The sequence below is a fragment of the Arthrobacter sp. TJ-240 genome, from assembly GCF_058269195.1.
In genome coordinates, this window is record NZ_JBZCNG010000002.1 from 226,610 (window position 1) to 283,103 (window position 56,494).

Here is a 56,494-nt window from a genome sequence, read left to right on the forward strand (position 1 = left end):
GAGCACCTCATGCGGGCCGTGGTGGACGAGTTCCGCGAGCACGAGGACATGCCGAACACCACGAACCCCGACGACTGGGCGCGCATCTCCGGCAAGAAGGGCGAGCGCATCACGTACATCCGCACGATCGTGCAGGGCAAGGCGGGCCAGGAACCGGGCAAGTCCATCGAGACGGCGGCGAATACCGGCCAATACCTGTGATCGGAACCGGGGGACGACGCACCGCTTCGGGGGCCGCGCTGCCCGCCGTCGGTGAGGGGATCTCCGTGCACCGCGTCATGGGGACGGAGACGGAGTACGGCATCATCGCGCCGGCCCTGCCGTCGGCGAACCCGACGTTGCTGTCCTCCCAGGTGGTCAACGCCTACGCAGCCACCCTGCGCGAAGGACTCGGCAACCTCGCGGGCACGCGGTGGGACTACACGGACGAGACGCCGCTGACGGACGCCCGGGGCTTCCGGATGGACCGCGAGAGCGCACACCCGAGCCAGCTCACCGACGAACCGCCCGAGCTCAGCGCCGAGCAGATCGCGCTCGAACGCGGGGAACCCACCGAGACCGCCGTCCTCATGAACCTCGTCCTCAACAACGGGGCGCGGCTCTACGTCGACCACGCGCACCCCGAGTACTCGTCGCCCGAGGTGACCAATCCCCTCGACGCCGTCCTCTGGGACCGGGCGGGCGATCACGTCGCCGTCACTGCCATGCAGCGGATCAGCGCGATGCCCGGCTTCTCACCCGTGATCCTCTACAAGAACAACACGGACAACAAGAGCGTCTCCTACGGATCCCACGAGAACTACCTCGTGCCCCGCACGGTCCCGTTCTCCAAGCTTGCCGAGGCGCTGATCCCGTTCTTCGTCTCCCGCCAGGTGATCTGCGGTGCGGGACGCGTGGGCCTCGGACCGCTGAACCAGGAGCCGGGGTTCCAGATCAGCCAGCGCGCCGACTTCTTCGAGAACGAGATCGGCCTCGAGACCACGGTCCGGCGGCCCATCATCAACACCCGCGACGAACCACACGCGGTCGCGGAGAAGTACCGGCGGCTGCACGTGATCATCGGCGACGCGAACCTCAACGAGGTGTCCAACTACCTGAAGATGGGCACCACCGCCCTCGTCCTCTCCCTCGTCGAGCAGGGCGTCGCGCCGGTACCCGTGCTCGAGGACCCGGTCGGGGCGCTGCACGCCATCAGCCACGACCCCTCGCTGCGCACCACGGTGCGCCTCACCGACGGGCGCAGCGTGACGGGGCTGGACCTGCAGGACCTGTACTGCGAAGCCGTGCTCGCAGCCCTTCCGGCGGACGCCGACGAGCAGACGCGTGACGTCGTCGACCGATGGCAGGCGCTCCTCGCGACGCTGCGCCGCGACCCCTCGGACGCCGCCCGGCAGGTGGACTGGATCTCGAAGCTGAAGGTGCTGGAGGCGTACCGCGCACGCGACGGGCTCGCCTGGACGGACCCCCGCCTGGCGCTGATCGACCTGCAGTACGCCGACCTGCGGCCCGAGAAGGGTATCTACCAGCGGCTCGCACGCAGGAACGACGTCGACCTGCTCGTGCCGCCCGCCGAGGTGGCCCGGGCCGCCGTGCACCCGCCGAGGGACACCCGCGCGTATTTCCGGGGCCGCTGCATCGCGGAGTACCCCGCGGAGGTGGTCGGTGCGAGCTGGGACTCGCTGATCTTCGAGCTCGCGGGGGAGCGGCGGCTGCAGCGCGTCCAGACACGGGAGCCGCTCCGGGGAACGGCGGCCCTGACCGAGGAGTTGTTCGAAGTAGCAGCGGACGCCGAGGATTTCCTCGCCCGATTGTTGAGCGGGCCTGATCGGCGCGTGGCACCATAGGATTGCGATCCCACAACGGATCACGGACACGGGAGGGGAGCCATCATGGCGACGCAGGACCGCAGGAACACCAGCGGATCGGCAACGGAGGCGGAGGAGGAGGCACCTGATCCCACCCCCGCCACCCCGGAAGCCCAGGGCTCCGCGCAGACGCAGGGCGTGGACGACCTCCTCGACGAGATCGACGGCGTGCTGGAGTCCAACGCCGAGGAGTTCGTCCGTGGATTCGTGCAGAAGGGCGGCCAGTAGCGGATGCTCCCGGACGATGCAGCAGCAGCGGTTCCCCGGGCCGCCTCGACCTCCTTCGCCGACTACCTCGACGTGCACCACCCCGGACTGCTGCCGTCCAACCGCACGCTCGGGTCCGTGAGCCCCTCCGCCGATGCAGGCCACCTCGCCCCCCACGCCACGACGATCGTCTCCCTGACCTTCCCCGGCGGCGTCCTGATGGCGGGGGACCGCCGTGCCACCATGGGCAACGTCATCGCGAGCCGCCACATCGAGAAGGTCTTCCCGGCTGACCGCTCCTCGGTGCTCGGGATCGCGGGGAGCGCCGGCATCGGGCTGGACCTGACCCGGCTCTTCCAGGTGGAGCTCGAGCACTACGAGAAGATCGAGGCCACGATGATGAGCCTCGACGGCAAGGCCAACCGCCTCGCGGCGATGGTCCGGCAGAACCTCCCCATGGCGATGCAGGGCCTCGCCGTCGTGCCGCTCTTCGCCGGGTTCGACGCCGACCGCCACGTCGGTCGGATGTTCTCCTTCGACGCGACCGGCGGACGGTACGAGGAGCAGGAGCACCACTCGGTGGGCTCCGGATCCGTGTTCGCCCGCGGGTCGCTCAAGAAGCTGTGGAACCCGCGCCTGGACGAGGCGTCTGCGGTGCGCGTGGCCGTGGAAGCCCTCTATGACGCGGCCGACGACGACTCCGCGACGGGAGGCCCCGACGCCGTGCGTTCGCTGTGGCCCGTGGTCTACGTGGTGGACGCGGCCGGCGCGCGGCGCGTCCCCGAGCGCGAACTCGAGGCCGTGGCGCACGCCATCATCGACGCCCGCTCCGCCGCGGGCCGGGAGGCCTAGGCCATGACACAGCAGTTCTACGTCTCCCCGGAACAGCTCATGAAGGACCGCGCGGACTTCGCGCGGAAAGGCATCGGCCGCGGCCGGTCGGTCGTGGTCATGAGCTGCCGCGACGGGATCGCCCTCGTCGCGGAGAACCCCTCGCCCTCGCTGCACAAGCTGGGCGAGATCTACGACCGCATCGCGTTCGCCGCCGTGGGGAAGTACAACGAGTTCGAGAGCCTCCGGCAGGCCGGCGTGCGCTACGCCGACGTCCGCGGCTACTCCTACGCCCGGGAGGACGTGACGGCCCGCGGTCTCGCCAGCGTCTACGCGCAGAGCCTCGGCGCCGTCTTCACCGCGGAGAGCAAACCCTTCGAGGTCGAACTCGTGGTCGCCGAGGTGGGCCGCAACCAGGACGCCGACCACCTGTACCGGCTCACCTTCGACGGCTCGATCGCGGACGAATCCGGGTTCGTGGTCATGGGCGGCGCGGCCGACGTCGTCGTCGACGCCCTGCAGGGCACCTGGTCCGCGGAACTGGGCCTCCCCGAGGGCGTCCGGGCCGCCGCGCGCGCCCTGCGGAACGGTGGGACCGCCGGCACGACCGCAGAGGGTGACCGGCCCGGCGCCGCACTCGACTCGTCGGTCCTCGAAGTCGCCTTCCTCGAACGCGATCCCGACACCCTGCGCGGCAGCCGCCGCGCATTCCGCCGCATCGGCGGACCCGAACTCGAGAACCTTTTGCAGCACGGACAGGACACCTGATGGACCGGCGCATCTTCGGAGTCGAGACCGAGTTCGGTATCTCCTACTCGGGCCCCAACTCGCGCCCGCTCTCGCCGGAGGAGGTGGCCCGGTACCTGTTCCGCAAGGTGGTCAGTTGGGGGCGTTCCTCCAACGTGTTCCTGACGAACGGCTCGCGCCTGTACCTCGACGTCGGCTCCCACCCCGAGTACGCCACCGCGGAATGCGACGACCTCGCCCAGCTCGTCGCCCACGACCGCGCGGGTGAGCTGATCCTCGAGGACCTCGTGTCCGAGGCGCAGCGCAAGCTGGCCCAGGAGGGCTACGACGGCAAGATCTACCTCTTCAAGAACAACACCGATTCCGCGGGCAACTCCTACGGCAGCCACGAGAACTACCTCATCCCGCGCAAGCTCGAGTTCGCCCGGCTCGCCGACATCCTCATCCCGTTCCTCGTGACACGGCAGCTCCTCGTCGGGGCCGGCAAGGTCCTGAAGACGCAGACCGGCTCCATCTACGCCTTCTCGCAGCGCGCCGACCATCTGTGGGAGGGCATCTCGTCGGCCACCACCCGGTCCCGCCCCATCATCAACACGCGCGACGAACCGCACGCCGACGCCGAGCACTACCGCCGGCTGCACGTGATCGCAGGCGACTCCAACATGTCCGAGACCACGATGCTGCTGAAGATCGGCTCTGTCGACCTGCTGCTGCGCATGGTCGAGGCAGGCGAGGTGATGCGGGACTTCCGGTTGGAGAACCCCATCCGCAGTATCCGCGAGATCTCGCACGACCTCACGGGCCGGCAGGTGCTCAAGCTCGCGAACGGCCGGCACATGACGGCGCTCGAGATGCAGCGCGAGTACCTCGCGCGTGTGACGGCGTTCGTCGGCCGGCACGGTGCGCACAACGACCACGTGCCCGCGATCCTCGACCTGTGGGAGCGGGTGCTCGACGCCGTCGAGACCGGCGACACCTCGGGCATCGACACGGAGGTGGACTGGGCCATCAAGAAGAAGCTGATCGACCGCTACCTCGCCCGCTCCGGCGGCGACCTCGATTCCGCCCGGGCGGCCCAGCTCGACCTGACCTACCACGACATCTCCCGTTCGCGCGGACTCTTCTTCCTGCTTCAGGCCCGCGGGGAGGCTGCACGCGTCGTCGACGACACCGCGGTGAAGGAGGCCGTCGACGTGCCTCCGCAGACCACGCGCGCACGGCTGCGCGGGGAGTTCGTCCGCCGGGCCAAGGAGGCGAACCGCGACTACACCGTCGATTGGGTGCACCTCAAGCTCAACGACCGCGCCCAGCAGACCATCCTCTGCAAGGACCCCTTCACCTCGGTCGACGAACGCGTCGAGGCCCTGCTCCAGCAGCTCTGACACAGCTCGGACCTGACCGTGGCGCGGCAGGACGCCGTGTCATCCGGTGCTACCCCGTGTTTCCCGGTCGCCGCGGGCACGGGCCCGCCCGTCAACGGCGCAGGCGCAGGAGAAACCGTGCGGCCCGAGCCGTTAGGCTTGTCAGGGCCCTTTGTTTCGCGGGCAGCCCGACCTGGACACCAACCTGAAAGTGGTTCTGTGCGAAAAGTACTAGCAATCCTTCTTCCGCTGCTGTTGCTGCTGCTGACGGCGTGCGGCGGCCCCACGACGGACTCCTTCGAGGGAGACGCGTCGGGGAAGTCCGCGGGAGCCGCCGAGATCTTCGACACCGTCGAGGTCAGCGGAGGCTCCGACGAGGAGGCGCCCACCGTCGAGTTCGACGAGCCGCTGGACACCAGCGCCGCTGCGGCCAAGACGGTCCAGGAGGGCGACGGCGACGAGATCCAGGAGGGCGAGCAGATCCGCGTGCAGCTCGTGGCACTCAACGCCGAGGACGGCTCGGTGCTCGGTGAGACGTACAGCCAGGGCGAGCCGCAGGTCCTGCCCCTGGACGACACCTTCAAGGGTGAGTTCCCCGAACTGTTCGAGGTCCTCATCGGCACGAGGGTCGGGTCCCAGGTCGCCTTCGCGGCGCCCGCCCCGGAACAGGGCGCAGGAGCGGCCGAGAGCCCGAAGCAGATCCTCGTCCTGAAGGTCATCTCCGCCGAGCAGCCCCCACCGGAGCCCGAGGTGATGTCCCCCGAGGACGTCAAGAAGCTCGACGACGAGGGGCAGCTGCCGACCTTCACGTTCGATGAGAAAGGCGCCCCCGAGGTCACCATCCCCGAGAACGACCCCTCCGACGACCTCGTCGTGAAGGTGCTCGAGGAGGGCGACGGCGAGGTGCTCGCCGAGAGCGACACCATCACCGCGAACTACACCGGCTGGACCTACGCCGACGGCGAGAAGTTCGACTCGAGCTTCGACCGCGGCGAGCCGGCCAGCTTCCCCCTGAACGGCGTCATCACCGGCTGGACCAAGGGACTCGCAGGCCAGAAGGTCGGCTCCAAGGTGATGCTGGTCATCCCCGAGCCGTGGGCCTACCCCAACGCCGCCCAGGGCCAGCCGTCCGGCACGCTCGTGTTCTACGTCGAGATCGTCAGCAAGGACGCCGCCCAGTAGTACCGGGAACACCCCTGCCGCCGGATGACCCGGCACCCTTCCAACGCCCTTTCCACGAGAGGAAAACCATGTCCTTCGGACAGCGCAGCTTCGACCGGCAGAAGCCGGAGATCGACTTCCCCGCCCACGACGCCCCCACCGACCTCGTCATCGAGGACATCATCGAGGGAACCGGCGACGAGGCCAAGCCCGGGAACACCGTGTCCACGCACTACGTGGGCGTGGCGTTCTCGACGGGCGAGGAGTTCGACGCGTCCTGGAACCGTGGGGCGCCGCTCGACTTCCGCGTCGGCGTGGGCCAGGTCATCCAGGGCTGGGACCAGGGCCTGCTCGGCATGAAGGTCGGCGGACGCCGCCGCCTGGAGATCCCGTCGCACCTCGCCTACGGACCGAGCGGTGCGGGTTCGGCGATCGGCCCCAACGAGGCGCTGATCTTCGTGGTGGACCTGCTCGCCGTCCGCTAGCACCACGCGGGCCGGAGCGTCTGCTCCAGCCCGCTCGCCCAGCAGCATCGTCCAGGAGGGACGCAGGTCAGCCCCGGTTGGCGTGCGTCCCTCCTGCCGCTCCGAGGAAAGGTAGGGTTTCACCGTGTCCGCAAAACGTACCGAACGCCTCCTCACCCTCGTGATCATGCTGCTGTCGAGCCGCCGCGGGTTCACGAAGGATGAACTGTTCGAGGAGATCGACCTGTACCGCGAGGCGACGTCCGTGGCAGCACGGGAGAAGCTCTTCGACCGGGACAAGGCAGCCCTCCGCGAGCAGGGGATCCCGCTCGAGTCCTTCAGCGAGGACGCCCTGTTCGACAACGACAACACGGTGCAGCGCTACCGGATCGACGCCGAGGACTACCGCCTCGGCGGGGTCACCTTCCAGCCCGAGGAATACGCCGTCCTCAACCTCGCCGCCGGCGTGTGGGACCAGGGCTCCCTCGACTCCGCGGCATCCCGCGCCCTGCGCAAGCTCAGCTCCCGCAGCACCGACGGCGGGATCGAACTCACGCCCCTCATCCAGCCGCGCATCACCACCGACGCACCCTACTGGGACGTCGTGTGGCAGGCTCTCACCTCCCGGGCGCCCCTCCGCTTCCCGTACCGCGCGGCCAGCACCGGGCGCGAGGAGGTCCGCACCGTCCACCCGTGGGGGATGGGTGCGCGCTTCGGCCACTGGTACCTGGTCGGCTTCGACACCACACGCGACGCCGAACGCTTCTTCCGCCTCTCCCGCATGACCGGCGAGCCGGTGATCCTGCCGGGGACGTTCGACGTCCCGGCGTCCTTCGACATGAACCAGACGCTCTCCTCGCTCTCGCGCCGCGAACCCGACCGCACGGCCGTCATCGCCGTGCGGCCCGGTTCCTGCCAGGTGCTCCGGGTCCGGAAGGACACGGAGGTCCTGCAGACGGGGGAGGAGTGGGACGTCCTGCGGGTACCGTACGCGGCGGCCAGCCCCATGGCGGCCACGGTCGCGGGGCTGGGCACCAACGCGAGGGTGCGCGAGCCCCAGGAGCTCGCCGTGGAGGTCGGACGGCTGCTCGACGGCGCCTACGAGGCCGCCGTCGCCGCACCGCACGGCCTCGAGATCACTGAGGGCGTGCGGCCGGCGCCGCGGCGGAAATCCTCCGCCCAGGACCATCTGCTCCGCCTGCTGGACCTCGTGCCCTACCTCCTGGCTCACCCGGGCGCGGAGGTGGGCGAGACGGCACGGAAGTTCGACGTCAGCGAGAGCCAGCTGACCAAGGACCTCGACCTGCTGTTCGTCAGCGGGCCGCGCCATTACCCCGACGGCCTGATGGACGTGAACATCGAGGACGGCCGGATCTACCTCACCAACGCACGCGACCTGGCGGAGCCCGTGAAGCTGAGCATGGACGAGGCCTGCTCCCTGATCGTCGGGCTCCAGGCACTGCGCGAGCTGCCCGGCATGCGGAACAACGAGGCGATCGTCAGCGCCCAGACGAAGCTCACCGCCGCCGCGGGCGACGCCGCCCGCATCGGCACCGCGGTGGCGACGAAGCTGACGGAAGACGACATCGACCCCACACTCGAGGTGCTGCAGGCCGCCCTGCACTCCCGGGTCCGGGTGGAGGTCGACTACTTCGTGCCCACGCGCGACGAGATCACGCACCGCCTCCTCGAGCCCATCCGGATCTTCCTGCACCAGGACACCTGGTACCTCGAGGCGTGGAGCGTGGACTCGGACGGGCTGCGCAACTTCCGCCTGGACCGCATCCAGAGCGCGGCGCTGACGGACCAACCGGCCACGGCTCTGGTGGACGAGGAGTCCCTCGCCCGGGACCGGCGCGCGGTCCTGCCCTACCGTTCGGGCGACACGGACCAGGCCGTCACGCTCCTGCTGGAGCCGCGCGCGCGCTGGATCGCCGCCCAGTACAACGCGGACGCCGTCGAGGAACTCGGCGAGGACCGCCTCGCGGCGCGCCTGAAGGTGGCGTCGAGCGCCTGGATCCCCGGCCTGGTGGCAGGACTCGGCGGGTCCGCCGCCGTCGTCGCACCGGACCACCTGCGCGAGGAGACCGTCCGCTGGCTCGAGGCAGCCAGGGCGCACCAGGCCCTGGCCTAGACTGGACCCATGCTCTGGTGGATGTGGATCGTGCTCTGGGTGGCACTGGTGGCGGTCGGTGCGATCTTCCTGGCCGTCGTCGGGTTCCGCGTGTTCCGTCGTGGAATGCGAACTCTCGGTGAATTCGGGGAAGCGATGGACCGCCTCCAGGTGGACGTCCCGCCCGACGACGCCGTCGCCGCGAGCTCATCGGGAGTACCCGGGATCCCCGTGCCCGCCGTGTTCTCCCGGCCCGAGGACATCCGTGCCGCTCGTGAGCTCGCCCGGCTGCGCCGTGCCGACGACCGACGCAGCAGGCGTGTCGTCAAGCGGGCCCGTCGCGGACAGCCCCAGCTCCTGCAGGACATGCCCCACCTGTGACCTAAACTGGTGGGGGGATCAACGAGAGGAATTGGCATGAGGCTCGAAGGCTGGCATATCGTCATCATCATCGTTCTTGCAATCGTCCTGTTCGGCGCGCCGAAGCTGCCGGGCCTGGCGCGCAGCGTGGGACAGTCACTGCGGATCTTCAAGTCCGAGGTGAAGCAGATGAAGGACGAGAACAACACCCCGGACGCCGGGACCGATCCCGTCGAGGGCCGCGTGGTCACCAACCCGACGCCGCAGACGTACGCGCCCACCTACCAGACGCCCGTGCAGCACCCGGGGCAGCCCGGGCAGGCACCCCACCAGGGTGACGGCCGCGCTGACGGCCGTGCTGATGACACCCCGGCCGGCCCCTCGCAGCACGGCAGTTCCCCCTCGACCAACCAGTAGGCCGGGAGGCCCCGGTGTCACCAGCCAAGGTCCGCCCGCGCGGCAGGAAGGCCAACCCCGAGGGGCGCATGGCCCTGAAGGAGCATCTGCGCGAGGCGCGCAACCGTCTCTTCAAGTCCGCGATCGCGGTCATCCTCGCAACCGTGGCCGGGTTCTTCGTCTACGAGCCGGTCCTGCGCGCCCTGGCCGCACCGATCATCGCGATCAACACCCAGGACGGCCGGACGGCGTCGCTGAACTTCGACAGCGCCGCCTCGCCGTTCGACCTGCTCATCCAGGTCTCCGTGTTCCTCGGCCTGGTCCTCTCCAGCCCCGTCTGGCTGTACCAGCTGTGGGCGTTCATCACCCCGGGGCTGAAGATCAAGGAGCGCCGGATCGCACTGGCGTTCATCGCCGTCGCCGTCCCGCTGTTCCTGGCGGGCATCTACCTGGCCTGGCTGATCCTGCCCAACGCGGTGCGCGTGCTGACCGAGTTCACCCCCGAGGACTTCTCCAACTACATCAGCGTCACCGTGTACTTCACGTTCGTGCTGCGGCTCATGCTCGCGTTCGGAATCGCGTTCCTGCTGCCGGTGGTGCTGGTGGGCCTGAACCTGGTGGGCCTGGTATCCGGCAGGCAGATCCTCAAGGCGTGGCGGATCACCGTGTTCCTGGTCTGCCTGTTCGCCGCGATGGCCGCACCGGGCGGTGATGCGCTGAGCATGTTCTACCTCGCGGTGCCGCTGCTGCTGCTGTTCTTCGTCGCCATCGGGCTGTGCCTGCTCAACGACAAGCGCCGCGCCCGGCGCAACGCCGCCCGTGAAGCCTCCGTCGAGGCCACCGCCGACACCGCGTCCCCCCTCGACGCCCTGTAAACCGCCGGGCCCCGCGCCGGACGGACCCCCGGAAGCGCCACGGCCAGCCGCCCCGTCCGAAGGACACGCTCCGGCCCCTCCTGCAAGCACCACCGGTGCCCGGACGGTGTCGACAGGCTCGGCGTGCCCGCTCCGGGCCGACCGTCTAGGGTGGACGAATGACCACCCCCGCGGAGAGATACGCCGCTGCAAAGGCCCGGACAGAGCGCTCACGGACCCAGCTGTTCCAGTTCGCGCAGACCCTCGGCTTCGAGCTCGACCCGTTCCAGCAGGAGGCGTGCACGGCCCTCGAGGCGGGCCGGGGAGTGCTCGTCGCGGCGCCGACGGGCGCCGGCAAGACCGTGGTGGGCGAGTTCGCCGTCTTCATGGCGCTGCAGCAGGGCCTGAAGGCCTTCTACACCACGCCCATCAAGGCCCTCAGCAACCAGAAGTACTCGGAACTGGCGGCGGTGCACGGTGCCGACCGCGTGGGGCTGCTCACGGGCGACACGAGCATCAACGGCGACGCCGACGTGATCGTGATGACCACCGAGGTCCTGCGGAACATGCTGTACGCGAACTCGGACGCCCTCGACAACCTCGGCTACGTGGTGATGGACGAGGTGCACTACCTTGCCGATCGGTTCCGCGGGGCGGTGTGGGAGGAAGTGATCATCCACCTGCCCACCGAGGTCAAGCTGGTCTCCCTCAGCGCCACGGTGTCCAACGCGGAGGAGTTCGGCGCCTGGCTCGACACCGTCCGCGGGGACACGGACGTCGTCGTGTCCGAGCACCGCCCGGTCCCGCTGTGGCAGCACGTCATGGTCGGGCAGAACCTCATCGACCTCTTCGCCGGCGACGTCGCCTTCGACGAGGCGGCACCCGCCGGGGCGGGGAGCGGAGCGCGGGACCAGTACGACGTGAACCCCGAGCTGCTGGAACTGGCGAGCAACGAGATCCGGCTGAACCAGCGCGCGAACTGGGGCGGCGGCGGGCGGCGCGGCCGGCAGCGCACCGGCCGCGGCGGGCCCCCGCAGGTGAGCGCGGTACGACGCGCCACCCGGCCCCAGGTGATCAGTGCCCTGGACCGCGCGGACCTGCTGCCCGCCATCACGTTCATCTTCTCCCGGGCCGGGTGCGAGGCCGCCGTGACGCAGTGCCTGCACGCCGGGCTCTGGCTGACCACGGAGGACGAACGCGACGAGATCAGCGAGACGATCGACCAGGCCACGCTGGACATCCCGCGCGACGACCTCGAGATCCTCGGGTTCTGGACCTGGCGCGAGGGCCTGATCCGCGGCTTCACGGCGCACCACGCCGGGATGCTGCCCACGTTCAAGGAGATCGTCGAGCGCCTGTTCGCCGCAGGGCTTGTGAAGGCCGTGTTCGCCACCGAGACACTCGCGCTCGGCGTGAACATGCCCGCCCGGACTGTCGTGCTCGAGAAGCTCGACAAGTTCAACGGCGAGGCGCATGTGGATGTGACGGCGGGGGAGTACACGCAGCTCACCGGCCGCGCCGGACGCCGCGGCATCGACGTCGAAGGCCACGCGGTCGTCCTGTGGCAACCGGGCACAGACCCCGGCGCCGTCGCAGGGCTCGCCTCACGGCGCACCTACCCGCTGAACTCGAGCTTCCGGCCGACCTACAACATGAGCATCAACCTCATGGCGCAGTTCGGGCAGGAGCGCTCACGCGAGATCCTCGAGACGTCCTTCGCCCAGTTCCAGGCCGACCGGTCCGTCGTCGGGCTCGCCAAGCAGGTGCGCAGCCGGGAGGAATCGCTCAAGGGCTACGAGAAGTCAATGACCTGCCACCTCGGGGACTTCCGCGAGTACGCGAACCTCAGGCGCGAGCTGACCGACCTCGAGTCGCGGGCGTCGCGGGACCGGTCGCGGACCCTTCGCTCCGCCGCCGAGACCTCGCTGGAGGCCCTCCGTCCGGGCGATGTGATCGACGTCCCGGGCGGGCGGAGCCAGGGCTACGCCGTGGTCCTGGACAGCGATACGTCCCGGGAACCGCGGCCCACGGTGCTCACCCTCGAGACGCAGATCCGACGCGTCGGTGTGCAGGACCTCGACGGGCCCGTGGAGGTCCTCTCACGCGTCCGCATCCCGAAGCACTTCAGCGCGCGCAGCCCCAAGGACCGCCGCGACCTGAGCTCTTCCCTGCGCAACGCGCTCGAGGAGAAGCGACCGCCACGCCGGGGCGCCGACCGGGTCTCGGCCGGCCACTCCGCGTCCGCAGCCGCCGAGGAGCGCGCCATCACGGACCTCCGTCGGCGCCTGCGCGCCCACCCCTGCCACGGGTGCAGCGAGCGGGAGCAGCACGCCCGCTGGGCCGAGCGGTGGTGGAAGCTGCGCCGGGAGACCGACAACCTCGCGGGCCAGATCCGCGGGCGCACGAACACGATCGCCAAGACCTTCGACCGCGTCTCGGAGGTCCTCGGCCACTACGGGTACCTGGAGTACACCGATGACGGGGTGTCCGTCAGCGCATCGGGCCAGAAGCTTCGCCGCATCTACGGTGAGAAGGACCTCCTGATCGCGCTGTGCATCGAGCAGGGCGCGTTCAGCGACCTCGACGCCGCCGAGCTCGCCGCCCTCACCACGGTGCTGGTCTACCAGGCGAAGCGGGAGGAGCGGGGCGTGCGGCCGGTCATGCCGAGCGTCTCGCTCGAGGGCTCCGTCGAGACGATCATCCGCCAGTGGTCCCAGCTCAACGACGTCGAGGAGCAGCACCGGCTCCCCGTCACCGGCGAGCCCGAGCTGTCGCTCGTCTGGCCGATGTTCAAGTGGGCGCAGGGCCGGTCCCTGCAGGCCGCCCTGAGCGGCACCGAACTCGCGGCCGGCGACTTCGTGCGCTGGTCCAAGCAGGTCATCGACCTCCTCGATCAGATGGCGAAGGTGCCGGACCTACCGGGCAACCTGCAGCAGACCTGCGTGCGGGCCATCAGCCTGGTGCGCCGCGGCGTGGTGGCATACTCGAACATCAGTGAGTAGTCCCCGCCCCGGACCCGCCGACCACAGAAAGCCGCCCAGCGCCCCCATGCCCAGCCCCCGCCCCGCACCCGTCCTCTACCGCAACGGCTCCGTCTACAGCCCCGCCGATCCTTTCGCCACCGCCATGCTCGTCGATGGCGGCACGATCGCCTGGGTGGGCACCGAACACGCCGCAACGAACCTCGAGGGGCCCGACGTGCGCAGCGTCGACCTCGACGGCGCGCTCGTCACGCCCGGCTTCGTGGACGCGCACACGCACACCACCGAGACGGGCATCGCCCTCGGGTCGATCGACCTGACAGGATGCCGATCGCTCGAGGGACTGCTCGACGCCGTGGCCACCGCGGCCGCCACCGGGTCCGCGACCGTCCTCGGTTTCGGCTGGGACGAGTCGCAGTGGCCGGAGAAGCGCGTCCCCACGGCCGCGGAGCTGGACCGTGCCGGCGGTGGCGCCCTCGTGTACCTCGTGCGGGCCGACATCCACTCCGCCGTGGTATCCGGCACGCTCGCCGCAGCGCTCGGCCTCGCGGCCCTCGATGGCTGGGACGACGGGTTCGTGGTCCGTGCGGCCCACGAGGCGTCACGGCAGGCCACACGCAGTCTCACGCCGGAGCAGCGCGGCACCTACCAGCGCGCCGCGCTGCTCCACGCCGCGAGCCGCGGATACGTGGCCGTCACGGAGATGGCCGCGCCGCACATCGCCCCGCGCGAGGACCTCGAGACGCTGCTGTCCCTCGACGGTCCCGGCCACGACGTCCCCCTGCCCGAGGTCATCCCGTACTGGGCTCAGCTGACATCCTCGCGTGACGAGGTGCGCGAGCTCATGCAGGGCTTCGGGGGCCGCCTCGCGGGCCTCGCCGGTGACCTCAACGTGGACGGTTCCATCGGCTCTCGCACCGCCGCCCTCCGTGAGCCCTACAGCGACGATCCCGGCAACCGGGGCACGCTCTATCTCGACGCGGACGCGGTCGGAGCACATCTGCTCGCCACCACCGCCGAGACCGTCCAGGCCGGATTCCACGTGATCGGGGATGCCGGGCTCGACGTCGTCCTGCAGGGCCTCGACGTGGCGGCCCGTGAGCTCGGCGTGGAGGAGGTCCGCCGGGCGCGGCACCGGCTGGAACACGTGGAGCTCGCCGACGACGCCGCCATCGCGGCGCTGGTGCACTACGGCGTCGCCGTGAGCGGGCAACCGGCGTTCGACGCCCTGTGGGGGGTCGAGGACGGCCTCTACGGGCAGCGACTGGGGGAGCGCAGCGCCGGCATGAACCGCTTCGCCTCCCTGCTCTCCGCGGGCGTCCTCGTGGCGCTGGGCTCCGACAGCCCCGTGACCCCCCTCGACCCCTGGGCGTCCGTCCGCGCGTGCCTGCAGCACAGCAACCCGGTGGAGAACATCTCCGCCCGGGCCGCGTTCATCGCCCACACGCGGGCGAGCTGGCGCCTTTCCGGCCGCAGCCCCATGATGGGCCAGCTCGCGCCCGGGACCCCTGCGTCCTACGCTGTGTGGAAGGTCGACGAGCTGATGGTGCAGACCCCGGACAACCGGGTGCAGTCCTGGAGCACCGATCCGCGCGCCGGAACACCGCTGCTGCCCGCCCTGGACACCGAGAACGCCCCGCTCTGCCTCGAGACCGTCCACGACGGGCGGCGCCTCTACGCCGCCGAGGGCTTCGTCACGGCCTAGCGCCGGACGCGGGATGCGGTCATCGGAGGACAGCCCAGACGTCTTCCCACGCCGTCCTGACCTGCGACGGAAGACGTCGTCGCAGGTCAGACGGCCGTTGACTCTCACTCCACAGCACGTAAGCTTTTGCGTTACGGGTTGGATGCCCTCCCCCGGGAGGGCACCTGGCTGGTCTCCTGAGCGCAATGCATCGGCCTTCTGAATGGCGCGTGTTGCCCATCTAGGCGGAGCTGGCACTCAAGGGCAGGTCCACGTGTCGTTAGAAAACGGCGCCGCCATCCGTGCCGACGCCGGTACGAAGGTGCGTGGATCTGCCCGCCCGTCCGTCGCCCGTCCGCCGCCCGTCCGCGGTTGTGGCCGGCGTGGGCCTGCCGTGGAGCGCGGGGTCGGTCGCCTATGCTTGGACACTGGCTCCGGTGTGTGCGGGGCGGTCCCTGCGCGTTGCGCACCCTCTGATGGAAAGGCCCTAGCTGCGTGCGAGTCGTCACGATCATTCCCACCTACAACGAGGTCGAGTCCCTGCCGCGGACCCTGGCCCGGCTGCGAGCGGCCGTGCCGGCCTCGGATGTCCTGATCGTCGATGACAACAGCCCCGACGGTACCGGTGATCTCGCCGACCGTGCCGCGGCCGCCGACGCGCAGGTGCACGTGCTGCACCGCACCGGCAAGGAGGGTCTGGGCGCGGCGTACATCGCGGGGTTCCGGTGGGCGTTGGAGCGCGATTACGACGTCCTGGTGGAGATGGACGCGGACGGCTCGCACAGGCCCGAACAGTTGCAGGGCCTGCTGGATGCCGTGGACCGGGCGGATCTGGTGATCGGCAGCCGTTGGGTGAGCGGCGGCAGCGTGGTGAACTGGCCGGCGCACCGCAAGCTCCTCTCGCGCGCGGGCAGCACCTATTCGCGGCTGATGCTGGGTCTGCCGGTCCGTGATATCACCGCCGGGTTCCGGGCGTTCCGGCGCTCCACCCTTGAGGCCCTGGATCTGTCCGCGGTCGAGTCGGTGGGCTACGGCTTCCAGGTGGATATGACCTTCCGGGTCGCCCGGCTGGGCCTGACCATCGTGGAGGTGCCGATTACGTTCGTGGAGCGCGAGCTCGGGGACTCGAAGATGAGCGGGAACATCGTGCTCGAGGCGATCGCGAATGTCACACGCTGGGGCCTGGGCGCCCGCTGGAAGAAGCTCACCGGCCGCGCCTAGCAGACACCGGCAGACACCGGCAGACGCCGACAGACCACGTCAGCCGGCAGCGGCACCACCCCGGCACCACACCGGCACCACACCAACGACGAAGGCACCCGCCGGACGGCGGGTGCCTTCGTCGTATCCGTGATGCGCCTGGAGGTCAGGCGGAGCGGCGCTCCCCGCGACGCTCGCGCAGGATCGTCAGGCGGTCCTGGAGGATCTGCTCCAGTTCCTCGACGGAGCGGCGCTCGAGCAGCATGTCCCAGTGGGTGCGGATGGGCTTGTCGTTCGAGGTGTCGGGCTTCTCCCCGTCGACGAGGAGAGCTTCCTTGCCGGTCTTGGAGACCCAGGTCGCCGGGATCTCCGCTTCGGAGGAGAAGGTCACGAAGACCCGCTCGCCGTCCTCGCACCGATACTCGACCCGCTGCCGGGGAGCGGGCTCGACGCCGGATTCCGTCTCCATCGACTGCGCTCCGAGGCGCATGCCGCGCAGGCTGCGATCGCTCATGATGATCTCCTCATTCCCATGGCCCGTGGGGCCGTTGCCGCTGGTGTTCACCGGAGGTCTGGGCGGGCCGTGCCGCCGATACGCCCGGTGCCTCTCCCGCCGAAGGGACGGAAGGGAAGCTGTCGGTATAACACCGTCCGCCGCAGGGATGTTCCCGCGGGCGGAGGGGTAAACACCTAAGTATACAGGGCCGCCCACTGGGCTCCGCGAGGGGCCGCGGACGGCGATGGGCCGCCACCGGAGCGGTGGCGGCCCATCATTGTCCGGCAGGCGCGGCTCAGGACCGCGACACCATCTCCGGCCCGTCCGACGGCGAATCCGGCGTGGTGGTGCCGAGGACGTTGCCGATGCCCTTCAGCGCCTCGCCGACCTCGCTCGGGATGATCCAGAGCTTGTTCGCCGAGCCGTCGGCGAGTTTGGGCAGGGTCTGCAGGTACTGGTAGGCGAGCAGCTTCTGCGTCGGGTTGCCCTTGTGGATCGCGTCGAACACCTTGTGGATGGCCTGCGCCTCACCATCTGCACGCAGGATCGCAGCCTTCGCGTCACCCTCTGCAGCAAGGATGGCGGCCTGGCGCTGGCCCTCCGCCGTGAGGATCTGCGACTGCTTGGTTCCTTCCGCCGTCAGGATCGCGGCTCGGCGATCACGCTCGGCACGCATCTGCTTCTCCATCGAATCCTGGATGGAGTGGGGCGGATCGATCGCCTTGAGCTCCACGCGACCTACCCGGATACCCCAGCGGCCCGTGGCATCGTCGAGCACTCCGCGGAGCTGTCCGTTGATCTGGTCACGGGAGGTGAGCGCCTCCTCGAGGTTCAGCCCGCCCACCACGTTACGGAGGGTTGTCGTGGTCAGCTGTTCGACGGCCTGGATGTAGTTGGCGATCTCGTAGGTCGCCGCCCGGGGGTCGGTGACCTGGAAGTAGACCACGGTGTCGATGGACACCACGAGGTTGTCCTCGGTGATGACGGGCTGGGGCGGGAAGGAGACAACCTGCTCGCGGAGGTCGAGGAGCGGCAGCAGCCGGTCGACGAACGGGATCAGGATCGTCAGCCCCGGGTTCAGGGTCCGCTGGTACTTGCCGAGCCGCTCGACGACTCCCGCGCGGGCCTGCGGGATGATCCGCACGGACTTCACGAGGATGACGAGGACGAAGATGATGAGGGCGATCAGGACTACTGCGAGTCCGATCGTTCCGGCGGAGCCGTTCATGAATCCCCTTTATTGTGGTGGTTGCTCTCCGGCCGGGGTCGGTCGGGGAGCGGGAAGCGGGACGGTCGGCGCTAGTCGCCGGCAATCGGCGCGATGCGGTCGGTGTCGGGCCCGGCGGGCTCGACGACGGCGGTGGCACCGTCGATCCTCGCGACGGACAGGCGGGTGCCGGCGGGCAGCGCGGCGCCGTCCGACGAGCGCGCCGTCCAGGTGTCACCGCCGATCTTCACGGTTCCGGAGTGGGCCGTGACCGGCTCCAGGGCGAGGGCCGACGCGCCGACGAGGCGGTCGATGTTGTCGAGCTGGTCCCGTGGACCCTTGCGCAGGTGCCGCACTGCCACCGGCCGGACGAGCAGGATCATGAGCAGCGAGACGACGGCGAACACGACGACCTGCAGCACCAGCCCCGCTCCGACGAACGTGGCGACCAGTGCCGCCAGGGCGCCGACCGAGAGCATCAGGAAGAGCAGGTCCAGGGTCAGGGTCTCCACTGCCGCGAGCCCCAGGAACAGGACCAGCCACAGGATCCAGCCGTTGTCAAGCAACCACTCCATCGGGCATCCCCTCGTCTGCGTGCCGCAGGAAGCGGCCGTCGTTCCCATTCTGGCAAAGGGGTCCGACAATACCTAGGTGCCGGGCCGCATACCCGCGAGTTGTTACCCTTCCGTGCCGTCCGCGCCCGGCCCCGAACCTGGCGGCTCCTTGCCTGACGGTGGTCAGGGGCGGGTCAGGACCTGGACGGTGAAGCGTGCCGCGACCTCCAGCGGGGCAGCGCCGGCCACCTCCGCCACCTCCGCCACCTCCGCCACCTCCGCCACCCGTGCGTGCCGCGCCGCGGGTCCCATGACCAGGGCGGAGCAGGCGAGGTCCCGCGAAAGGGACAGGGAGTAGTCCAGATCCTCCCGCCCGGTCTCCACCAGCGCTCCCTCGAAGGATGCGAGGACGTCGTCGGCCTTGTGCGCCGGCACGGACAGCAGCGGACCCACCGCCTCCAGCCCGGCGAGGTGTCCGGGCCGCGGAGTGACGACGACGAGGCACCCGCCCGGCGCGAGGACGCGCACGAACTCGCCGGGGTTGCGCGGCGCGAACACGTTCAGGAGCACGTCGACCGACCCGTCGGCGAGCGGGAGCCGCCGCCAGATGTCCCAGACCAGGCTGATCCCACCGGGCAGCCTGCGGGCGGCACGCCGCAGGGCGATCTTCGAGAGGTCGAGCGCCACGGGATAGCACGCGGGCGTCTCGGCGACGAGCCCTTCCAGGTAGTAGCCCGTGCCCGCGCCGGCGTCCAGGGCCACTGCGGGGTCCGCCGTATGGCCGAGGATGGACCGGACCACCGCCCGGCGCAGCGGGGCGTAGGCGCCCGAACCGAGGAACTGCTCCCGCGCGTTGACCATCTCGGCCGTGTCGCTCTCGAAGGGCGACCCCTTGCCGGTGAGCAGGTTGATGTAGCCCTGGCGGGCGGCGTCGAAGCGGTGCCCGAGCGCACACGCCAGCGACCGGTCCCCCTCCTCGAGCGCGGAGGAGCAGACGGGGCAGACGAGGAGGTGATGGGGGAGGGCGGACACCGTCCCATCCTAGGGAGAGGACGCCCTGCACCGTTGACTCAGGCCACTATTTCGGGTCTGATCGGGAGGGTGAAACCAGACCAGATCGAACTCCTGACCACCACCGGCACACCGACGCTCCATCCGGACGGCTCCCGCCTGGTGGTCGCCGCGACCCGGCCCGACCTCCGCGCCGACAGCTATGTGGGCCAGCTGTGGGAGATCACGCTCGACGGCGAGCGACGCCGATTGACTCGCGGCTTCCGCGACACGGCGCCCCGGTACTCGCGCGACGGCGCGCTGCTCGTCTTCCTCCGGACGGCGCCGGGCGGCAAGCCGCAGCTGTTCGCCGTGCGCGCCCCGGGCGGCGAACCCATGCAGCTCACCGACCAGCCCCTCGGCGTCGCGCACTTCGACATCTCCCCGGACGCGGCGACGATCGTCTTCGCGGCACGCGTACCCGAGCACGGGCGCTACGGCACCGTCGACGGCGTGGGCAGCGCACTGGAGGATCCGCGCCTGATCACCGGGTACAAGTACCGGATGAACGGCCTCGGCTACACGACGGACAAGCGCTCCCACCTGTTCAGCGTCCCGGTGCCCAGCCTCGACGCGGAGCCGTACATCGCCGCCGTCGGCCGGATGAAGCAGGAGCACGCGGACGGCCCGGGCGCGCTCGAGGAGCAGGGAGCGGTGCCACCCGCGACACAACTGACGACGGCGGACGCCGACCACCTCGAGCCGGTGTTCTCCCCCGACGGGCAGCGCATCCTCTTCACGGCCGCGCTCGCGCAGGACGCGGACTCCACCCTCGTGTCCGACCTCCATTCGATCGCGCTCGACGGCGGCGACCACCGCACGCTGACGAACCTCGGCGGCGACACGCGCCTCGGGTGCAGCGCACCTCGGCCGAGCACCGACGGCGCGTGGCTGTTCTTCCTGGCATCGGACCTCTCGCCCTCGGGCCTGGACTTCGTGGCCCGCAACACGGCCCTCCACGTCCTGCCGATCGGGGACCCGCAGGACGTGCGGCGACTCACCGACCCCGAGACCGTGGACGTCGGCGATGTCCAGGAGATCGTCGCGGACGGGCCCGCCTCCGTGCTCGTCGTCAACCGCTCGCGCGGCATGGGTGAACTCCTCCGCGTCTCGGCCGCAGGGGAGATCGAGACCCTCGTCACCGGGCCCACCGTGGTGACGGGAGCCTCGGCAGCCGGGGGCGGCGTCGTCGTGTCCTACACCGACCCGACCACCTCCGGCGACGCCGCGGTCGTCGAAAGCGGCGAGCTGCGTCCAGTCTCGGACTTCTCGGCCGCCCTCCGCGACGACACACGCGTGGCGGAGCCGCAGGAGCGCACCTACCCTGCGCCCGACGGGACGCCCGTGCACGGGTGGGTCGTCCTGCCCGAGGGAGAGGGTCCGCACCCGGTGCTGCTCGTCATCCATGGCGGGCCCTTCGCCCAGTACGGGTGGGGCTACTTCGACGAGGCCCAGGTTTACGCCGCCGCGGGCTACGCGGTGCTGCTGTGCAACCCACGCGGCGCCGCCGGCTACGGGCAGGCACACGGCCGCGTCATCAAGGAGGCGATGGGTACGGTGGACCTCGACGACGTCCTCGCCTTCCTCGACGGCGCGCTCGCCGAGTACGACGTCATGGACGACGAGCGGCTCGGGGTCATGGGCGGCTCCTACGGTGGCTACCTGACGGCGTGGACGATCGCCCACGACCACCGCTTCGAGGCCGCGATCGTCGAGCGCGGCTACCTGGACCCGCCGTCGTTCGTGGGCTCCTCGGACATCGGGTGGTTCTTCTCCGAGCAGTACACCGGGACGGACCCGGCGAGGGTGGCGGAGCAGAACCCGTTCGCGAAGATCGGGCAGGTGCGGACGCCTGCGTTCGTCATCCACTCGGAGGAGGACCTGCGGTGCCCCATCGAGCAGGCCCAGCGGTACTACACGGCCCTGAAGAAGCAGGGGGTCGAGACGGAGCTGCTCGTGTTCCCGGGCGAGACCCACGAACTGTCGAGATCGGGGTCACCGTGGCACCGCAGGCAGCGCTTCGAGCACGTCCTGCGGTGGTGGGCACGTTATCTGCCCACGGAAGCGAATCCCGCGCACTCTCCCGCGCAGTAGCGGATCCGGTCGCCGCGCGGCGGGGTCAGAAGCCGAGACCCTGCCGTGCGGCGTCGACGGTCGGTTGCGCCCATCGGTGGTGCTCGGAGTCGGCCGTGAGGGACCGCAGGACGGCGCGGTCCAGGTACAGCTGCCCGTTCAGGTGGTCGGTCTCGTGCTGCACGATCCGGGCGGGCCAGCCCTCGAACCCGGTGGTGACGGTGATGCCGCCGGGCTGCGTGAAGGTGGCCGTGATGCGGGCGTGGCGCTCGACGACGGCCTGGTAGCCGGGCACGGAGAGGCAGCCCTCGTAGAACGCCGCCAGGGCAACGTCCGCGGCCTCGTAGCGGGGGTTGATGAGCACGGTGAACGGCAGGGGAGTGCGGCCGCGCGCCTCGGCGACGCTCGGGTCCTGGACACCGCGGTCCTCGAGCACGGCGATCCTCAGCGGGATGCCGATCTGCGGTGCGGCGAGGCCCACACCCGGCGCCTCCTGCATCACGCGCCGCATCGTGGAGATCAGTCGACCCAGCGTCCCGTCGTCGAGCTGGCCGTCGAAGTCCTGGGCCGGTCGACGCAGAACCGGGTGCCCCGCGCGGACGATCGCGGGCAGGTCCTGGGCCAGCACGGCCTCGACCCGCTCCACGAGGGCCCCGGGTGGGAGCATCGCGGGGACATCGTCGGCTGGAGCAGCTGCAGTCATCCCTCCAGCAAAGCACAATCGCGGACAGGAACGGGTGCGCGCCCCATTGCCGCCTGCCGGGCGACGACGGAGAATCAGACGTGCTGCCCGCGGCCGGATCCGCGGCGGTATCCCGGACGCACACCGGCTGCTCGCGAGGGCGGGAGGCCGGAGGATGGAGGCACGATGAGCACGGCCACGACGGACGCCGAGCAGGGACAGGCACATGCCGCGGACAGCCATGACCTCATCAGGGTCCAGGGTGCGCGGGAGAACAACCTGAGGGACATCACGATCGACATCCCGAAACGGCGGCTCTCGGTGTTCACGGGCGTCTCGGGGTCCGGTAAGAGCTCGCTCGTCTTCGACACCATCGCCGCCGAGTCGCAGCGCATGATCAACGAGACGTACAGCGCCTTCGTGCAGGGCTTCATGCCGACCCTCGCCCGCCCCGAGGTGGACGTCCTCGAGGGTCTGACCACCGCGATCATCGTCGACCAGGAGCGCATGGGCGCCAATCCGCGGTCCACCGTCGGCACGGCGACGGACGTCAACGCGATGCTGAGGATCGTGTTCTCGCGTCTCGGCCAGCCGCAGATCGGATCCCCGCAGGCCTTCTCGTTCAACGTGGCGTCGATCAGCGGAGCGGGTGCCGTCACGATCGAGCGTGGGGGGACCACGGTCAAGGAACGGCGCAGCTTCACGGTGACAGGCGGCATGTGCCCGCGGTGCGAGGGCATGGGGTCCGTCACCCACATGGACCTCACGCAGCTCTACGACGAGGCGAAGTCGCTGAACGAGGGAGCGCTCACCATCCCGGGGTACAGCATGGAGGGCTGGTACGGGCGCATCTACAGCGGCACAGGGTTCTTCGACGCCGACAAGCCCATCCGGGACTTCACGAAGCGCGAGCTGCAGGACCTGCTCTACAAGGAGCCGACGAAGATCAAGGTCGACGGCATCAACATCACCTACGAGGGCCTGATCCCCAAGATCCAGAAGTCGATGCTCGCCAAGGACCGCGAGGCGATGCAGCCGCACATCCGCGCCTTCGTGGACCGGGCCGTCACCTTCACCACGTGTCCGGAATGCGACGGGACGCGCCTCAGCGAGGCGGCCAGGTCCTCGAAGATCGACGGCGTCGGCATCGCCGACGCGTGCGCAATGCAGATCAGCGACCTCGCGGCCTGGGTCCGCGGGCTCGCCGAACCATCCGTGGCGCCGCTGCTGACCGCGCTGGGGGAGACGCTCGACTCGTTCGTGGAGATCGGGCTCGGCTACCTCAGCCTCGACCGCCCCTCCGGCACGCTGTCCGGGGGCGAGTCCCAGCGGACCAAGATGATCCGGCACCTCGGATCGTCGCTGACGGACATCACCTACGTATTCGACGAACCGACGATCGGGCTCCACCCGCACGACATCCAGCGTATGAACGACCTGCTGCTGCGCCTGCGCGACAAGGGGAACACCGTCCTCGTGGTCGAGCACAAACCCGAGATGATCGCGATCGCCGACCACGTGGTGGATCTCGGCCCGGGGGCCGGGACCGCGGGTGGCACGGTGTGCTTCGAAGGGTCCGTGGACGGACTGCGGCGCAGCGGCACGCTCACCGGCCGGCACCTCGACGACCGGGCGGCGCTGAAGGCCACGGTGCGCGGCCACCGTGGCGAGCTGGAGATCAGGGGAGCGACGTCGCACAACGTGCGGGACGTCGATGTGGACATCCCGCTCGGCGTGCTGTGCGTGATCACCGGCGTGGCCGGATCGGGCAAGAGCTCACTGATCCACAGCTCGGTATCTCCCCGGGAGGGCGTGGTGGCAGTGGACCAGACCGCCATCAAAGGCTCGCGCCGCAGCAACCCCGCCACCTACACCGGCATGCTCGAGCCCATCCGCAAAGCATTCGCGAAGGCCAACGGCGTCAAGCCGGCCCTGTTCAGCGCGAACTCCGAGGGCGCCTGCCCCACCTGCAACGGCGCCGGCGTCATCTTCACGGACCTCGCCATGATGGCCGGCGTCGCCACGACCTGCGAGGTCTGCGGCGGCAAGCGGTTCATGGCCGAGGTGCTGGAGTACAAGCTCGGCGGGAAGGACATCAGCGAGGTCCTGGCGATGCCCGTCACCGAGGCCACCGAGTTCTTCCGGGTCGGCGAGGGCAAGGTGCCCGCCGCCCACGCCATCCTCAGCCGGCTGTCCGACGTCGGGCTCGGGTACCTGAGCCTCGGTCAGCCCCTGACCACACTGTCCGGCGGCGAGCGCCAGCGCCTCAAGCTCGCCACCCACATGGGGGAGAAGGGCGGCATCCTGGTCCTCGACGAACCCACGGCGGGCCTGCACCTGGCCGACGTCGAGAATCTGCTCGGACTGCTCGACCGCCTGGTCGACGCCGGCAAGTCTGTGCTCGTCATCGAACACCACCAGGCCGTCATGGCGCACGCGGACTGGATCATCGACATCGGACCCGGCGCGGGGCACGACGGCGGCAAGGTCATCTTCGAGGGAACGCCCGCGGACCTCGTCGCCGCACGGTCGACCCTCACGGGCCGGCACCTGGCCGAGTACGTCGGCGCCTGAGGGCCCTCCGTGGAGCGGTCGCCCGACGCTGGACGACGTGTCGGCGGCGTTCCGGACGCTGTCGGAAGCTCCGGCGAGGTTGCCCGCTGGAGCGGTGTGTTCGCGGCCCCCAGACCCCCTTCTGGAGAGGCCAGCTAATCGCCGATAATCTACATTATGTCAACTAGCTTTGACGAGCACCCCTCCTCGGCACTGCCCGGACCGTCAGGTCGGCTCCGCCTACAACGAAACCGAACTCCTGCGTATCGGAGCCGCGTTCGGAGACGAACCTGACGCCGAGGACGGTCCCCGCCCGCACCCCGCGCCTCGACGGAGATATCTCGGCGAGGTGGAAGGTCGAGCTGGAAGCCGTGGACAAGCAGGACCGATGGACCGCCCTGGACGTCGGTGGGACTTCGCCACTTAGCCGAGAACCGCGTTGGCGATGAACAGGAGCGGGATCGAACCGACCCACACCGCCGTTGTGATGCCCGACCAGCCCTTGAGGGCTGCGACGCCGTCGAGTCCGGCGAAGCGGGTCACAACCCAGAAGTAGGAGTCGTTGAAGTAGCTGAATACCATGGATCCAGCGGTGCAGGCCATCGCCGCGACGATCGGGTCGATGCCGAGTGAGCCGACCAGCGGCGCGGTCACCGATGCGGCGGTGATCATGGCGACCGTTCCGGAGCCTTGGGCAAGGCGCACCAGTGTGGCGATGAGGAACGGCACGAGGAAGGCCGGCAAGGAGGTGCCGGCTATGGCCTCAGCAAGGGCATCGCCCACGCCTGAGCTCCGCAGCACCTGACCGAGGGCGCCACCGGCGCCGGTGATGAGGAGGATCAGGCCGGCGGACGCCGCGGCCTCGGCGAACCAGCCCTGCACCTTCGAACGCGGGGTCCAGCGCGGCAGCAGGATGTAGACGGCCAGGATGACGCCGATGACCAGCGCGACGACGGGGTTGCCGACGAAGGCCAGAGGAACGGCCCATGCCGACGGCACGTACTCCCCCGTGCCGACGACGCCCTGGTTGTTCTGGTCGATCGCGCCGCTGACCGTGTTGAGGATGATGAGGAGCAACGGAACCAGCAGCGGCAGCGATGCTACGAAGGCGCCGACCCGGTGCGGTGCGGCGCCCTCCGGAGGGGTGCCGAGGGTGCTGTTGTCGACGTCCATCGAGGGAGCATCATGATCGGCGCCGTCGACGGCGCCGGTCCCGGCGGGCCCGCCACGGTCCACGACAGCGGTACCGCCCCGGTGCCCGGACTGGGCCTGAGCCGCGCCGTAGACGACCTCGCGCACGCTCTCGTTCATGGATGGCTCGATCTTCGGGCCGATCCACTTGGCGTAGACGACGACGATCGGCAGCAGCAGGACCGTGAACACGAGACCCGCGAGGATCAATGCTCCGAGATCCGCTCCGAGGATACCGGCGACGGCCAGCGGGCCGGGGGTCGGTGGTACCAGGTGATGGGTCAGCGTCATGCCGCACCCGAGCGCCAGTGCAAGGGTGATATAGCCGGCGCGCTTGACCCGGGCGATCGAACGGGCCAGTGGATTCATGATGACGTAGCCGGAGTCGCAGAACACCGGGATGGACACCAGCGCGCCCACACTGCCGAGCGCCCAGGGCTCACGTCCCTTGCCGAAGAGTTTGAGGAAGGCCATCGCCAGCGAGTTGGCGGCACCCGACACCTCGAGGATCTTGCCGATGCCGACCCCCAGGCCGATCACGATGCCGATCGAGGCCAGAGTGTTGCCGAAGCCCGTCGTGATCGCCGTGACGATGTCCAGCGGCGCCTGGCCGGCGACGATGCCGGTGACGAGCGCGGCAATCAGGAGGGCGACGAAGGCATCGAGCCGGGTCCTCAGCACCAGCACGATGATGGTGGCGATGCCCAGGACGAGCGCCAGAAGAAGTCGAATATCCACGTACTGCTCCTCGGTCACTGAGCAGGCCTCGTTGCCATCTCAGGGGTAGCACGGACCTGGCCGGTACTTTGACGGGAAATGTGCTGCCTGTCACACTAGCACTGGACATATGACATCTGACAAGACCCACGGGCGATGACCAGTAGTGAAGGTGCGGATCAGTGATACTCGAGGAAGAGTTGCTCGGCCCCTATCCAGCTGTCCGGCCCGTGGAACCGGCTACCATCGCGGCCACCGTTCGTGCTTCCGGTCGGATCCTGGTGGTTCTCGACGACGACCCCACCGGCACCCAGTCCGTCGCCGATCTGCCGGTGCTCACCTCCTGGGAACCGAACGACTTCGCATGGGCCTTCGCCCAGCGGATCGACGGAACGGCCGCACCGGCGGTCTACGTCCTGACCAACACCCGCAGCCTCGACCGGGAGACCACCGCGTCGCGCAATCGGGAGATCGTCACGAACTCGCTCCGGGCCGCCCGCGATGCCGGCGTCACCGTCGGGTTCGTGAGCAGAGGCGATTCGACCCTCCGCGGCCACTTCCCGCTCGAGACGGACGTCATCGGGGAAACCCTGCTGGCACTCGCGGGCATCCGAACCGACGGCGTCGTCATCGTCCCGGCCTTTCCCGACGCCGGCCGCATCACCATCGGCGGCACCCACTACCTCCGGGGTGACGGTGGCACCGTCGTCCCGGTCGGGGACACCGAATTCGCCCGGGACGCCACGTTCGGGTTCACGTCATCGGACCTGGGCGACTACGTGGCGGAGAAGAGCGGCGGTACGGCCGACGCAGTCATCCGGCTCGACCTCTCGATCATCCGCTCCGGAACGGAGGGCATCGCCGACGCGCTGGCCCACGTGACCAACGCCGTCCCCATCGTGGTGGACGCCGTCACCGAAGACGACCTCCGGGCACTCGCCCTGGGCCTCGAAGAATCCGAACGCCGCGGCAAGAAGCTGCTCTACCGCGTGGGCCCGCCATTCGTCCGCGCCCGGATCGGCCAGAACGAGCGCGCGCCGCTGACGGCCGAGGAAGTCTTCGCCGACCTGGACGCCCCCACCGCGGGCGGACTGATCGTGGTGGGCTCCCACGTGGGACTGACCACCCGGCAGCTTGACGCCCTGGTCGCCCGGCGACCCGAGGCCAAACTCGTCGAGCTCGACGTCGAAGCCGTCCTCGATCCCGATCGCCGGCAGATCGAGCTGGCCCACGCCGTGCAGGCCGTCGTCCACGGGCTCCCCACGGGCGAGGTGATCCTGCACACGAGCCGCCGCCTGATCCGGACGGACGACCCGGAGCAGAGCCTCGAGGTCGCCCGCACCATCTCCCGCTCGGTCGTCGACGTCGTCCGCACCACCCTTGCCGCAGCGCCGGTCCGCTTCGTCGTCGCCAAGGGCGGCATCACCTCCTCCGACGTCGCCGCCCACGGACTCTCCATCCGCCACGCGCTGGTGCGCGGACCGATGCTTCCGGGCATCGTCTCCCTCTGGCAACCGGCGGACGGCCCCGCCCGCTCCGTGCCGTTCGTGGTCTTCGCCGGGAACGTGGGCACGGACGACTCCCTCGCGGACGTCGTAGACATCCTCCGCTCCCCCGCGACGGATCGCACAGCATCGGCCGGTGCCACCCATGACGCCAGCCGCCTCCGTGTCGCCGTCCTGGGCCTCGGCGCCATGGGTCTACCGATGGCAACCCGCCTGGCCAGTGCCTTCACCGTCACCGCTTACGACCCCGCACCGGCCTCCCGGGACAAGGCCGAGCAGGCCGGAATCAGCTGCGCAACGTCGGCCACCGACGCGGTGGCCGACGCCGGGATCGTGCTCCTCGCGGTCCGTGACGCCACCCACGTGGAGAGCGTCCTCTTCGGCGGGCACGGGATTGCCCCCGCACTCGCACCGGGCGCCGTCGTCGTGATGACCAGCACCGTGGGCCTGGACGCCGTCGCGTCCTGGACCGCGCGGCTCGCTGAGCTGGGCGTGGTACTGGTCGACGCACCCCTGTCCGGCGGCCCCGTACGAGCCGGCGAAGGCGATCTGCTGATCGTCGTGGGCGCCGAACCGCGTGCCCTCGACGCAGCACGCCCCGTTCTGGAACGGCTCGCCTCGACCCTGACCGTGGTCGGGACGAAGGCAGGTGACGGTCAGGCCATGAAGACCGTCAACCAACTCCTCTGTGGCGTGCACATCGCGGCGGCAGCCGAGGCCCTCGCCCTCGCGGATGCCCTCGGGCTGGACCGGCGACAGACGCTGGCCGCACTGGAGGCGGGGGCGGCGTCGTCGTTCATGCTGTCCAACCGCGGACCGCGCATGGTGGAGGGGTACGACCACGCCGCCGAGGTGCTGAGCCGCCTGGACATCTTCGTCAAGGACCTGGGCATCGTCGGGAATGCTGCCCGGGCCGCAGGACTCGCCGCCCCGGTGGCCGCTGCAGCCGAACAGCTGTTCCTCCTGGGCCAGGCGCAGGGTCTGGGCACCGCGGACGACTCCGCGGTCATCAAGGTGATCGCTCCCCGACGACGCAGCACCGAGGGGGACACGGATGGCGCGGAAATCCCTCGCTGAGTCAGTGTTCGACGACCTGCTCGAACAGGTCATCGACGGCACCTACGCGCCCGGCTCGGCCCTCCCGCCCGAGAACGACCTCGCCGCGTCGAGCGACGTGAGTCGTCTGACGGTGCGGGAAGCGCTCAAGCGGCTGCAGGCCCAGAACATCGTGCAGATCAGACGGGGCCTCGGCACGTACGTGAACCCGGCGGCCCAGTGGACCGATCTGCGGGCCATCCTCCGGTACGCGTCGACCACGGCCGACTCCCCCGGCGTGGCGCTGCGTCTGCTGGAAATCCGCCGGATGGTGGAGACTGGCGCCGCCGAGCTGGCGGCGCTCCACGCCACGGACGAGGACCGCGCACGCATGGAGGAGGCGAACATCGCGCTGCGGGCCGCCCACGAGGCCGGCGACCTCGACGCCGTGACCGCCTCGGACATCGCCTTTCACGACGCGATCTTCCGGGCCTCGGCGAACCCGTTCCTCCCGGTGATCCTCGCCCCGCTCAGCCAACTGCTCTACACCATGCGACGCGCGACCTCGTCCTTCCCCCAGGTACAGGAACACGCCATCGCACATCACCAACTGGTCCTCGAGGCGATCCGCACCCGCAACCCGGAGGTCGCGCGCAAGGCGATGCAGGCCCACATCAACCAGACCTACGACGACTACGAGCACTTCATCCACCAGCAGCAACGACACCAGGAGACCACGTGAGCTTCCCGACAGAACGCACCGCAGTCCTGACCGGCGCGGCCTCGGCCCGCGGCATCGGCCGTGCGACAGCCGACCGGCTGGCCCGCGACGGCTGGTCGATCGCCATCCTCGACATCGACGGCGCCGCGGCCGAGGAAGCCGCGGCAGCCATCGCGGACCGCCACGGCGTTCGCGCGGTCGGTGTCGCCGCCGATGTGTCCGACGAGGCGTCGGTGGACGCCGCGATCACCACGGTCGAGGCGTCGGTGCCGCCGATCGTCGCCGTCATCAACCTGGCCGGCATCAGCTCCCCCACCGAGTTCATGCAGGAGACCAGAGCGGCCTGGGACAGGGTCTTCGCCGTCAACATGACCGGCACTTTCCTTGTCACGCAACGCGCCCTGCGCGGGATGATCGAACGCAAGCTCGGCCGCGTCGTCAGCATCTCCTCCATTTCCGCCCAGCGCGGCGGCGGCACGTACTCGAAGGTGGCCTACAGTGCATCGAAAGCGGGCATCATCGGCTTCACCCGTGCCCTCGCGCGAGAGATGGGTGAACACGGCATCACCGTCAACGCCGTGGCACCCGGCCCCGTCGATACCGACATCATGGGCGGAACTCTCACGGAGGACCGCAAGCAGGACATGTCCAAGGACATCCTGATGGGACGCGTGGGCACCGTCGACGACATTGCCGCCCTGATCTGCTTCCTGGTGGGACCCGACGCGGGCTACATCACCGCCGCCACCTACGACATCAACGGTGGCCTACAGATCTCGTAAACACCCGCGATGGTGGCACAACCCCCTGTGCGTGACGATGAGCGCGCCGCTCCCGCCTTGATGTGCGAGCACATCCGGCGGCGCAGGGGATTACAACCAACCCGTCGGCAGCGGAACCCGCCGAGAGCACCCATCCCTACCCGCGTGCGGTGGTGGTGATCGATAGTTTGCCGGATCGGCAAGAAGCCTTGGCGCTGCCGAGGGTGATGAGTGAGGCTTTCTGTATGGCTACGGACAAGTGTCTGGATTCGATCATCAGCAGTGATGGTGCATCCAGGTCAAGTGCGGCTACCTCCCCTGCGCCGCCGGGTGCGGAACTCGAATCAGCAACCATGAAGGCGTGAACATCAGGTGAGCACCCACAGCACGGCAGATACTCCGACTCCGTTCCTATTCTGGGAGAACCGGTACCAGGAATCCGGCGTCGTGTGGTCAGGTCGCGTCAACGCAACGACAGCCGACGTAGTCCGCGGACTGCAGCCGGGGCGAGCCCTGGATCTCGGCTGCGGCGAAGGCAGCGACGCGATCTGGCTAGCGCAGCAGGGCTGGGACGTAACGGGTGTCGACATCTCCCCCACTGCCATCGCTCGGGCAGGAACTGCAGCCACCGCTGTCGGCCTTGGGTCAGCTCCGATCGAATTCGAGGTGGTCGACCTGGACAGCTGGTCAGGCAGTGGTGAGTACGACCTTGTTACCGCGTCGTTCTTCCACTCCCCCGTCGCCTTGGCCAGGACATCAATCCTGCGTCAGGCAGCATCACGTGTGGCCGCCGGCGGTCACCTGCTCATAGTGACCCATGCGGCAGTGCCGCCCTGGGCGCCGCGTGAGGCGCACACTGCTCACACCTTTCTCACCCCCGACCAGGAGATCTCCGAGCTAGGACTCGACCCAGACCGGTGGAAGGTGCGCATCGCTGAAGTGCGCGCCCGAGAAACAACTGGGCCGGACGGCCACGCCGCCACACTCGACGACGGGGTTGTGCTCCTATGTCACCAGGGGTCCGGCGCATAGCTCCTGCCCGGCAGGAAGTGAGGCATACCGTCGCCCCCGTGGGGTGATGCAGGCATGGCTGGGGGTGATTGAAATTGAGATGTGCACCATAATCGTCCCGGTATGCGACGTCCCTGGACAGCCTTGGCCGCCAGTCATCACGTCCCTGGCGAGTTGACCGCCTCCGTTTTCATGTTGGGAGCGGTAGTTATTGCACGCGTGCACGGCACGAAACGCCGGCCGATCGTGGAAGCACCGACGCGGCGGCTACGTCGCTGGCCGTATGGTGCGGTTCGACGGCGCTGAGCAGGGGGTAGCGGTCTGGCTCTGGGCCTTCACGATCAGTGGCCTCATCGGGCTCGCGGTTGCCGTTGTCATCCCACTGGTCGGAGCCATATTCGTAGATGAGGCCGGCATGCGCTTCCACCGGCGGGTCGATCACGGCTGGTAGCAATTACTACGTCGACCTCCACACCGGCCGCGCCGGGAAGATGCAGGTGCCGACCGGAACAAGGCTGAACTAGAGCATGTACGACGGAGGCACTGCCGAGAGGGTCGTTCCATCTCGCACGACAAGGCCCTGAAAATCTGCCTCCGAAGGTTCGGGCCATCCCGTGCCGGCGCAGGGACACACCGGACCTGAAGTGCATTGCGGATTCGCCAGGCAGGGCCAGCTCCTGCCGTGGACTCCCCTGCCAGGGCCCGAACGGGCACTCGTGGTGGCAGGTGACTTCTTATAATAAGCTCGCTTACTTATGCTGGGAGCTGCCGCTTCATACGAGAGTCATCACCGAAGGTAGACACCATGGAATCGCCGCGCAGGTTCGACACGATCACGATCATCTTCAACCCGAACAGCACCGGCGATGCGCCGAAACTGGCCGCGGAGCTCCGGGATGAACTGGTGCCCGCCCTGCCGGAGACCGACGTACGACTCACCCCCACCGAGCACGCCGGTCATGCCATAGACCTCGCCCGCGAGGCCGCATCATCGGGAAACGCCCTGGTCGTCTCGGTCAGCGGTGACGGCGGGTACAACGAGGTGGTCAACGGTGTCATGGCCAGCGGCGCGGACGACGTCGTCTGCGCAGTCCTGGCGGCCGGCAACGCGAATGACCACAGCCGCGTCACGGGACGCAAGCCGCTCGGCGAGGCCATCGTCGAGGGGCAGGTGCGAAGGATCGACCTGCTCCGCATCAGCATCGCCGGGACGGACGCCGTGCCCGCTGCGGAGCCGGTGTACGCGCACTCCTACATCGGCTTCGGTCTGACCCCGATCATGGCGATCGACCTCGAGAAGGGCAGCAAGGGTGCCATGAAGGAGATGTTCTCCGTCGTCCGGACCTTCCGCAAGTTCAAGCCCTTCGAGATCCGGCAGAGCGACGGCAAGCGCCGGAAATTCGACAGCCTCGTGTTCGCGAACATCTCCCAGATGGCGAAGTACGCCACCCTCAGCGAGGCCGACGATCATCCCTCCGACGGCAAGTTCGAGGTCATCACCTTCCCCCACATGGCCAAATGGAAGATCCTCCTGACCGCCCTGCGCGCCTCCACGAAGGGACTCGGCGACCAGCCCAGCTACTCCCAGTACCGCTTCTCGACGCTCAAGCCACTCCCCTACCAGATCGACGGCGAAGTGAAGGACGTCGACGCGGGCACGGACATCACCGTCGACAGCATCCGCCAGGCCCTCGCAACCCTCGGCTGACGCACGGCCGACCGCCCCCGGCAGGAGCGGAGGTAGGGCCGAAAGACCCTAGGTCATCGGACGGATTCCCTGAAGGGTGCTCACAGCAGGTTCATGTTTCCGCAACCAGAGGGAGAAGCGCCATGAGTCCCACCCCCGCAGCCCAGATCGTCGTCGGCGTGGACGGGTCGGGGCCGTCCATCGCGGCGCTGCGCTACGCCGAGAGACTGGCGCCCGTCTTCGACGCGAGCATCCGTGCCGTCGCTGCATGGGACGACCCCGCCGAGTACCCCGCGTACATTCCGCTCGGCCGCAGCGAGTACACGGACGTCGCCCGTAAGCAGCTGGACGAGGCCGTCACGGCCGCGTTCGGGGAGAATCCCCCGCTAGGACTGGAAAAGGCGGTGGTGTTCGGGCACCCCGTGAAGACCCTCGTGCGGGTGTCCCATGATGCGGCCCTCCTCGTCATCGGCGGGCGTGGCCACGGCACGTTCAGGGGGCTGCTGCTCGGGTCCGTCAGCAGCGCCTGCGTGGCCCACGCACACTGCCCCGTCCTCGTCGTCCGGAGGGCCTCCGACCCGTCATGAGCTGACCCACGCCTGGTGAGGGCGACGACGGGGGTCAGGCGACGCCCGTGGTCCCCACGAGGACGCCGGCGCCGCCCGGTCCTTCCAGGGCTACTTCTTCCGCAGTGGCGAGGGGATGTACTTCCATTCATGACGAAAGCGGGCTTCGGCATCGAGCGCCGCCGCCTGTTCCAGACCGTGCAGCCGACCGTAGGTGAAACCGTTCTCACCCTCCTGGAAGGCCTTGCTGCCGATCCGTCGCAGCAGGTCGCGGGTCACCAGGCTGTCCTGGTGCTCGCCGAGGACTTTCTGCAGGACCTGCGCGGCCTCCGCGATGCGGGCGACCTTCTTGCGGCCGATCGGTGAGGCGGCCTCCGCTGCGTATCGCAACCGCTTGGCGTCCTTCCGCGCCTCGTGCAGCGCAGGGTGGTCACCGATCCCCGCGCGGTGGTTCCTCGCGTCATGCACCGCTCTGCTCAGGCGCTTCAGGTCCCGGTTGATCAGGCCCGGGACCACTTGACCGGCGGGGTCTGCTGCGCGGGGCGTCAGCGCGGGCGCAGTCACGAGGGCGTCGAGTGAGTCCAGGAGGCGGAAGTACCGCTGCCCGTCCAGCGACTTGACGGCCCGGGTGTGGAATTTCCGGTAGTCCCCTCCGAGTTCGATCTCGAGCCTGCGCTGCACCGGGCCGAGCAGGAGTTCGGGAGGTTCGTCGGCGAGCATCTGCTGGAGCCGTGCGTGTATCACCTGCGCGTCCCGCGCTGTGCCGAGCACCCCGGCGAGCCACCTGAGCTCTCCCCGCAGGCGTCCTATGCCCTCGACGTCGTCGAGCAGCGTCCGGTAGGTCGCGAGGACCGACCTGATGCGCCGGATGGCGACCCTCATCCTGTGGATGGCTTCGGAGCCGTCGATGCGGACCTGCGGGTCCTGCTGCTTGAGCGCCGCCACCTGCTCGCGCAGGTAGGCGAGGAGGACATCGCCTGCCGGGCCCTCCGCCGAGGGCTCCGTCACCCTCGCCGCGTCTGCGGGGAAGCCGGTGACGAGGGCGCGCTCCAGTTTCGATCGGTGAGCTGCGGGACGGACGCCTGCGGCGGCGATGATCTCCGTCACCGCGTCCAGCACGTCCCTGGAGCCGCTGACCAGCTCGATCTCCCATTCCCGCCAGCGCAGGCTGGACGGCTCGGGGTGGAGTGCCTCTGCTTGCACGCGGTCGTCCATGAACTCGGCGAGGACCCCGTCCTGACCGCGCAGGCGGTGCACGACGCGCCGCGTGTCCAGCCGGGCGACCGGCACCAGCGCGCTGTCCCTCGTGTGCACCCGGATCAGCTTCAGGAGCGGCTTCGGCACCACCGAGGTCCGGCCCAGTGGCGCATGGTGTTCGTGGCGCTCGTCGGCACCGGCCGGCAGCTTCAGGTGCCAACCGGCGTCCTCGCCGCCGGTCCGGCGTCGCAGGGTGATCCGCTGGGACGCCAGCCTCAGGTCCTCCGTATCGAAGTACTCGGCCTCGAGGTGGAATTCGACGGGCGCATCCACACCTCCGACCCCGGGGACGTCCTCGAGTGCAGGAGGCGGGGTGTCATCCTCGACGTCGAACTTCCGCTCGATCTCCACAACAGGCTCAGCGCGCATAGGGCACTGTATATCCTCGCCCGGGCGGGCGTCACCAGATCTTTGCCGGCCGACGACCCCCTTCCGGTGCGCGGTGGGGCCGAAAGACCCTAGAGGGATGCGCCGATCCGGTGCACACTTGCGGAACTCGAGGACCGACACGAGCCCTGGGTCGACGAAGGCGCGCGTCGACCACCCACCGTCGGACCATTCGTCGCGCGCCCTTCCCACCGAAGGAGACCGCCATGACCACAGAACAGTCGGAGCCCCGACCCGTGAGTCTGCCTGCCACCGCTCCCCCCTCAGGGGAACGCATCCAGCGCGGCGCACCCGCGCTGTCCGAGTCCGACCTCAAACGCCAGTGCGAGCGTCGCCGTGAAGCGGAGCGGAAGCTCGCCCTCCACATCCAGCGGTACAGGGAGACGCACCCTCTTCCTCTGAGCCACTGACACCCGTCCCGGCGGAAGCGTTCCCGGTTCCGCCGGGATCGGGAACGCTTCCGCCGGGGTCGGGACCCGTACGCTCTCTCCATGGACGCACGCCTCCACTTCGTCACCGTCGCCGCGCGGGACCTCGACGCTGCGCGGACCTTCTACAGCGAAGGGCTCGGGTGGACGCCGGCTCTCGACGTGCCCGACGAGGTGATCTTCTACCAAGTGGCTCCGGGAGTGCTCCTCGGGCTGTTCCTCGCCGATAAGTTCGCCCAGGACCTCGGGCTCGACGCCACACCGGTACCGTCGGGCATAGTGCTGTCCCACAATGTCGACGGCCCGGAAGAGGTCCGCGCCGCCGTCGCTGCCATGATGCGTGCCGGCGGCACCCCTGTCCAGGAGCCGCAGGAGAGCGCCTTCGGCGGCATCTTCCGCGGGCTCGTACGCGATCCGAACGGCATCGTGTGGGAGATCGCCCATAATCCCGGGTGGCGCATCCTCGACGACGGCACCGTCACCCTTCACTGAAATGCACCGCAGGACATTCCGTCCGGTCCACGGCAATTCGCGCTGTGTCATATTTCTTTTTATTGGTCGGACGCCCAGGGCATCTGCCTATAGTTGTTCCAGCTTCAAGAGACGCGATCGTAAAGCTCCGACTGGATCGCGCGCCAACCCCATGTTCCTGGGTGGTTCGGATGACGAAGCGGCCTTCTCCTCGGCACACAGTGCCGGTCCGGTGCGGGCAAGAGCACTCCGAAAGGCACTCATCGTGAGCTGTACCGCCCTCCCCTAGCAGGATCCCGGCGCCCTCGGTGCGTCTTCTCCCTTCATTCTCCTTTTCATTCTCCTTCCGGACGCAATATGCTCCGCGCTGCGCCGGAACGCCTCTTGAGGAATTTCCCATGAACGCACCCTTAATTCGTCCTGCCCGAAATCGAAACCGCTCCGGGCACGCCACGGCCCTGTCCGCGGTGGGCCTCCTCGTCCTCCTGGCCGGCTGCGCCGGGCCGGCGAATTCGTCCGCCGTCACCGGTGGCGAGCCGGTCTCCGGCGGCGTCCTGGACGTGTCCATCTCGGCCGAGCCGGGCTGCCTCGACGGCCACGGCATCTCCGCCACGCAGCAGCAGTTCCTCGGCCGCCTGATCTACGACAACGTGGTGACCCTCGACGAGAACGGGGACATCGCGCCGTACCTCGCCGAGTCCTGGGATGTTTCGGAGGACGGCAGGACGTACACGTTCCGCCTCAAGCAGGGGGTCACGTTCAGCGACGGCTCGCCCTGGAACGCGGAGGTCCTCGGGCAGAACTTCGAGCACATGAGGGACCCCGCCACGAAGTCACCCCTCGCCGCCGCGTACATCGCCCCGTACGTCGACGGCACGGTTCTCGACGAATACACCTTCGAGGCCCACCTCGCCTACCCCTACACCCCCTTCCTCTACACCCTCGCCCAGTCCTGGCTCGGCATGAACTCCGGCAAGGCCATCACCGAGGCGCCCGAGACGCTGTGCCAGAAGCCGATCGGCACGGGGCCCTTCACCGTCGCCGACTACCGCCCCGGCCAGAGCATCAGCTACACGAAGCGGGAGGGCTACGACTGGGCGCCCGAGTGGCTGGACGGTGAGGGTGCCGCGTACCTCGACGGCGTTGAGGTAACCCTCGTCAGCGAACCCGTCATCCGCCACCAGTCCCTCGTCTCGGGCCAGTACGACCTGACGGAGAACCTCGCGCCGCAGAACGCCTCGGCCGTGCAGGCCGACCCGAACTTCACGTACGAGAACCTCGCCCGGACCGGCAACCCGTACGTCCTCAATTTCAACCTGAACCGTGCACCGTTCGACGACCTCGCGGTCCGGCAGGCGTTCGCCGCCGCGGTGGACACGAAGGCCGTCACGGAGAGCCTCGGCTTCGGCACCTACACGCCGATCGACGGCTTCCTGTCCAGGGAGAGCCGGTACTACGACCCGACTGTCGAGAGGATCCTCACGTATGACCGCGAGCGCGCGAACCAGCTGCTCGACGACGCCGGGTGGACCGGGCGTGACGGCGAGGGCTTCCGCACGAAGGACGGGAGCAGGCTGACGGTCGAGGTCCCCACGGTGGAGAGTTCCACGCCGAGCCCACTGCTCGTGCAGCTGCAGGGAGAGGCCCGCAAGGTCGGCTTCGACCTGCGGATCATCCAGCTCCCCCAGGCACAACTGACGGAACTCCGTTACGCCGGCGACTACGATGCCCTGGCCGGCGTCTGGCACACCAACACCACCGACGTCCTGTTCATCCGCTACCACTCCTCCGAGATCACGGGTGAGCGGATCGGCCAGAACTCGTCCTACGTCGACGACCCCCAGCTCGATGCCCTCCTCTCCACGGCCCGCGAGGCCGACGACGGGCCCGTGGCCGAAGAAGCGTACTCGAAGGCGCAGCACCGGCTGCTCGAGATCGTGCCCGGCGTGCCGCTCTACGAGAACCCGAGCCAGTTCGCGTACGCGAACACCCTGCACGACGTCGCGGTGGACACCTCCCACCCGGTGCCCGTCCTCACCTACGCCTGGAAAGCCGAGTAGGTGACCGTGCTCCGCCGCGTCCTCACGCGACTCGCAGTCGGGATCGGCGTCCTCTGGGGAGCCGCGACGCTGACGTTCCTCGCCGTCTACCTGATCCCGGGCGACACCGCGCTGCTGATCCTGGGCGGGCCCGACGCGCGGCCCACGGAGGAGACGCTGGCGCAGGTCCGCGCCGATTACCTCCTCGACCAGCCCCTCCTCGTGCAGTACGGCAGCTACCTCGGCAACCTGGTGCAGGGCGACCTCGGGCAGTCCTACAGGCTGCGCCTGCCCGTCTCGGTGGCCATCGGGCAACAGATCGGCGCGACGGCGGCACTCGCGGCGGCCGCCGTCGCCGTCGCGGTGCCCCTGACATTCGTCGTGGCGATCCTGTCCGCGCAGCGCGCCTCCTGGATCCGGTCGATCGTCTCCGGCATCGAGGTGGTCTTCGCCGCGACGCCGACGTTCATCATCGGGTTCGCGCTGCTGATCGTCTTCTCGTTCACGCTGCGCTGGTTCCCCATCGGCGGGAACCAGGGACCGGCCGCGCTGGTCCTCCCGGCCCTCACCCTCGCCCTCGCGGTGTTCGGGACCCTCTCCCAGGTGCTGCGGAACGAACTCGAGGACGTCCTGGAACAGCCGTTCATCCTGACGGCCCGCTCCCGCGGCATGCGTGACCTCCCGGTCCGGATCCGGCACGCGCTCCGGCACGCGGCCATCCCGGTCATGACCATGTCAGGTTTCGTCGTGGCCGCGCTGCTCGGCGGGTCCGTGGTCGTCGAGACACTCTTCAGCAGGCAGGGCATCGGGTCGCTGACCCTGGCCTCGGTCTACAACAAGGACCTGCCGGTCATCCTCGGGATCGTGCTGCTGTCGGCCGCGGTCTACGTCGTGGTGAACCTCGTGATCGACCTCCTCTACACGCTCATCGACCCGAAAGTGGTGACCGCATGAGCATCGCCTCACGCACCGTCCCGCCCGCCGTCGCCCCGCCGGCCGCACTCCCCGTACTTGAATCAGCACGGGTCGGGACCCACAGACCACGGCGACGCCGGTGGCGCGTCCGCCCCGGGATCCTGCTGGCTTCCGTTTTCCTCCTCTGGCTGGCGGCGGCGGTCCTGACCCCGGGCCTGCTCGCTCCCGCCGACCCGTACGCCGTGAACCCCGCCAGGAGCTTCGAGGCGCCAGGCGCCGCCGCCTGGTTCGGCACGGATGACTCCGGCGCCGACAACTACACGCGGATCGTGCACGGCGCCGCCACCTCGTTGTACATCGGGTTCGGCGCGACGGCGATCGGCGTGGTCGGCGGGACCGCCATCGGCCTCCTCGCCGGTCTCAACGGGCGGCTCGTGGAGGCCTCGGTGATGCGCTTCCTCGACGTCACCCTCGCCATCCCGGAGATCCTGCTCGCACTCGTGGTCATCGGCATCATCGGCGGCGGCACGGAGAACGCGATCCTCGCGATCGGTGCCGGCAGCATCGCCTACTACGCCCGGATCACCCGGGCGCAGACGCACCTCGTCCGTCGGTCGGGCTTCGTCGAGGCCGCCCGCACCCTGGGCCTGCCGGCCTGGCGGATCCTCCTGACGCACACGGTACCGAACGTCATCAAGCCCGTCCTCGTGCTCGGCACGATCGGTATCGGTTCGGCGATCGGGGCCGGGGCGTCGCTGAGCTTCCTCGGGCTCGGCACCCCTCCGCCCGCCCCCGAATGGGGCGCGATGCTCTCGGCCGGCCGTAACTTCATCTCGAACGCGCCCTGGATGATCACGTTCCCCGCTGCGTTCCTCGTCGCCACCGTCCTGTCCATCACCGTGATCGGGCGCGAGCTCCGTCGCCGCGCCGAAGGAAGGCTCACATGAGCTCCACCACCCTGGCCGCAGCCACCGCCGCACTCGTGCCGCAGGCGCCCGTCGTCGAACTCGAGGGGCTCTCCGTCGGGTTCGGCCGCGGCGCCCACCGCCGGGAGGTCATCCACGACCTCAGCCTGTCCGTCCGCCCGGGTGAGTGCCTCGCGCTCGTGGGTGAGTCCGGGTCCGGCAAGTCCGTCACCGCGAGGACCCTCGTGGGTCTCACCGGTGCCGGCGCCCACGTCCGGTCCCGCGCCCAGCGCTTCAACGGCCAGGACGCCGCAGCGTGGGGCGAACGGCAGTGGGCCCGCGTCCGCGGCCGGGAGGCCGGCTTCATCCTGCAGGACGCACTCTCCTCCCTCGACTCGCTGCGCACGGTCGGCGACGAGGTGGGTGAGGTCCTCCGCCTACACAGCGACCTCGACCGGGCCGCCCGGCGGGCGCGCGTCGTCGAGCTCCTCGCCTCCGTGGGCGTGCCCGATCCTGAGGTGCGGGCCGGACAGTACCCGCACCAGCTCTCGGGCGGGCTCCGCCAGCGCGCCCTGATCGCATCGGCGATCGCCGCGGACCCGGGTTTCCTCATCGCCGACGAGCCGACGACGGCGCTCGATGCGACCATCGCGGCACAGGTCCTCCGCCTGCTCGGCGGCCTGAAGGGAGGCAGCACGGCGATGCTCGTGGTCAGCCACGACCTCGCCGTCGTCGCGGGCCTCGCCGACCGCGTCGCGGTGATGCGCGACGGCGAGATCGTGGAGGAGGGCACCGTCGGGGCCGTCCTGCAGGACCCCCGGCACCCCTACACCCAGGGACTCCTGGCGGCCATCCCCTCCCGGTCGTCGCGCGGACGGCGGCCGACCGTACGGGACCGCGCGGAGCCCGACATCGCAGCGCCCGACCCGTCCCGCGACCCGTCCCGCGGGCCTTCCCGCGGGCCTTCCCGCGGGCTTTCCCGCGAGGCGCCGAGCCCACCGGCCGCCCTGGCGGTCGAGGCGCTCACCAAGACCTTCGCCGGTCCCGACGGCAGCCGTCGCACGGCGGTCGACGGCATGTCCTTCACCCTGGCGAACGGGACGACCCTCGGGATCGTCGGCGAATCCGGCAGCGGCAAGAGCACCGTGGCGCGCATCGCGCTGGGCGTCGAGGCCCCGGACACGGGCACCGTCCATGTCCGGGGCCGCACCTGGGCTGAGCACACCGCCGTTCGCGACCTCGCGGCCCGCCGCTCGGTGCAGATGATCTACCAGGACCCGCTGCAGTCGTTCGACCCGCGGAAGACCGCGCGGCAAGTCATCGGGCAGGCCGTCGCTGCCGCCGGCACTCCGCGGACCGCGCGGGCGGCACGCGTCCTCGACCTGCTCGACCTCGTCGGCCTGCCTGCCGACCGGGCCCGCAGCCGCCCCCTGGAACTCTCGGGCGGGCAGCGGCAGCGCGTCGCCATCGCCCGCGCGCTCGCCGCCGAGCCGGAGGTCATCATCTGCGACGAACCCGTCTCGGCCCTCGATATCACGGTGCAGGCCCGCATCCTCGACCTCCTGACGGACCTGCAGGAGCGCTTCGGGCTCAGCTACCTCTTCATCTCCCACGACCTCGGCGTCATCCAGCACGTCAGCCGCGAGGTGCTGGTCCTGAAGGACGGGGTGGTCCTCGAGCACGGGACCGTCGCCGACGTCTTCGACCACCCCGGGCACGAGTACACACGCCAGCTCATCAACGCCATCCCCGAACTCCCCGCCGTCCGGAAGGACCTCCCCACCTCATGACACGCCAGATCGCCTTCAACCTCTTCGAGATGAACTGCGTGGGACACATCTCCCACGGTCTCTGGGTGCACCCGGAGAACAACCGCCACCGCTTCAACGACCTCGATTTCTGGGTCGAGACGGCGAAGCTGCTCGAGGCCGGGCTGTTCGACAGCGTCTTCCTCGCCGACGTCGTCGGCACGTACGACGGCTACCGCAGCGGCCCGGACACGGCGCTCCGCGAGGCCGTCCAGATCCCCAGCAACGACCCCCTCCTGGTCATCCCGGCCATGGCCGCGGTGACCGAGCACCTGGGCTTCGCGGCCACGTTCTCCACCACCTACGAGCCGCCGTTCGCCTTCGCGCGGCGCGCATCCACGCTCGACCACCTGACGAAGGGGCGGTTCGGCTGGAATATCGTGACGTCCTACCTCCCCAACGCGGCCCGGAACTTCGGGCTCGCCGACGAGGTGGAACACGACCAGCGCTACGCGATCGCGGACGAGTACCTCGACGTCCTCTACAAGCTGTGGGAGGGGTCCTGGGATGACGACGCCGTGCTTGAGGACCGCGAACGGCGCATCTACACCGACCCGTCGAAGGTCCGCTACATCAACCACCGCGGCCCCCATTTCTCCGTGGCCGGACCGCACCTGAGCGCCCCCTCCCGCCAGCGCACGCCCGTGCTGTTCCAGGCCGGTAGCTCCGTGGCCGGCAAGGCCTTCGCAGCGCGCCACGCCGAGGGCGTTTTCGTCGGCGGTCGCGACGCCGCGGCCTACCGCGACAACGTGGCGGACCTCCGCCGGCTCGCCGTCGCCAACGGCCGCGGTGCGGACCACATCAAGGCCTTCGCGAGCGCCGTGGTGATCGTCGGCAGGACGCACAAGGACGCCCAGCGGAAAGCGGACGAATACCGCCGCCTCTCCAGCGCCGAGGGCTACCTCGCGCACGCCGGAGGCGGCGGGATCGACCTCGCGGCCTACCGGCCCGACGAGGTGATCGACGACATCCTCGCGCGCGAGGACCGCCCCGGCCGCGACCGACAGCCCAGCAACCGGCGGCACCCGGCAGGCACCACCGTCGGCGAGGCACTCGAGCGCATCACGCGGTTCGACCGCGGCCCCTTCGTGGCGATCGGCACCCCCACGGAGGTCGCCGACGAGATCGAGCGGTGGGTCGATGGCACCGACCTCGACGGGTTCAACCTGCGGCAGTTCCTCACCCCCGGGACCGCCGAGGATTTCATCGAACTCGTCGTACCCGAACTGCAGCGGCGCGGCCTGTACCGCCGGTCCTACGAGGAATCGACCCTCCGCGAGCGCCTCTTCGGCGCGGGCAACACACGGCTCTTCGACCAGCACCCGGGCGCGCGCTACCGGGGCGGCGTCCACCTCGGCAGTGACGCCGCGCCCCTCGCGCCCGCCGCGGATACCGCCGGCGCGGCTGCCGGACCCGCCACCGCCCCGTCCTACGCCTAGGAGTCCAGCATGACCACGACAACCACGACGACCACCCACCGGGCCCCGGCGAACGGGTCGGGACCGTCAGGAGCCCCACCGTCGACGACCGCGCTCCAGGAACGGTTCCGCCCCGTGTTCGACACCATCGCCGCCGGTGCGGCCCGCCGCGAGCAGGACCGCGTGCTGCCCCATGACGAGGTGGCGGCCCTCAAGGATGCCGGGTTCGGCGCCCTCCGTGTGCCGGTCGAGTACGGCGGATCGGGCGTATCACTGCGCCAGCTCTTCACGCTGCTCACCGACCTGGCCGCAGCAGACTCGAACCTCACGCAGTTGTGGCGCGGGCACTTCGCCTACGTCGAGGGGACGCTCCTCCAGCCGTCGTCGGCACACCGGGACCGCTGGCTCTTCGACGTCGCAGCGGGCACCATGGTCGGGAACGCCTCGAGCGAGCTGACCGGCACATCGCTGCGTGACATCCGCACGGCCCTCACCTCGCCGGACCCGTCGAACGGCGCCCTGGCGCTGACGGGCACCAAGTACTACAGCACCGGCAGCCTCTACGCGGACTGGATCGCCGGCAGCGCCGTGCACGACGGCGAGCGCGTCGGGTACGCGGTGCGGGCCACCGCTCCCGGCGTCGAGCGGATCGACGACTGGGACGGCTTCGGCCAGAGGCTCACCGGTAGCGGCACCACCCACTTCACGGAGGTCCGTGTGGACCCGCGGAACGTGCGGCCCTTCTCACCCGATGCGCCGAGCCACGTGCACTCCTTCTTCCAGCTCGTGCTCGTCGCCTCGCTGGCCGGGATCGCCCGCGCTGCGGCGGGGGACGCCGCGGCGTTCGTCCGGCCGCGCACGCGGTCCTACGTCAACGCGACGACACCGCTCCCGCGGGAGGACCCTCAGGTACTGCAGGTGGTGGGTGAACTGGCGGGCCATGCGTTCGCGGCGGACGCCGTCGTGCTCGCCGCCGCGGACCTCCTGGACGCCGCGTACGAGCGACTCCGGGCCGAGCGGGCCAGGGGCGAACAGGACGATGCCCGCGTATCGGGCGGCTCCGACGACGCCGGCGGCTCTTACGGGCCGGGCTCCACGCGGGTGGCGCTCGACGCAGCGGACATCGCCGTCAGCCAGGCGCAGCTGGTCGCCATGGACCAGGCGCTGCGTGCGGCCACCCACCTGTTCGAGGTCGGCGGGGCCTCGGCGACCTCGACCGGCCGCGCCCTCGATCGGCACTGGCGCAACGCCCGGACCATCTCCTCCCACAACCCGGCCATCTACAAGGCCAGGTCCGTGGGCTACTGGGCCGTCCACGGGGAGCGCGAACCGCCCCCGGGCGACGCCTGAACCGTCCGCTGCCTCGCCGACGGCACGAACCACAGGACGAACGACAGGACGAACGACAGCACCGGCGATGGTGGTCCCACGGACGACGGGCGGGAGACTAGCGTGGGAGCCATGACGCACGAGTTCCGGTACGACGTCGACATCCTGCACCTGCTCGTGTCACCAGCGCACGCCTACTTCGGCCGTGCGCGGGACGGCGCAGCCGACGTGCCCACCACCGACGCCGCGAGCGCGGAGGTCGTCGCCGGGAAAGGGATCGTCGGCGACAGGTTCTTCGGCAAGGCGGCTCACATGGACGCCGCCGTGACGCTGTTCGCCGTCGAATCGCTCGAGGCCATCGCCGTGGAGCTCGGCGCCGACCCTTTCGACCCGTTGCTCGCCCGCCGCAACGTGGTGCTGCGCGGGGTCGAACTCCCGCCGCTCATCGGTCAGGACTTCGTCCTGACGTCCGCGGACGCATCCGTCGCCTTCCACGGCGGGCGGCACGCCCACCCTTGCGCCTGGATGGACAGGGTCCTCGCCCCCGGCGCGCACGAGGCGATGCGTGGCAGGGGCGGCCTGCGGTGCCGTCCGCTCGGGAGCGGGACGCTTCATCGCGGGCCTGCGGTGCTCGTGAGTCCCGTGCCGCTGGATCCCGGCAGGGCCGGCGAGGCCTCTGTGCTGCGGCCTTCACGCCTCCCCTGAGCCCTCTGCCCTGAGCCATCCCGGCCCCATGAACCGGTCCCGTCAGGCGCCGCTGTAGGCCGCCTCGAGGGCTGCGATGTCCAGTCTGTTCATCTCGAGCATGGCCGTCATGGCACGCTGAGCACCTTCGGCGTCGTCGCCGCCGATCAGATCGGGCAGTACCGCGGGGATGATCTGCCACGACAGGCCGAATCGGTCCTTGAGCCAGCCGCACCGGCTCTCCTCGCCGCCCTCGGTCAGGGCGGTCCAGTAGTGGTCCACCTCGGACTGGTCCGCGCAGGAGATCTGGAAGGAGACGGCCTCCGTGAAGGAGAACTGGGGACCGCCGTTGAGGGCCACGAACGGCTGACCGTCGAGCTCGAACGAGACCGTCAGCGCGGGACCGTCGTGTCCCGCACGTGAGACGTTCACGATCCGGGAGTTCCTCACCACGGAGGTGTACAGCGTGGCGGCCTCTTCGGCCTTACCGTCGAACCAGAGGCACGGGGTGATCGATCCCATTGCGGATGTCCTTCGCTCATGTCCGCGCGCCGACGGCCGGACGTGGCCCGAATGTAGTCCACGGCTCCGAGATCGACAACCAGTAGGCTGGTTGTATGGCCCGCCGCACCCCTGTCCGCCCGACCACCAGGCGGCCGCGGACGACCGCCGCGGCCGCCTGGTGCGCTACCGACGTGGTCCTCGTCCTGGTGTTCGCGGCGTCCGGTCGCCGTACCCACGAGCACGGCGTCACCGTCGCGGGGGTGATCGAGACGGCCTGGCCGTTCCTCCTCGCCTACGCACTCACGGCCCTCGTGACGCGGGCGTGGCGATTCCCGGGCTCGCCCCTGCTCACCGGCGTCGTCCTGTGGCTCGGGACCGTCGCCGGTGGACTCGCGCTGCGCGCCGCCTCCGGAGGCGGCGTGGCCCTCAGCTTCCAGGTAGTCACCCTGCTCGTCCTCGGCGTGTTCCTGGTGGTCCCGAGGGCCGTCGCGCACATGGTCAGCTCCCGCCGTCGCCGGCCGGTAGCGTAAGGGCCGAGGTCCCAACCCGAAAGGCACGCCATGATCACCGCATTCGTCCTCATCCAGACCGACGCCGCGCGCATCCCCGAGAGCGCGCAGGCCATCTCGGAGATCGAGGGCATCAGTGAGGTCTACTCGGTGACCGGCGAGTGGGATCTCATCGCGATCGCCCGCGTGCCCCGGCACGAGGACCTGGCGGACGTCATCGCCGACCGCCTGTCGAAGATCGAGGGCGTCCGGTCGACGACGACCCAGATCGCCTTCCGCTCGTACTCGCAGCACGACCTCGACGCCGCGTTCTCCCTCGGCTTCGACAGCTGACGCCCGGCGGGGAGGCGCCAGGCGTCCCGGTCAGTAGGACCGGGTGACGTCCACCCAGCGCTCGAGCACGCCGGCCGCGGCACCCGAGTCGATCGAGGCGCGCGCCCGGTCCATCGCTGCGCGGATCCGGTCCACGAGGGCCCCCTCGGCGGTGTCGTCGAGCGCCACGAGGCCCGCGGCCGCATTCAGGACGACGGCGTCGCGCACGGGCCCCGCATGCCCGGCGAGGACCGCGCGCACCACCGCGGCATTGCCCGTGGCGTCGGTGCCGCGGAGCGCGTCGACGGGGACGGCGTCGAGCCCGAAGTCCCCGGGGTGCACCTGGTGCGCCTGAACCCGGCCTTCGCGGACCTCCCACACCGTCGAGGACCCGCTGGTGGTGAGTTTGTCGCGGCCGTCGTCGCCCCGGAAGACGAGGGCGCGGATGCCTCGTGCCGCCAGCACGCCCGCCATCAGGGGAGCCATCCTCGCGTCGGCGCAGCCGACCGCCTGCGCCGTGACCCCCGCCGGGTTGCTCAACGGTCCGAGGAAATTGAACGCGGTGGGCACCCCGAGCTCTCGTCGGGGCACGGCGACGTGCTTCATCGACGGGTGGAAGACCTGCGCGAAGCAGAAGGTGATCCGGGCATGCTCGGCCGTCCTCGCGACGTCGGACGGCGCGAGATCGAGCCGGACACCCAGTTCCTCGATGACGTCGGCCGCGCCGGACGCCGACGACGCCCCGCGGTTCCCGTGCTTGACCACCGTGGCGCCGGCGCCGACGGCGACGAGCGACGCCATGGTGGAGATGTTCAGGGTGTTCAGTCCGTCGCCGCCCGTCCCGACGATGTCAAGGGTGGGTCCGCCGACCTCGATCCGGTGTGCGCGCCCCAGCATCGCCTGCACAAGCCCGACGAGTTCGCCGACCGACTCGCCCTTGGCGCGCAGGGCGATCAGGAACCCGGCGATCTGGGCGTGGCTGGCCTCACCCGCCATGATCGTGTCCATCGCCCAGCGGCTCTGCGCCGTCGTCAGATCGGTCCTTGACAGGAGGGACGAGAAGATCGACGGCCAGGTCGGTTGCGCCCCGTCGGGGGTCGTAGTCACGCTCACCGTCCCAGATTATCTACGAATTGTAGAAAGTCATCACGGGGAACTTCCGCGGAAAACCGGGCGTTGGGGCTCCCCACGGCCTGCGGACTGACTTCAGAGGGCCATTTCGCGTTGGTGATCGTGATGTTCTTGGGGACATAATGACTCTGTGACATCTGCGACCCAAGCCCCCAGCGCCGCCCCGCATCCCGCGCTCAACCGCCCCAACATGGTCTCCGTAGGAACCGTTGTGTGGCTGTCCAGCGAACTGATGTTCTTCGCCGGCCTCTTTGCCATGTACTTCACCCTGCGCTCCACCTCCAGCGAGCTGTGGGCCATGGAGACCGAGAAGCTGAACGTACCGTTCGCCCTCATCAACACCATCATCCTGGTGTCGAGCTCGTTCAGCTGCCAGTTCGGCGTGTTCGCCGCCGAGCGACTGCAGCCGCGCCGCACCGGCGGCGTGTTCGCCGTCGGTCGCTGGGGCATGGTCGAGTGGTTCCTCCTGACCTTCGTCATGGGTGCGATCTTCGTCTCGGTGCAGGCCTACGAGTACGCGGAACTGGTGGCCGAGGGCGTCGCACTGTCCTCCAACGCCTTCGGGTCGGCCTTCTACATGACCACCGGCTTCCACGGGATCCACGTGATCGGCGGGCTCATCGCCTTCCTGTTCATCATCGGACGCGCGTTCATCGCCCGCCAGTTCGGCCACTTCGAGGCCACATCCGCCATCGTCACTTCCTACTACTGGCACTTCGTCGACGTGGTCTGGATCGGCCTGTTCATCATCATCTACTTCCTCCAGTAACTGCCTCACGTAAACTCTTCTACTAGAGGTAGAATTCAAAGAAGAACTCCAGCAGCTCTGGTACCACAAAAGGCAGGAACCACTCCGTGAAGGCACTCTCCCAGAGGCGGCGTCACCCACTTGCAGCGTTCGCGCTGCTCCTGATGGCGCTCCTCGTCACCGGCGGGCTGTACGCCGCCGCCAGCACCGCCAACGAAGCGCAGGCGCAGACCACCACGTTCACGGCCGACGACGTCGAGGAGGGCGGCAAGCTGTTCAGCGCGAACTGCGCCTCCTGTCACGGCATGGGCGCCACCGGATCGCAGGCGGCGCCGTCGCTCGTCGGCGTCGGTGCGGCCTCCGTGGACTTCCAGGTCGGCACGGGCCGCATGCCCATGCAGATGGACGGCCCCCAGGCCCAGGCCAAGCCCGTCCAGTTCACCGAGGAGCAGATCAGCCAGATGGCAGCCTATGTGGCGTCTCTCGGTGCCGGTCCTGCCATTCCTTCCGAGGAGGTCCTGGACGCGTCGGAAGGCGACGCCTCCCACGGTGGCGAACTGTTCCGCGTGAACTGCGCCATGTGCCACAACGCCGCAGCAGCCGGCGGCGCCCTGACGCAGGGCAAGTTCGCCCCCTCGATCGATGGCACGAGCGAGAAGCACATCTACGAGGCCATGGTCACCGGCCCGCAGAACATGCCCGTCTTCAGCGACGCGAACATCTCCCCCGACGACAAGCAGGACATCATCGCCTTCCTCAAGACCATCGAGGAGCAGGGTTCCCCCGGTGGAGCCGACCTCGGCTCGCTCGGTCCGGTCTCCGAGGGCCTGTTCATCTGGGTCGCCGGCCTGGGTGTCATCATCGCCTTCACCGTGTGGCTCACGTCGCGGTCCTCCTGACCATCCACGCGCCCACCGTGAACGAATCACAGACAGACTTTCGAATGCAGTACCTGAAGAAGGATGAGAGGGATCATGGCCGACTCTAGTCACGGCGCTCCCGGGACCACGGTTACCGTCGCCACGCCGGGCCGCGAGCTGGACCAGTTCGAGAACCCGGGTCTGCCCCCGCACCGGCCGCGCCTCGCGGACCGGGACCGACGCGCCGAGAAGCGCGCCGAGCGGCAGGTGGCCCTGCTGTTCCTCATCTCGATCCTCGGCACGCTGATCTTCTTCGTCGGCTACTTCTTCATCCCGCTCAACGAGACCGTGGAGCGGCTCCGCCTGCAGAACCTGATGCTCGGGCTGGGCACCGCCTTCGCGATGCTCGGCATCGGCGTCGGGATCGTGCACTGGGCGAAGACGCTCATGCCGGATCACGAGGTCACCGAGAGCCGCCACGAGGTCCGGCCCGAGAGCGACCGCCAGGACGCCGAGAAGATCGTCAATGACATCCTCGACGAGTCGGGTATCAAGCGACGCCCGCTGATCCGGAACACCCTGCTCGGAGCGGCCATCCTCGCTCCCCTGCCGGCGATCGCCATCTTCCGCGATCTCGGACCCCTGCCCGGCAATGCGCTGAAGCAGACCATGTGGGACACCGGCGTCCGCCTCACCCGCGACCCGAGCGGAACACCGATCCTCGCCTCCGATGTGACGGTCGGATCGGCGTTCCATGTCATCCCCGAAGGTCTCAATGAGATCGAGAACAAGCTCGAGGAGAAGGCCAAGGCAGTCGTCCTGCTCATGCGCCTGGACCCCGAGGAGCTCAATCCCTCTCCTGGACGGGAGAACTGGGGCTACGACGGAATTGTTGCGTATTCCAAGATCTGCACGCACGTCGGCTGCCCGGTAGCGCTCTACGAACAGCAGACGCACCACCTGCTGTGCCCATGTCACCAGTCCACCTTCGACCTCGAGCAGGAATGCAAGGTCATCTTCGGACCGGCTGCACGGCCGCTGCCACAGCTACCCATCGAAGTCGACGACGAGGGCTACCTCGTGGCGTCGAGCGATTTCCAAGAACCCGTAGGACCTAGTTTCTGGGAGCGAGGCTGACATGAGCAGCTCTACTGCTACGCCGACCTACGTGCCGAAGACGCGCGTGGGCAAGGTCACCGACTACGTCGACTCCCGGGTCGGCGGCTCGGGGATCGTCAAGGAGTTCGGCCGGAAGATCTTCCCCGACCACTGGACCTTCATGTTCGGTGAGGTGGCGCTGTACACCTTCGTCATCCTGCTGATCTCCGGTACCTGGCTCACCTTCTTCTACGATCCGTCGATGGCAGAGACGCACTACGAGGGCAGCTACCTGCCCCTCCGCGGCGTCGAGATGTCGGTGGCCTACGCGTCGTCGCTGGACATCTCCTTCGACATCCGCGGTGGTCTGTTCATGCGGCAGATCCACCACTGGGCGGCGCTGCTGTTCGTGGCCTCGGTCGCCGTGCACATGCTCCGCGTCTTCTTCACCGGTGCGTTCCGCCGCCCGCGCGAGTTCAACTGGGTCGTCGGCTGCGTCCTGCTCATCCTGAGCCTCGCCGCCGGCTTCACCGGCTACTCCCTCCCTGATGACCTGCTGTCCGGTAACGGGCTGCGCATCATCGACGGCGTCATGAAGGCCATCCCCGTGGTCGGCACCTACCTGAGCTTCTTCCTCTTCGGCGGGGAGTTCCCGGGCACGATGATCATCGGGCGCCTGTACGTGCTGCACATCCTCCTGATCCCCGCGGTGATCCTGCTGATGATCGGTATCCACCTGTTCATGGTCGTGCTGCACAAGCACTCGCAGTTCCCCGGCCCGGGCCGGACGAACACGAACGTGGTCGGCTACCCCGTGGGCCCTGTCTACGCGGCGAAGGCCGGCGGCTTCTTCTTCATCGTGTTCGGTGTGCTCGCCGCGATCGCCGCAGCGTTCACCATCAACCCGATCTGGAACTACGGCCCGTACGACCCCTCGCCCGTGTCCGCCGGTACGCAGCCCGACTGGTACATCGGCTGGGTGGACGGCGCCTTGCGCCTCATGCCCGGCACGCTCGGCGACAACTTCGACTTCGAGTTCATGATCCCGTTCCCGTGGGGCGTCAATGCGCTCTCCCTGAACGTCCTGATCCCCGCCCTGGTGCCCGCCATCATCGTCTTCACCCTGATGTTCGCCTGGCCATGGATCGAGGCCTGGGTCACCAAGGACAAGCGTGAGCACCACCTGCTGAACCGCCCCCGCAACGCTCCGACCCGTACGGCCATCGGTGTCGCCGGCATCACGTTCTACTGCGTGCTCTGGGCCGCTGCCAGCTCGGACCTCATCGCCACCCACTTCCTGGTGTCGCTGAACGACGTGACCTACTGGCTGCGCTTCCTGGTGATCTTCGGGCCGATCCTCGCCTTCATGGTCACGCGCCGCATCGCGCTGGCCCTGCAGCGCAAGGACCGCGAGATCGCCCTGCACGGCCGCGAGACCGGACGTATCGTGCGCCTGCCGCACGGTGAGTTCATCGAGGTCCACGAGCAGGTCGACGACTACAAGCGCTACCAGCTGGTCGCCTTCGAGTCGCCGGAGGTCATGGTCCCCACGCCGGACGCCGACGGCAAGGTGAGCCTCCTCGACAAGGCCCATGGCCGTATCTCCCGCTTCTTCTTCGAGGATCGGGTGGCGCCTGTGACGCCGAAGGAGCTGGCGGCCTCGCATGGAGACCACCATGACGAGATCGCCGGCGCCAAGGACCGCGAGTCCATCGCGAGTCACTAGCACCTGAGAAGTGCCGATCGAAGGGCCCGGACCTCGCGTCCGGGCCCTTCGTCGTTCCTGCACCGCGCGATGAGAGGGGAAGCCGCATGAGCGGTCCTTCCACAGCCCGCACCCGGTCGACGACGGACAGGGCGGCGGTCGCCGTGAGCGAGATCTTCGCGCCCGAGGTCCTCCTGTGCCTGTTCCTAATCGCCGCGGCCCTGCAGGCCGCCGCATGGCCCGGGAGTGCGCTCTTCGCCGGCGTGGCGGTGGGTTTCACCACCGCGCTCCCCCTGGCCGGCGTGCTCTTGCTGGTACGCCGCGGGCGGCTCGTGGACCACCACATCAGCGACCGCCGCCAACGCTCCCCGGTCCTCGCCGCGACGCTCGCGTCGATCGGCGCGGGGCTCGCCCTCCTCCTGCTCCTCGACGCTCCCCGCTCGTCATCGGGGCCGTGCTGTGCACGGTAGCAGGCGTCGTGTCCGTGCTCGTCGTCAACCTCTGGTGGAAGCTCTCCGCTCATTCGGCGATCGCCGTGTTCGTCGTCGTCGGAGCCCTCGCCGTGTTCGGTGCGTGGGCGGCCCCGCTCGCACTGATCCCTGTGGCCGTAGGCTGGTCCCGCGTACGACTGGCGGCCCACACCCCGGGCCAGGTGGTGGCCGGCGCCGCCGTCGGAGCCGCCATCGGAAGCGCGTTCGCGCTCCTCGCCCTGTGAGGCGCCGCCTTGAGCTGCCGGGCCCGGTCACCCTAGAGTGATCGCCAACGACCAGTGCCAGGAGCTCCCATGTCCCTCGTCCGCGTGCACAACTTCTCGATCTCCCTCGACGGTTTCGGCGCCGGCGAGGGCCAGCAGCTCGACGCCCCGTTCGGCCACGCGGGCATGCGCCTCATGGAGTGGGCGGTAGGCACGCGTACCTTCCGCGAGATGGGCCTTCCGGGAGACGGTCCGGGATCCTCCGGTGTCGACGAGGCGTTCGCCCGCGCATGGGGGCCCGGCATCGGCGTCGAGATCATGGGACGCAACAAGTTCGGTCCCCAGCGCGGTCCGTGGGAGGACGAGGAGTGGAAGGGATGGTGGGGCGACACCCCCGTCTTCCGCACGCCCGTCATCGTGCTGACCCATCACCCCCGGCCGACGGTGGAGATGGACGGCGGCACGACGTTCCACTTCGTCGACGCCGACCCGGTCTCGGCGCTCGCACAGGCCCGCGCCTTGGCCGGAGACCTGGATGTCCGGATCGGCGGCGGCGTCGCAACGGTGCGGCAGTTCCTAGAGGCCGACCTGATCGACCACCTCCACATCGTCCTCGTCCCGATTATCCTCGGCCGGGGCGAGCGGCTCTGGGACGGACTCGAGGCGCTTGAGCAACGCTTCGACATCGAGGCGACCCCGTCACCCCGCGGCGTCATCCACCTGACCCTCACCCGGCGGACCGCGTCCGTGGCCCCGTAAGGGAAGGTCCTGCAGGCCCGAGGTGATCCTGCAGGAAAATCACTGCGAGGGCCGCACGCTGCCGACCTGCAGGAGTAGACTGACGCCCCCACGACGAATCAGGTGTCTGATGGAGATCCATCGCAGGCAACGAAAACACACGCACGACGTCGGCCCGTCCTCGGAGAAGACCAAGGCCCGGCGCTCGCTCTTCGACGGGATCGATGCTGCCGCCCGCACCTTCCTCGGACCCGCGGACCGCACCGACGGCCACAGCACGGTGGTGCACCTGCACGATGCGGCCGAGGACACGTCGAACGAGACGCTCCGGTCCATCGACGTCTATACGGACTCCGCGGGCCACCACTACGCGCAACGCCGGGTGGAGCGGCGCCCCTCCGACTAGCCGCGCCGCGATGGAGGGCCAGCCTAGCCGAGGCGTTTGGAACTGTAGGCGCGCGGCGTACGCACACCGGGCCGCTGCAGGGGTACCCACAGCTTGTAGCGATCGGCGCGGTAGTAGGACACGGAGTAGTCGATCATGGCGCGCGCAACATAGGCGTGCCGCTGGATCTTCAGCAGCGGGGCATTCATCTCCACGTTGAGCAGGCGCGCGATGGACGGTGACGCTGCGGTGGCCTCGATGGTGTCCTCCCCCCACTCCATGACGAGGCCGTACTTCTCGCTGAGTACGTTGTAGAGCGAGGTGGGCGGTGGGCCGTCGAGAAGCCCCTTCACACGGTGCGCCGGGAGGAAGTTCTCGTCCACGCTCATGGGCTCGCCGTCGGCCAGGAGCTGCCGTCGGAACCGCACCACGGGCTGGCCGATCTCGATCTGCAGCTCCCGCGCCACCAGGGGCGTGGCGCCCTGCTGTTCGAAGCTCAGGACGCGCGCATCCGGCACCATGCCGCGCCGGATCATCTCCTCGGTGTAGGAGGTCATCTTCATGTGCAGGTCCATCTTGGAGCGCGCCACGAACGTCCCGAGTCCCACGACGCGTTCGAGCACCTCCTCCGCGACGAGGGCGTCGACGGCCTGCCGCACGGTCATGCGCGCCACCCCGAAGTACTCGCTCAGCTGCCGCTCGGACGGTATGCCGGCTCCGGGCTCACCGAACTGGCGCACGTAGCGCCGCAGGCTCTCCCGCAACTGGACGTGCTTGGGGGTGCCGGATGCCTCGTCGAGGCGGTCCGCGTCGAAGGGCCTGGGCAACACGCCCATGGGTCGGTCTCCTCGCTCCGGAGGTGTCCCCGGTGCGGGGCCCATCCGGACTGTAGTCCATCAGACTGTACCCATACGACAAGGGAGCCCGCACATGGCGGGCTCCCTTGTCGTGAACTATGCGGGGGGTACTAGCGGGGGGGTACTAGTGGGCGTGGTACCCACGGCTGTACTCGAAGACCCAGCCGACGAGGGCGATCGCCGCCAGGCCCAGGCCGATGTAGAGGATCCAGAAGCCGATCGCGATGCCGAGGAAGCCGGTCGCGGCGGCGAGGCCGAGGACCAGGGGCCACCAGCTCCAGGGGCTGAAATGACCCTGCTCGCCCGATCCCTCGTGGATCTCGGCGTCGAGCCGGTCCTCGGGGCGTGCTCCGACGCGCTTGGCGGTGAAGGCCAGGTAGAACCCGATCATGCCGGCGAGACCGCCTACGAGCAGGATCCCGAGGAACCCGACCCATTCAGACCATTCGGTCAGCCACCCGTAGATGAAGGCGACGGGCACGAAGATCGGCACACCGATCAGGAACAGGTTCTTCTCGATCCTCATGATTTGGCATCCTGTCGGTCAGCCGAGCCCATGAAGCTGGCGGCGCTGTCGTCGGGGGTGTGCGTCTGCTGCAGCTCCGGGTGGTGCAGGTCGAGCGCTGGGCGCTCGGAGCGGATGCGGGGCAGCGAGGTGAAGTTGTGGCGCGGCGGCGGGCACGACGTCGCCCACTCGAGCGAGGCGCCGAAGCCCCACGGGTCGTCCACCTCGACCTTCTTGCCGGTCCGCCACGTGATGTAGACGTTCCAGAAGAACGGGATCAGGGAGGCGCCCAGGACGAAGGAGCCGATGGTGGAGAACTGGTTCATGGCGGTGTAGCCGTCCTCGGGCAGGTAGTCCGCATATCGGCGGGGCATGCCCTCGACGCCGAGCCAGTGCTGGATGAGGAACGTGGCGTGGAAGCCGAGGAACAGCATCCAGAAGTGGATCTTGCCGAGGCGCTCGTTCAGCATCTTGCCGGTGAACTTGGGCCACCAGAAGTAGAAGCCCGCGAACATCGCGAACACCACGGTCCCGAAGACCACGTAGTGGAAGTGTGCCACCACGAAGTAGGTGTCCGAGACGTGGAAGTCGAGCGGCGGCGAGGCCAGGATGATGCCGGTGAGGCCGCCGAAGAGGAACGTGACGAGGAAGCCGAGGCTCCACAGCATCGGCGTCTCGAAGGTGAGCGACCCCCTCCAGAGCGTACCGATCCAGTTGAAGAACTTCACGCCGGTGGGCACCGCGATGAGCATGGTCATGAAGGCGAAGAACGGC

At 69.3% G+C, this 56,494-nt stretch carries 54 protein-coding genes, 2 pseudogenes and 1 riboswitch (2 of these 57 cut by a window edge); of the genes and pseudogenes, 44 read left to right on the plus strand and 12 right to left on the minus strand.

Going from position 1 to position 56,494, the window contains the following annotated elements:
- The 15 genes from arc to AC4D2C_RS05795 form a co-directional block, all read left to right on the plus strand.
- Nucleotides 1-201: the 3' end of a proteasome ATPase gene (gene arc, locus AC4D2C_RS05725; protein ID WP_490913316.1), read on the plus strand. Its footprint begins 1,569 nt before the window's first position; 201 of the gene's 1,770 nt are visible here — the last part of the coding sequence; its start codon lies off the left edge, out of view; the stop codon is at nt 199-201.
- A gap of 77 nt (nt 202-278) precedes the next feature.
- Nucleotides 279-1,844, plus strand: coding sequence for a depupylase/deamidase Dop (gene dop, locus AC4D2C_RS05730; protein ID WP_490914012.1), 1,566 nt, complete (start codon nt 279-281; stop codon nt 1,842-1,844).
- Between the two features lie 45 nt (nt 1,845-1,889).
- Nucleotides 1,890-2,093 (plus strand): ubiquitin-like protein Pup, encoded by a 204-nt coding sequence (locus tag AC4D2C_RS05735; RefSeq protein WP_490913318.1) that lies wholly within the window; start codon nt 1,890-1,892, stop codon nt 2,091-2,093.
- Between the two features lie 3 nt (nt 2,094-2,096).
- Nucleotides 2,097-2,924, plus strand: coding sequence for a proteasome subunit beta (gene prcB / locus AC4D2C_RS05740; protein WP_490913319.1), 828 nt, complete (start codon nt 2,097-2,099; stop codon nt 2,922-2,924).
- A 3-nt stretch (nt 2,925-2,927) separates the two neighbouring features.
- Nucleotides 2,928-3,671 carry a proteasome subunit alpha gene (gene prcA / locus AC4D2C_RS05745; protein ID WP_490913321.1) on the plus strand — a complete coding sequence of 248 codons (744 nt, stop codon included), beginning with the start codon at nt 2,928-2,930 and terminating at the stop codon, nt 3,669-3,671.
- Entirely contained in the window at nt 3,671-5,032 is a 1,362-nt protein-coding gene (gene pafA, locus AC4D2C_RS05750) for a Pup--protein ligase (protein ID WP_490913323.1), read from the plus strand. Before prcA ends, pafA begins: the two co-directional genes overlap by 1 nt.
- 198 nt (nt 5,033-5,230) lie before the next feature.
- On the plus strand, nt 5,231-6,193 hold the full coding sequence (locus AC4D2C_RS05755) for an FKBP-type peptidyl-prolyl cis-trans isomerase (protein WP_490913324.1): 963 nt from the start codon (nt 5,231-5,233) through the stop codon (nt 6,191-6,193).
- A gap of 68 nt (nt 6,194-6,261) precedes the next feature.
- Nucleotides 6,262-6,657: an FKBP-type peptidyl-prolyl cis-trans isomerase gene (locus AC4D2C_RS05760; protein ID WP_490905989.1), complete on the plus strand. Its 396-nt coding sequence runs from the start codon at nt 6,262-6,264 to the stop codon at nt 6,655-6,657.
- Between the two features lie 124 nt (nt 6,658-6,781).
- The gene (locus tag AC4D2C_RS05765; RefSeq protein ID WP_490913326.1) at nt 6,782-8,770 is read left to right on the plus strand and encodes a helix-turn-helix transcriptional regulator; all 1,989 of its coding nucleotides are present in this window, start codon (nt 6,782-6,784) and stop codon (nt 8,768-8,770) included.
- A gap of 9 nt (nt 8,771-8,779) precedes the next feature.
- Entirely contained in the window at nt 8,780-9,130 is a 351-nt protein-coding gene (locus tag AC4D2C_RS05770; RefSeq protein WP_490913327.1) for a hypothetical protein, read from the plus strand.
- A gap of 36 nt (nt 9,131-9,166) precedes the next feature.
- Nucleotides 9,167-9,526, plus strand: coding sequence for a Sec-independent protein translocase subunit TatA (gene tatA / locus AC4D2C_RS05775; protein ID WP_490913328.1), 360 nt, complete (start codon nt 9,167-9,169; stop codon nt 9,524-9,526).
- Nucleotides 9,527-9,594: 68 nt separating this feature from the next.
- On the plus strand, nt 9,595-10,380 hold the full coding sequence (gene tatC / locus AC4D2C_RS05780; protein ID WP_490914013.1) for a twin-arginine translocase subunit TatC: 786 nt from the start codon (nt 9,595-9,597) through the stop codon (nt 10,378-10,380).
- Nucleotides 10,381-10,538: 158 nt separating this feature from the next.
- Complete coding sequence (locus AC4D2C_RS05785) at nt 10,539-13,361, plus strand: DEAD/DEAH box helicase (RefSeq protein ID WP_490913330.1); 2,823 nt, start codon at nt 10,539-10,541, stop codon at nt 13,359-13,361.
- 46 nt (nt 13,362-13,407) lie between these two features.
- A complete protein-coding gene (locus AC4D2C_RS05790; protein ID WP_490914015.1) occupies nt 13,408-15,045 on the plus strand; it encodes an amidohydrolase in 1,638 nt (545 codons plus the stop codon).
- A 474-nt stretch (nt 15,046-15,519) separates the two neighbouring features.
- Entirely contained in the window at nt 15,520-16,245 is a 726-nt protein-coding gene (locus tag AC4D2C_RS05795; protein WP_490913331.1) for a polyprenol monophosphomannose synthase, read from the plus strand.
- 145 nt (nt 16,246-16,390) lie between these two features.
- On the opposite strand, the gene AC4D2C_RS05800 is transcribed toward AC4D2C_RS05795, so the two are convergent.
- The 4 genes from AC4D2C_RS05800 to AC4D2C_RS05815 form a co-directional block, all read right to left on the minus strand.
- Entirely contained in the window at nt 16,391-16,738 is a 348-nt protein-coding gene (locus AC4D2C_RS05800; protein WP_490913333.1) for an RNA polymerase-binding protein RbpA, read from the minus strand.
- A gap of 277 nt (nt 16,739-17,015) precedes the next feature.
- Complete coding sequence (locus AC4D2C_RS05805) at nt 17,016-17,948, minus strand: SPFH domain-containing protein (RefSeq protein WP_490913335.1); 933 nt, start codon at nt 17,946-17,948, stop codon at nt 17,016-17,018.
- 71 nt (nt 17,949-18,019) lie between these two features.
- The gene (locus AC4D2C_RS05810; protein WP_490913336.1) at nt 18,020-18,502 is read right to left on the minus strand and encodes an NfeD family protein; all 483 of its coding nucleotides are present in this window, start codon (nt 18,500-18,502) and stop codon (nt 18,020-18,022) included.
- 162 nt (nt 18,503-18,664) lie between these two features.
- On the minus strand, nt 18,665-19,513 hold the full coding sequence (locus tag AC4D2C_RS05815; protein WP_490913337.1) for a putative RNA methyltransferase: 849 nt from the start codon (nt 19,511-19,513) through the stop codon (nt 18,665-18,667).
- 69 nt (nt 19,514-19,582) lie between these two features.
- On the opposite strand from AC4D2C_RS05815, the gene AC4D2C_RS05820 reads away from it, so the two are divergent.
- Nucleotides 19,583-21,625 (plus strand): S9 family peptidase, encoded by a 2,043-nt coding sequence (locus tag AC4D2C_RS05820; protein ID WP_490913339.1) that lies wholly within the window; start codon nt 19,583-19,585, stop codon nt 21,623-21,625.
- Nucleotides 21,626-21,650: 25 nt separating this feature from the next.
- On the opposite strand, the gene AC4D2C_RS05825 is transcribed toward AC4D2C_RS05820, so the two are convergent.
- Nucleotides 21,651-22,307, minus strand: a complete 657-nt coding sequence (locus tag AC4D2C_RS05825; RefSeq protein WP_490913341.1) for a peptide deformylase — start codon at nt 22,305-22,307, stop codon at nt 21,651-21,653.
- Nucleotides 22,308-22,472: 165 nt separating this feature from the next.
- Between AC4D2C_RS05825 and AC4D2C_RS05830 the strand changes: the two genes are divergently transcribed.
- A complete protein-coding gene (locus tag AC4D2C_RS05830) occupies nt 22,473-24,860 on the plus strand; it encodes an ATP-binding cassette domain-containing protein (protein WP_490913343.1) in 2,388 nt (795 codons plus the stop codon).
- Between the two features lie 402 nt (nt 24,861-25,262).
- Here the strand turns inward: AC4D2C_RS05830 and AC4D2C_RS05835 are convergent, their stop codons facing one another.
- Nucleotides 25,263-26,786 carry a GntP family permease gene (locus AC4D2C_RS05835; RefSeq protein ID WP_490913345.1) on the minus strand — a complete coding sequence of 508 codons (1,524 nt, stop codon included), beginning with the start codon at nt 26,784-26,786 and terminating at the stop codon, nt 25,263-25,265.
- Between the two features lie 242 nt (nt 26,787-27,028).
- Between AC4D2C_RS05835 and AC4D2C_RS05840 the strand changes: the two are divergent.
- The 8 genes and pseudogenes from AC4D2C_RS05840 to AC4D2C_RS05875 form a co-directional block, all read left to right on the plus strand.
- Nucleotides 27,029-28,321 (plus strand): annotated as a pseudogene (locus AC4D2C_RS05840) (four-carbon acid sugar kinase family protein); the annotation flags it as partial.
- Between the two features lie 105 nt (nt 28,322-28,426).
- Entirely contained in the window at nt 28,427-29,329 is a 903-nt protein-coding gene (locus tag AC4D2C_RS05845) for an NAD(P)-dependent oxidoreductase (RefSeq protein ID WP_490914017.1), read from the plus strand.
- On the plus strand, nt 29,307-30,029 hold the full coding sequence (locus AC4D2C_RS05850; RefSeq protein WP_490913346.1) for a FadR/GntR family transcriptional regulator: 723 nt from the start codon (nt 29,307-29,309) through the stop codon (nt 30,027-30,029). Before AC4D2C_RS05845 ends, AC4D2C_RS05850 begins: the two co-directional genes overlap by 23 nt.
- Entirely contained in the window at nt 30,026-30,790 is a 765-nt protein-coding gene (locus AC4D2C_RS05855) for an SDR family NAD(P)-dependent oxidoreductase (RefSeq protein WP_490913348.1), read from the plus strand. The genes AC4D2C_RS05850 and AC4D2C_RS05855 overlap by 4 nt, the downstream gene beginning before the upstream one ends.
- Before the next feature lie 351 nt (nt 30,791-31,141).
- Nucleotides 31,142-31,801, plus strand: a complete 660-nt coding sequence (locus AC4D2C_RS05860) for a class I SAM-dependent methyltransferase (protein ID WP_490913350.1) — start codon at nt 31,142-31,144, stop codon at nt 31,799-31,801.
- A 241-nt stretch (nt 31,802-32,042) separates the two neighbouring features.
- Nucleotides 32,043-32,231: pseudogene (locus AC4D2C_RS05865) on the plus strand (hypothetical protein); the annotation flags it as partial.
- 354 nt (nt 32,232-32,585) lie between these two features.
- Entirely contained in the window at nt 32,586-33,488 is a 903-nt protein-coding gene (locus tag AC4D2C_RS05870; RefSeq protein WP_490913351.1) for a diacylglycerol/lipid kinase family protein, read from the plus strand.
- Between the two features lie 122 nt (nt 33,489-33,610).
- On the plus strand, nt 33,611-34,054 hold the full coding sequence (locus tag AC4D2C_RS05875) for a universal stress protein (protein WP_490913352.1): 444 nt from the start codon (nt 33,611-33,613) through the stop codon (nt 34,052-34,054).
- Nucleotides 34,055-34,144: 90 nt separating this feature from the next.
- Here AC4D2C_RS05875 and AC4D2C_RS05880 read toward each other — a convergent pair whose 3' ends face one another.
- A complete protein-coding gene (locus AC4D2C_RS05880) occupies nt 34,145-35,659 on the minus strand; it encodes a CYTH and CHAD domain-containing protein (RefSeq protein ID WP_490913354.1) in 1,515 nt (504 codons plus the stop codon).
- A gap of 224 nt (nt 35,660-35,883) precedes the next feature.
- On the opposite strand from AC4D2C_RS05880, the gene AC4D2C_RS05885 reads away from it, so the two are divergent.
- The 9 genes from AC4D2C_RS05885 to AC4D2C_RS05925 all read left to right on the plus strand — a co-directional run bounded on the left by AC4D2C_RS05885 (nt 35,884) and on the right by AC4D2C_RS05925 (nt 45,695).
- The gene (locus AC4D2C_RS05885; protein ID WP_490905913.1) at nt 35,884-36,087 is read left to right on the plus strand and encodes a hypothetical protein; all 204 of its coding nucleotides are present in this window, start codon (nt 35,884-35,886) and stop codon (nt 36,085-36,087) included.
- 81 nt (nt 36,088-36,168) lie between these two features.
- Nucleotides 36,169-36,597 carry a VOC family protein gene (locus AC4D2C_RS05890; protein ID WP_490913356.1) on the plus strand — a complete coding sequence of 143 codons (429 nt, stop codon included), beginning with the start codon at nt 36,169-36,171 and terminating at the stop codon, nt 36,595-36,597.
- A gap of 102 nt (nt 36,598-36,699) precedes the next feature.
- Nucleotides 36,700-36,827: riboswitch (SAM riboswitch) on the plus strand.
- Between the two features lie 147 nt (nt 36,828-36,974).
- Nucleotides 36,975-38,636 (plus strand): ABC transporter substrate-binding protein, encoded by a 1,662-nt coding sequence (locus AC4D2C_RS05895; RefSeq protein WP_490913357.1) that lies wholly within the window; start codon nt 36,975-36,977, stop codon nt 38,634-38,636.
- Nucleotides 38,637-39,569, plus strand: a complete 933-nt coding sequence (locus AC4D2C_RS05900) for an ABC transporter permease (RefSeq protein ID WP_490913359.1) — start codon at nt 38,637-38,639, stop codon at nt 39,567-39,569. It abuts the gene before it with no gap.
- Complete coding sequence (locus AC4D2C_RS05905) at nt 39,566-40,477, plus strand: ABC transporter permease (protein WP_490913360.1); 912 nt, start codon at nt 39,566-39,568, stop codon at nt 40,475-40,477. The genes AC4D2C_RS05900 and AC4D2C_RS05905 overlap by 4 nt, the downstream gene beginning before the upstream one ends.
- Nucleotides 40,474-42,225: a dipeptide ABC transporter ATP-binding protein gene (locus tag AC4D2C_RS05910; protein ID WP_490913362.1), complete on the plus strand. Its 1,752-nt coding sequence runs from the start codon at nt 40,474-40,476 to the stop codon at nt 42,223-42,225. Before AC4D2C_RS05905 ends, AC4D2C_RS05910 begins: the two co-directional genes overlap by 4 nt.
- Nucleotides 42,222-43,682, plus strand: coding sequence for an LLM class flavin-dependent oxidoreductase (locus tag AC4D2C_RS05915; RefSeq protein WP_490913364.1), 1,461 nt, complete (start codon nt 42,222-42,224; stop codon nt 43,680-43,682). The genes AC4D2C_RS05910 and AC4D2C_RS05915 overlap by 4 nt, the downstream gene beginning before the upstream one ends.
- A gap of 9 nt (nt 43,683-43,691) precedes the next feature.
- Nucleotides 43,692-45,011, plus strand: coding sequence for an acyl-CoA dehydrogenase family protein (locus tag AC4D2C_RS05920; RefSeq protein ID WP_490913366.1), 1,320 nt, complete (start codon nt 43,692-43,694; stop codon nt 45,009-45,011).
- Between the two features lie 111 nt (nt 45,012-45,122).
- Complete coding sequence (locus AC4D2C_RS05925) at nt 45,123-45,695, plus strand: MOSC domain-containing protein (RefSeq protein ID WP_490913368.1); 573 nt, start codon at nt 45,123-45,125, stop codon at nt 45,693-45,695.
- A 42-nt stretch (nt 45,696-45,737) separates the two neighbouring features.
- On the opposite strand, the gene AC4D2C_RS05930 is transcribed toward AC4D2C_RS05925, so the two are convergent.
- Nucleotides 45,738-46,196, minus strand: a complete 459-nt coding sequence (locus AC4D2C_RS05930; protein WP_490913370.1) for a VOC family protein — start codon at nt 46,194-46,196, stop codon at nt 45,738-45,740.
- 95 nt (nt 46,197-46,291) lie between these two features.
- Here AC4D2C_RS05930 and AC4D2C_RS05935 point away from each other — a divergent pair, with 95 nt between their 5' ends.
- Nucleotides 46,292-46,708 carry a DUF3054 domain-containing protein gene (locus tag AC4D2C_RS05935; RefSeq protein WP_490913372.1) on the plus strand — a complete coding sequence of 139 codons (417 nt, stop codon included), beginning with the start codon at nt 46,292-46,294 and terminating at the stop codon, nt 46,706-46,708.
- A gap of 30 nt (nt 46,709-46,738) precedes the next feature.
- Nucleotides 46,739-47,020, plus strand: a complete 282-nt coding sequence (locus tag AC4D2C_RS05940; protein WP_334209966.1) for an Lrp/AsnC family transcriptional regulator — start codon at nt 46,739-46,741, stop codon at nt 47,018-47,020.
- Nucleotides 47,021-47,050: 30 nt separating this feature from the next.
- Here the strand turns inward: AC4D2C_RS05940 and trpD are convergent, their stop codons facing one another.
- The gene (trpD, locus tag AC4D2C_RS05945; protein WP_490913373.1) at nt 47,051-48,112 is read right to left on the minus strand and encodes an anthranilate phosphoribosyltransferase; all 1,062 of its coding nucleotides are present in this window, start codon (nt 48,110-48,112) and stop codon (nt 47,051-47,053) included.
- 148 nt (nt 48,113-48,260) lie between these two features.
- Between trpD and ctaE the strand changes: the two genes are divergently transcribed.
- From ctaE to AC4D2C_RS05985, 8 genes are all read left to right on the plus strand, one after another.
- Nucleotides 48,261-48,899 carry an aa3-type cytochrome oxidase subunit III gene (ctaE, locus tag AC4D2C_RS05950; protein WP_490905892.1) on the plus strand — a complete coding sequence of 213 codons (639 nt, stop codon included), beginning with the start codon at nt 48,261-48,263 and terminating at the stop codon, nt 48,897-48,899.
- Between the two features lie 86 nt (nt 48,900-48,985).
- Nucleotides 48,986-49,777 carry a cytochrome bc1 complex diheme cytochrome c subunit gene (qcrC, locus tag AC4D2C_RS05955; protein ID WP_490913375.1) on the plus strand — a complete coding sequence of 264 codons (792 nt, stop codon included), beginning with the start codon at nt 48,986-48,988 and terminating at the stop codon, nt 49,775-49,777.
- Between the two features lie 75 nt (nt 49,778-49,852).
- On the plus strand, nt 49,853-50,875 hold the full coding sequence (gene qcrA / locus AC4D2C_RS05960) for a cytochrome bc1 complex Rieske iron-sulfur subunit (protein WP_490913376.1): 1,023 nt from the start codon (nt 49,853-49,855) through the stop codon (nt 50,873-50,875).
- Between the two features lies 1 nt (nt 50,876).
- Nucleotides 50,877-52,562 carry a cytochrome bc1 complex cytochrome b subunit gene (qcrB, locus tag AC4D2C_RS05965; protein WP_490913378.1) on the plus strand — a complete coding sequence of 562 codons (1,686 nt, stop codon included), beginning with the start codon at nt 50,877-50,879 and terminating at the stop codon, nt 52,560-52,562.
- Nucleotides 52,563-52,648: 86 nt separating this feature from the next.
- Nucleotides 52,649-53,011: a hypothetical protein gene (locus tag AC4D2C_RS05970; RefSeq protein WP_490913379.1), complete on the plus strand. Its 363-nt coding sequence runs from the start codon at nt 52,649-52,651 to the stop codon at nt 53,009-53,011.
- Between the two features lie 8 nt (nt 53,012-53,019).
- Nucleotides 53,020-53,256, plus strand: coding sequence for a phosphatase PAP2 family protein (locus tag AC4D2C_RS05975; RefSeq protein ID WP_490913381.1), 237 nt, complete (start codon nt 53,020-53,022; stop codon nt 53,254-53,256).
- A 69-nt stretch (nt 53,257-53,325) separates the two neighbouring features.
- On the plus strand, nt 53,326-53,994 hold the full coding sequence (locus AC4D2C_RS05980; RefSeq protein ID WP_490913383.1) for a dihydrofolate reductase family protein: 669 nt from the start codon (nt 53,326-53,328) through the stop codon (nt 53,992-53,994).
- A 109-nt stretch (nt 53,995-54,103) separates the two neighbouring features.
- Nucleotides 54,104-54,379, plus strand: a complete 276-nt coding sequence (locus AC4D2C_RS05985) for a hypothetical protein (protein WP_490913385.1) — start codon at nt 54,104-54,106, stop codon at nt 54,377-54,379.
- 23 nt (nt 54,380-54,402) lie between these two features.
- Here the strand turns inward: AC4D2C_RS05985 and AC4D2C_RS05990 are convergent, their stop codons facing one another.
- The 3 genes from AC4D2C_RS05990 to ctaD all read right to left on the minus strand — a co-directional run.
- On the minus strand, nt 54,403-55,194 hold the full coding sequence (locus AC4D2C_RS05990; protein ID WP_490905880.1) for a GntR family transcriptional regulator: 792 nt from the start codon (nt 55,192-55,194) through the stop codon (nt 54,403-54,405).
- 145 nt (nt 55,195-55,339) lie between these two features.
- Nucleotides 55,340-55,741: a cytochrome c oxidase subunit 4 gene (locus AC4D2C_RS05995; RefSeq protein ID WP_490905877.1), complete on the minus strand. Its 402-nt coding sequence runs from the start codon at nt 55,739-55,741 to the stop codon at nt 55,340-55,342.
- Nucleotides 55,738-56,494, minus strand: the 3' end of a protein-coding gene (gene ctaD, locus AC4D2C_RS06000; protein ID WP_490913386.1) for an aa3-type cytochrome oxidase subunit I. Its footprint extends 971 nt past the window's final position; 757 of the gene's 1,728 nt are visible here — the last part of the coding sequence; its start codon lies off the right edge, out of view; it ends in the stop codon at nt 55,738-55,740. Before ctaD ends, AC4D2C_RS05995 begins: the two co-directional genes overlap by 4 nt.

What these genes read in the sequence shown, in the direction of transcription:
- tatC (WP_490914013.1), top strand. Translation starts at nt 9,595, where the DNA reads ATGGCCCTGAAGGAGCATCTGCGCGAGGCGCGCAACCGTCTCTTCAAG.
- AC4D2C_RS05915 (WP_490913364.1), top strand. Translation starts at nt 42,222, where the DNA reads ATGACACGCCAGATCGCCTTCAACCTCTTCGAGATGAACTGCGTGGGA.
- qcrA (WP_490913376.1), top strand. Translation starts at nt 49,853, where the DNA reads ATGGCCGACTCTAGTCACGGCGCTCCCGGGACCACGGTTACCGTCGCC.
- tatA (WP_490913328.1), top strand. Translation starts at nt 9,167, where the DNA reads ATGAGGCTCGAAGGCTGGCATATCGTCATCATCATCGTTCTTGCAATC.
- AC4D2C_RS05990 (WP_490905880.1), bottom strand. Translation starts at nt 55,194, where the DNA reads ATGGGCGTGTTGCCCAGGCCCTTCGACGCGGACCGCCTCGACGAGGCA.
- AC4D2C_RS05870 (WP_490913351.1), top strand. Translation starts at nt 32,586, where the DNA reads ATGGAATCGCCGCGCAGGTTCGACACGATCACGATCATCTTCAACCCG.
- AC4D2C_RS05985 (WP_490913385.1), top strand. Translation starts at nt 54,104, where the DNA reads ATGGAGATCCATCGCAGGCAACGAAAACACACGCACGACGTCGGCCCG.
- AC4D2C_RS05770 (WP_490913327.1), top strand. Translation starts at nt 8,780, where the DNA reads ATGCTCTGGTGGATGTGGATCGTGCTCTGGGTGGCACTGGTGGCGGTC.
- prcA (WP_490913321.1), top strand. Translation starts at nt 2,928, where the DNA reads ATGACACAGCAGTTCTACGTCTCCCCGGAACAGCTCATGAAGGACCGC.
- AC4D2C_RS05885 (WP_490905913.1), top strand. Translation starts at nt 35,884, where the DNA reads ATGACCACAGAACAGTCGGAGCCCCGACCCGTGAGTCTGCCTGCCACC.
- qcrB (WP_490913378.1), top strand. Translation starts at nt 50,877, where the DNA reads ATGAGCAGCTCTACTGCTACGCCGACCTACGTGCCGAAGACGCGCGTG.
- AC4D2C_RS05930 (WP_490913370.1), bottom strand. Translation starts at nt 46,196, where the DNA reads ATGGGATCGATCACCCCGTGCCTCTGGTTCGACGGTAAGGCCGAAGAG.
- AC4D2C_RS05830 (WP_490913343.1), top strand. Translation starts at nt 22,473, where the DNA reads ATGAGCACGGCCACGACGGACGCCGAGCAGGGACAGGCACATGCCGCG.
- AC4D2C_RS05800 (WP_490913333.1), bottom strand. Translation starts at nt 16,738, where the DNA reads ATGAGCGATCGCAGCCTGCGCGGCATGCGCCTCGGAGCGCAGTCGATG.
- AC4D2C_RS05810 (WP_490913336.1), bottom strand. Translation starts at nt 18,502, where the DNA reads ATGGAGTGGTTGCTTGACAACGGCTGGATCCTGTGGCTGGTCCTGTTC.
- AC4D2C_RS05895 (WP_490913357.1), top strand. Translation starts at nt 36,975, where the DNA reads ATGAACGCACCCTTAATTCGTCCTGCCCGAAATCGAAACCGCTCCGGG.
- AC4D2C_RS05995 (WP_490905877.1), bottom strand. Translation starts at nt 55,741, where the DNA reads ATGAGGATCGAGAAGAACCTGTTCCTGATCGGTGTGCCGATCTTCGTG.
- AC4D2C_RS05890 (WP_490913356.1), top strand. Translation starts at nt 36,169, where the DNA reads ATGGACGCACGCCTCCACTTCGTCACCGTCGCCGCGCGGGACCTCGAC.
- AC4D2C_RS05825 (WP_490913341.1), bottom strand. Translation starts at nt 22,307, where the DNA reads ATGACTGCAGCTGCTCCAGCCGACGATGTCCCCGCGATGCTCCCACCC.
- AC4D2C_RS05850 (WP_490913346.1), top strand. Translation starts at nt 29,307, where the DNA reads ATGGCGCGGAAATCCCTCGCTGAGTCAGTGTTCGACGACCTGCTCGAA.
- AC4D2C_RS05940 (WP_334209966.1), top strand. Translation starts at nt 46,739, where the DNA reads ATGATCACCGCATTCGTCCTCATCCAGACCGACGCCGCGCGCATCCCC.
- AC4D2C_RS05790 (WP_490914015.1), top strand. Translation starts at nt 13,408, where the DNA reads ATGCCCAGCCCCCGCCCCGCACCCGTCCTCTACCGCAACGGCTCCGTC.
- AC4D2C_RS05910 (WP_490913362.1), top strand. Translation starts at nt 40,474, where the DNA reads ATGAGCTCCACCACCCTGGCCGCAGCCACCGCCGCACTCGTGCCGCAG.
- AC4D2C_RS05980 (WP_490913383.1), top strand. Translation starts at nt 53,326, where the DNA reads ATGTCCCTCGTCCGCGTGCACAACTTCTCGATCTCCCTCGACGGTTTC.
- AC4D2C_RS05920 (WP_490913366.1), top strand. Translation starts at nt 43,692, where the DNA reads ATGACCACGACAACCACGACGACCACCCACCGGGCCCCGGCGAACGGG.
- AC4D2C_RS05805 (WP_490913335.1), bottom strand. Translation starts at nt 17,948, where the DNA reads ATGAACGGCTCCGCCGGAACGATCGGACTCGCAGTAGTCCTGATCGCC.
- AC4D2C_RS05880 (WP_490913354.1), bottom strand. Translation starts at nt 35,659, where the DNA reads ATGCGCGCTGAGCCTGTTGTGGAGATCGAGCGGAAGTTCGACGTCGAG.
- prcB (WP_490913319.1), top strand. Translation starts at nt 2,097, where the DNA reads ATGCTCCCGGACGATGCAGCAGCAGCGGTTCCCCGGGCCGCCTCGACC.
- AC4D2C_RS05875 (WP_490913352.1), top strand. Translation starts at nt 33,611, where the DNA reads ATGAGTCCCACCCCCGCAGCCCAGATCGTCGTCGGCGTGGACGGGTCG.
- AC4D2C_RS05935 (WP_490913372.1), top strand. Translation starts at nt 46,292, where the DNA reads ATGGCCCGCCGCACCCCTGTCCGCCCGACCACCAGGCGGCCGCGGACG.
- AC4D2C_RS05970 (WP_490913379.1), top strand. Translation starts at nt 52,649, where the DNA reads ATGAGCGGTCCTTCCACAGCCCGCACCCGGTCGACGACGGACAGGGCG.
- AC4D2C_RS05905 (WP_490913360.1), top strand. Translation starts at nt 39,566, where the DNA reads ATGAGCATCGCCTCACGCACCGTCCCGCCCGCCGTCGCCCCGCCGGCC.
- AC4D2C_RS05785 (WP_490913330.1), top strand. Translation starts at nt 10,539, where the DNA reads ATGACCACCCCCGCGGAGAGATACGCCGCTGCAAAGGCCCGGACAGAG.
- AC4D2C_RS05925 (WP_490913368.1), top strand. Translation starts at nt 45,123, where the DNA reads ATGACGCACGAGTTCCGGTACGACGTCGACATCCTGCACCTGCTCGTG.
- AC4D2C_RS05735 (WP_490913318.1), top strand. Translation starts at nt 1,890, where the DNA reads ATGGCGACGCAGGACCGCAGGAACACCAGCGGATCGGCAACGGAGGCG.
- dop (WP_490914012.1), top strand. Translation starts at nt 279, where the DNA reads ATGGGGACGGAGACGGAGTACGGCATCATCGCGCCGGCCCTGCCGTCG.
- AC4D2C_RS05760 (WP_490905989.1), top strand. Translation starts at nt 6,262, where the DNA reads ATGTCCTTCGGACAGCGCAGCTTCGACCGGCAGAAGCCGGAGATCGAC.
- pafA (WP_490913323.1), top strand. Translation starts at nt 3,671, where the DNA reads ATGGACCGGCGCATCTTCGGAGTCGAGACCGAGTTCGGTATCTCCTAC.